The sequence below is a fragment of the Domibacillus sp. A3M-37 genome, assembly GCF_024213455.1.
Classification (GTDB): Bacteria; Bacillota; Bacilli; order Bacillales; family Domibacillaceae; genus Domibacillus; species Domibacillus tundrae.
Window position 1 is genome coordinate 1 of sequence record NZ_JANAVL010000007.1, and the last position, 57,671, is coordinate 57,671.

The 57,671-nt window shown below is 45.7% G+C and carries 58 protein-coding genes, 1 other RNA gene, 2 pseudogenes and 1 riboswitch (1 of these 62 running past the window's edge); of the genes and pseudogenes, 14 read left to right on the plus strand and 47 right to left on the minus strand.

From position 1 onward, the window contains the following. Window positions 1-294: 294 nt before the first annotated feature. Complete coding sequence (locus NLX67_RS11990; protein ID WP_046181230.1) at window positions 295-966, minus strand: CAP domain-containing protein; 672 nt, start codon at window positions 964-966, stop codon at window positions 295-297. A gap of 233 nt (window positions 967-1,199) precedes the next feature. Continuing rightward, a complete protein-coding gene (locus NLX67_RS11995; RefSeq protein WP_256519837.1) occupies window positions 1,200-1,595 on the minus strand; it encodes a carotenoid biosynthesis protein in 396 nt (131 codons plus the stop codon). Window positions 1,596-1,818: 223 nt separating this feature from the next. Between NLX67_RS11995 and NLX67_RS12000 the strand changes: the two genes are divergently transcribed. After that, window positions 1,819-3,180, plus strand: a complete 1,362-nt coding sequence (locus NLX67_RS12000) for an MATE family efflux transporter (protein WP_254311901.1) — start codon at window positions 1,819-1,821, stop codon at window positions 3,178-3,180. A 12-nt stretch (window positions 3,181-3,192) separates the two neighbouring features. Here the strand turns inward: NLX67_RS12000 and NLX67_RS12005 are convergent, their stop codons facing one another. The 10 genes from NLX67_RS12005 to NLX67_RS12050 form a co-directional block, all read right to left on the minus strand. After that, entirely contained in the window at window positions 3,193-4,137 is a 945-nt protein-coding gene (locus NLX67_RS12005; RefSeq protein WP_254311902.1) for a hypothetical protein, read from the minus strand. Between the two features lie 105 nt (window positions 4,138-4,242). Continuing rightward, entirely contained in the window at window positions 4,243-4,383 is a 141-nt protein-coding gene (locus NLX67_RS12010; RefSeq protein ID WP_156154101.1) for a hypothetical protein, read from the minus strand. 232 nt (window positions 4,384-4,615) lie between these two features. Further along, window positions 4,616-4,846, minus strand: a complete 231-nt coding sequence (locus NLX67_RS12015) for a hypothetical protein (protein ID WP_254311903.1) — start codon at window positions 4,844-4,846, stop codon at window positions 4,616-4,618. A 29-nt stretch (window positions 4,847-4,875) separates the two neighbouring features. Continuing rightward, on the minus strand, window positions 4,876-5,211 hold the full coding sequence (locus tag NLX67_RS12020) for a hypothetical protein (protein WP_046181221.1): 336 nt from the start codon (window positions 5,209-5,211) through the stop codon (window positions 4,876-4,878). Window positions 5,212-5,268: 57 nt separating this feature from the next. Next, entirely contained in the window at window positions 5,269-5,511 is a 243-nt protein-coding gene (locus tag NLX67_RS12025) for a hypothetical protein (RefSeq protein ID WP_046181220.1), read from the minus strand. A 235-nt stretch (window positions 5,512-5,746) separates the two neighbouring features. Continuing rightward, window positions 5,747-7,189 carry a lmo1851 family serine protease gene (locus tag NLX67_RS12030; RefSeq protein ID WP_046181219.1) on the minus strand — a complete coding sequence of 481 codons (1,443 nt, stop codon included), beginning with the start codon at window positions 7,187-7,189 and terminating at the stop codon, window positions 5,747-5,749. A gap of 101 nt (window positions 7,190-7,290) precedes the next feature. Next, window positions 7,291-8,070 carry a M15 family metallopeptidase gene (locus NLX67_RS12035; RefSeq protein ID WP_046181218.1) on the minus strand — a complete coding sequence of 260 codons (780 nt, stop codon included), beginning with the start codon at window positions 8,068-8,070 and terminating at the stop codon, window positions 7,291-7,293. Continuing rightward, entirely contained in the window at window positions 8,070-8,774 is a 705-nt protein-coding gene (deoD, locus tag NLX67_RS12040) for a purine-nucleoside phosphorylase (protein ID WP_046181217.1), read from the minus strand. Before deoD ends, NLX67_RS12035 begins: the two co-directional genes overlap by 1 nt. 174 nt (window positions 8,775-8,948) lie before the next feature. After that, window positions 8,949-9,710, minus strand: coding sequence for a sporulation protein (locus tag NLX67_RS12045; protein ID WP_046181216.1), 762 nt, complete (start codon window positions 9,708-9,710; stop codon window positions 8,949-8,951). Window positions 9,711-9,767: 57 nt separating this feature from the next. Then, on the minus strand, window positions 9,768-9,995 hold the full coding sequence (locus NLX67_RS12050; RefSeq protein ID WP_046181215.1) for a YozE family protein: 228 nt from the start codon (window positions 9,993-9,995) through the stop codon (window positions 9,768-9,770). Between the two features lie 144 nt (window positions 9,996-10,139). Here NLX67_RS12050 and NLX67_RS12055 point away from each other — a divergent pair, with 144 nt between their 5' ends. Continuing rightward, on the plus strand, window positions 10,140-10,397 hold the full coding sequence (locus NLX67_RS12055; RefSeq protein WP_254311904.1) for a hypothetical protein: 258 nt from the start codon (window positions 10,140-10,142) through the stop codon (window positions 10,395-10,397). 184 nt (window positions 10,398-10,581) lie between these two features. Here NLX67_RS12055 and msrB read toward each other — a convergent pair whose 3' ends face one another. From msrB to NLX67_RS12075, 4 genes are read right to left on the minus strand one after another with little or no spacing between them, the layout of a single operon-like run. Further along, window positions 10,582-11,007, minus strand: coding sequence for a peptide-methionine (R)-S-oxide reductase MsrB (msrB, locus tag NLX67_RS12060; RefSeq protein ID WP_046181213.1), 426 nt, complete (start codon window positions 11,005-11,007; stop codon window positions 10,582-10,584). Beyond that, entirely contained in the window at window positions 11,004-11,528 is a 525-nt protein-coding gene (gene msrA / locus NLX67_RS12065) for a peptide-methionine (S)-S-oxide reductase MsrA (protein WP_046181212.1), read from the minus strand. Before msrA ends, msrB begins: the two co-directional genes overlap by 4 nt. A 12-nt stretch (window positions 11,529-11,540) precedes the next feature. Then, on the minus strand, window positions 11,541-12,119 hold the full coding sequence (locus NLX67_RS12070) for a YpmS family protein (protein WP_254311905.1): 579 nt from the start codon (window positions 12,117-12,119) through the stop codon (window positions 11,541-11,543). Continuing rightward, a complete protein-coding gene (locus tag NLX67_RS12075) occupies window positions 12,116-12,904 on the minus strand; it encodes a GDSL-type esterase/lipase family protein (protein WP_254311906.1) in 789 nt (262 codons plus the stop codon). The genes NLX67_RS12070 and NLX67_RS12075 overlap by 4 nt, the downstream gene beginning before the upstream one ends. Before the next feature lie 125 nt (window positions 12,905-13,029). Between NLX67_RS12075 and NLX67_RS12080 the strand changes: the two genes are divergently transcribed. Together NLX67_RS12080 and NLX67_RS12085 are read left to right on the plus strand one after the other, a co-directional pair. Beyond that, entirely contained in the window at window positions 13,030-13,518 is a 489-nt protein-coding gene (locus NLX67_RS12080) for a PCYCGC motif-containing (lipo)protein (protein WP_254311907.1), read from the plus strand. A gap of 82 nt (window positions 13,519-13,600) precedes the next feature. Further along, on the plus strand, window positions 13,601-13,927 hold the full coding sequence (locus NLX67_RS12085) for a cyclic-phosphate processing receiver domain-containing protein (protein ID WP_046181210.1): 327 nt from the start codon (window positions 13,601-13,603) through the stop codon (window positions 13,925-13,927). Between the two features lie 60 nt (window positions 13,928-13,987). Here the strand turns inward: NLX67_RS12085 and NLX67_RS12090 are convergent, their stop codons facing one another. The 7 genes and pseudogenes from NLX67_RS12090 to thyA form a co-directional block, all read right to left on the minus strand. After that, window positions 13,988-14,845: a DegV family protein gene (locus NLX67_RS12090; RefSeq protein WP_254311908.1), complete on the minus strand. Its 858-nt coding sequence runs from the start codon at window positions 14,843-14,845 to the stop codon at window positions 13,988-13,990. 125 nt (window positions 14,846-14,970) lie between these two features. Next, a complete protein-coding gene (locus tag NLX67_RS12095; protein ID WP_254311909.1) occupies window positions 14,971-15,765 on the minus strand; it encodes an ABC transporter ATP-binding protein in 795 nt (264 codons plus the stop codon). After that, window positions 15,758-16,675, minus strand: coding sequence for an ABC transporter permease (locus NLX67_RS12100; protein WP_254311910.1), 918 nt, complete (start codon window positions 16,673-16,675; stop codon window positions 15,758-15,760). Before NLX67_RS12100 ends, NLX67_RS12095 begins: the two co-directional genes overlap by 8 nt. Window positions 16,676-16,732: 57 nt before the next feature. Beyond that, the gene (locus NLX67_RS12105) at window positions 16,733-17,728 is read right to left on the minus strand and encodes an ABC transporter substrate-binding protein (protein WP_046181206.1); all 996 of its coding nucleotides are present in this window, start codon (window positions 17,726-17,728) and stop codon (window positions 16,733-16,735) included. Between the two features lie 106 nt (window positions 17,729-17,834). After that, entirely contained in the window at window positions 17,835-18,584 is a 750-nt protein-coding gene (locus NLX67_RS12110; RefSeq protein ID WP_254311911.1) for a lysophospholipid acyltransferase family protein, read from the minus strand. Beyond that, entirely contained in the window at window positions 18,557-19,045 is a 489-nt protein-coding gene (locus NLX67_RS12115; protein ID WP_254311912.1) for a dihydrofolate reductase, read from the minus strand. The genes NLX67_RS12110 and NLX67_RS12115 overlap by 28 nt, the downstream gene beginning before the upstream one ends. A 233-nt stretch (window positions 19,046-19,278) precedes the next feature. Beyond that, window positions 19,279-19,548: pseudogene (gene thyA, locus NLX67_RS12120) on the minus strand (thymidylate synthase); the annotation flags it as partial. 402 nt (window positions 19,549-19,950) lie between these two features. Here thyA and NLX67_RS12125 point away from each other — a divergent pair. Both NLX67_RS12125 and NLX67_RS12130 read left to right on the plus strand, forming a co-directional pair. Next, on the plus strand, window positions 19,951-20,754 hold the full coding sequence (locus NLX67_RS12125) for a phosphatase PAP2 family protein (RefSeq protein WP_254311913.1): 804 nt from the start codon (window positions 19,951-19,953) through the stop codon (window positions 20,752-20,754). A gap of 979 nt (window positions 20,755-21,733) precedes the next feature. Continuing rightward, window positions 21,734-22,831 (plus strand): major royal jelly family protein, encoded by a 1,098-nt coding sequence (locus NLX67_RS12130; RefSeq protein WP_254311914.1) that lies wholly within the window; start codon window positions 21,734-21,736, stop codon window positions 22,829-22,831. 146 nt (window positions 22,832-22,977) lie between these two features. On the opposite strand, the gene NLX67_RS12135 is transcribed toward NLX67_RS12130, so the two are convergent. From NLX67_RS12135 to NLX67_RS12165, 7 genes are all read right to left on the minus strand, one after another. Next, window positions 22,978-23,958, minus strand: coding sequence for a thymidylate synthase (locus NLX67_RS12135; protein WP_254311915.1), 981 nt, complete (start codon window positions 23,956-23,958; stop codon window positions 22,978-22,980). A 266-nt stretch (window positions 23,959-24,224) separates the two neighbouring features. Next, window positions 24,225-24,992: a class I SAM-dependent methyltransferase gene (locus NLX67_RS12140; protein ID WP_254311916.1), complete on the minus strand. Its 768-nt coding sequence runs from the start codon at window positions 24,990-24,992 to the stop codon at window positions 24,225-24,227. Beyond that, window positions 24,989-25,420 (minus strand): BrxA/BrxB family bacilliredoxin, encoded by a 432-nt coding sequence (locus tag NLX67_RS12145; RefSeq protein WP_254311917.1) that lies wholly within the window; start codon window positions 25,418-25,420, stop codon window positions 24,989-24,991. The genes NLX67_RS12140 and NLX67_RS12145 overlap by 4 nt, the downstream gene beginning before the upstream one ends. 15 nt (window positions 25,421-25,435) lie before the next feature. Beyond that, on the minus strand, window positions 25,436-26,557 hold the full coding sequence (locus tag NLX67_RS12150; protein ID WP_254311918.1) for a conserved virulence factor C family protein: 1,122 nt from the start codon (window positions 26,555-26,557) through the stop codon (window positions 25,436-25,438). A 55-nt stretch (window positions 26,558-26,612) separates the two neighbouring features. Beyond that, window positions 26,613-27,032, minus strand: a complete 420-nt coding sequence (gene mntR, locus NLX67_RS12155; RefSeq protein WP_254311919.1) for a transcriptional regulator MntR — start codon at window positions 27,030-27,032, stop codon at window positions 26,613-26,615. An 86-nt stretch (window positions 27,033-27,118) separates the two neighbouring features. Continuing rightward, window positions 27,119-27,316, minus strand: coding sequence for a zinc-finger domain-containing protein (locus NLX67_RS12160; RefSeq protein ID WP_375143376.1), 198 nt, complete (start codon window positions 27,314-27,316; stop codon window positions 27,119-27,121). A 1-nt stretch (window position 27,317) separates the two neighbouring features. Next, entirely contained in the window at window positions 27,318-27,974 is a 657-nt protein-coding gene (locus NLX67_RS12165; RefSeq protein ID WP_254311920.1) for a reverse transcriptase-like protein, read from the minus strand. Window positions 27,975-28,025: 51 nt separating this feature from the next. Between NLX67_RS12165 and NLX67_RS12170 the strand changes: the two genes are divergently transcribed. Beyond that, entirely contained in the window at window positions 28,026-28,412 is a 387-nt protein-coding gene (locus NLX67_RS12170) for a ribonuclease HI family protein (protein WP_254311921.1), read from the plus strand. Here NLX67_RS12170 and NLX67_RS12175 read toward each other — a convergent pair. The 6 genes from NLX67_RS12175 to NLX67_RS12200 all read right to left on the minus strand — a co-directional run bounded on the left by NLX67_RS12175 (window position 28,409) and on the right by NLX67_RS12200 (window position 35,616). Then, on the minus strand, window positions 28,409-29,230 hold the full coding sequence (locus NLX67_RS12175; protein ID WP_254311922.1) for a GGDEF domain-containing protein: 822 nt from the start codon (window positions 29,228-29,230) through the stop codon (window positions 28,409-28,411). The genes NLX67_RS12170 and NLX67_RS12175 overlap by 4 nt on opposite strands. Window positions 29,231-29,324: 94 nt before the next feature. Beyond that, window positions 29,325-30,227 (minus strand): 5'-3' exonuclease, encoded by a 903-nt coding sequence (locus tag NLX67_RS12180; RefSeq protein WP_046180560.1) that lies wholly within the window; start codon window positions 30,225-30,227, stop codon window positions 29,325-29,327. Further along, complete coding sequence (locus NLX67_RS12185; protein WP_254311923.1) at window positions 30,217-31,041, minus strand: sulfurtransferase; 825 nt, start codon at window positions 31,039-31,041, stop codon at window positions 30,217-30,219. The genes NLX67_RS12180 and NLX67_RS12185 overlap by 11 nt, the downstream gene beginning before the upstream one ends. Next, the gene (locus tag NLX67_RS12190) at window positions 31,013-31,225 is read right to left on the minus strand and encodes a hypothetical protein (RefSeq protein WP_254311924.1); all 213 of its coding nucleotides are present in this window, start codon (window positions 31,223-31,225) and stop codon (window positions 31,013-31,015) included. The genes NLX67_RS12185 and NLX67_RS12190 overlap by 29 nt, the downstream gene beginning before the upstream one ends. Continuing rightward, the gene (locus tag NLX67_RS12195; protein WP_254311925.1) at window positions 31,212-34,829 is read right to left on the minus strand and encodes a dynamin family protein; all 3,618 of its coding nucleotides are present in this window, start codon (window positions 34,827-34,829) and stop codon (window positions 31,212-31,214) included. Before NLX67_RS12195 ends, NLX67_RS12190 begins: the two co-directional genes overlap by 14 nt. A 313-nt stretch (window positions 34,830-35,142) precedes the next feature. Continuing rightward, window positions 35,143-35,616: a chemotaxis protein CheX gene (locus NLX67_RS12200; RefSeq protein ID WP_254311926.1), complete on the minus strand. Its 474-nt coding sequence runs from the start codon at window positions 35,614-35,616 to the stop codon at window positions 35,143-35,145. A gap of 219 nt (window positions 35,617-35,835) precedes the next feature. Here NLX67_RS12200 and NLX67_RS12205 point away from each other — a divergent pair, with 219 nt between their 5' ends. From NLX67_RS12205 to NLX67_RS12215, 3 genes are read left to right on the plus strand one after another with little or no spacing between them, the layout of a single operon-like run. Then, complete coding sequence (locus NLX67_RS12205; protein ID WP_254311927.1) at window positions 35,836-37,482, plus strand: hypothetical protein; 1,647 nt, start codon at window positions 35,836-35,838, stop codon at window positions 37,480-37,482. Window positions 37,483-37,508: 26 nt separating this feature from the next. Beyond that, window positions 37,509-38,936, plus strand: coding sequence for an S-layer homology domain-containing protein (locus tag NLX67_RS12210; protein ID WP_254311928.1), 1,428 nt, complete (start codon window positions 37,509-37,511; stop codon window positions 38,934-38,936). Window positions 38,937-38,954: 18 nt separating this feature from the next. Next, window positions 38,955-41,276 (plus strand): VWA domain-containing protein, encoded by a 2,322-nt coding sequence (locus NLX67_RS12215; RefSeq protein ID WP_254311929.1) that lies wholly within the window; start codon window positions 38,955-38,957, stop codon window positions 41,274-41,276. 35 nt (window positions 41,277-41,311) lie between these two features. On the opposite strand, the gene NLX67_RS12220 is transcribed toward NLX67_RS12215, so the two are convergent. Both NLX67_RS12220 and NLX67_RS12225 read right to left on the minus strand, forming a co-directional pair. Then, complete coding sequence (locus NLX67_RS12220) at window positions 41,312-42,616, minus strand: nucleobase:cation symporter-2 family protein (protein ID WP_309143131.1); 1,305 nt, start codon at window positions 42,614-42,616, stop codon at window positions 41,312-41,314. Next, window positions 42,613-43,197, minus strand: coding sequence for a xanthine phosphoribosyltransferase (locus NLX67_RS12225; RefSeq protein WP_254311930.1), 585 nt, complete (start codon window positions 43,195-43,197; stop codon window positions 42,613-42,615). Before NLX67_RS12225 ends, NLX67_RS12220 begins: the two co-directional genes overlap by 4 nt. 100 nt (window positions 43,198-43,297) lie before the next feature. Then, a riboswitch (purine riboswitch) is annotated at window positions 43,298-43,398 on the minus strand. A 213-nt stretch (window positions 43,399-43,611) separates the two neighbouring features. Between NLX67_RS12225 and NLX67_RS12230 the strand changes: the two genes are divergently transcribed. From NLX67_RS12230 to NLX67_RS12240, 3 genes are read left to right on the plus strand one after another with little or no spacing between them, the layout of a single operon-like run. Then, window positions 43,612-43,752, plus strand: coding sequence for a hypothetical protein (locus tag NLX67_RS12230; protein WP_172645579.1), 141 nt, complete (start codon window positions 43,612-43,614; stop codon window positions 43,750-43,752). Window positions 43,753-43,770: 18 nt separating this feature from the next. Then, window positions 43,771-44,253: a cupredoxin domain-containing protein gene (locus NLX67_RS12235; RefSeq protein WP_254311931.1), complete on the plus strand. Its 483-nt coding sequence runs from the start codon at window positions 43,771-43,773 to the stop codon at window positions 44,251-44,253. Next, on the plus strand, window positions 44,250-45,902 hold the full coding sequence (locus NLX67_RS12240) for a b(o/a)3-type cytochrome-c oxidase subunit 1 (RefSeq protein ID WP_254311932.1): 1,653 nt from the start codon (window positions 44,250-44,252) through the stop codon (window positions 45,900-45,902). The genes NLX67_RS12235 and NLX67_RS12240 overlap by 4 nt, the downstream gene beginning before the upstream one ends. A gap of 116 nt (window positions 45,903-46,018) precedes the next feature. Here NLX67_RS12240 and NLX67_RS12245 read toward each other — a convergent pair. Beyond that, window positions 46,019-47,619 (minus strand): annotated as a pseudogene (locus NLX67_RS12245) (glycoside hydrolase family 43 protein). Between the two features lie 15 nt (window positions 47,620-47,634). After that, window positions 47,635-49,626: a YjhG/YagF family D-xylonate dehydratase gene (locus NLX67_RS12250; RefSeq protein ID WP_254311933.1), complete on the minus strand. Its 1,992-nt coding sequence runs from the start codon at window positions 49,624-49,626 to the stop codon at window positions 47,635-47,637. A gap of 337 nt (window positions 49,627-49,963) precedes the next feature. Here NLX67_RS12250 and NLX67_RS12255 point away from each other — a divergent pair, with 337 nt between their 5' ends. After that, the gene (locus NLX67_RS12255; RefSeq protein ID WP_254311934.1) at window positions 49,964-50,947 is read left to right on the plus strand and encodes a glycoside hydrolase family 43 protein; all 984 of its coding nucleotides are present in this window, start codon (window positions 49,964-49,966) and stop codon (window positions 50,945-50,947) included. A gap of 165 nt (window positions 50,948-51,112) precedes the next feature. On the opposite strand, the gene NLX67_RS12260 is transcribed toward NLX67_RS12255, so the two are convergent. The 7 genes from NLX67_RS12260 to NLX67_RS12295 all read right to left on the minus strand — a co-directional run. Then, window positions 51,113-52,246, minus strand: a complete 1,134-nt coding sequence (locus NLX67_RS12260) for a THUMP domain-containing class I SAM-dependent RNA methyltransferase (RefSeq protein WP_254311935.1) — start codon at window positions 52,244-52,246, stop codon at window positions 51,113-51,115. A 230-nt stretch (window positions 52,247-52,476) separates the two neighbouring features. Continuing rightward, window positions 52,477-52,868: RNase P RNA component class B (gene rnpB / locus NLX67_RS12265), an RNA gene on the minus strand. 55 nt (window positions 52,869-52,923) lie between these two features. Continuing rightward, complete coding sequence (gene gpsB, locus NLX67_RS12270; RefSeq protein ID WP_046180536.1) at window positions 52,924-53,253, minus strand: cell division regulator GpsB; 330 nt, start codon at window positions 53,251-53,253, stop codon at window positions 52,924-52,926. Window positions 53,254-53,553: 300 nt separating this feature from the next. Further along, window positions 53,554-54,771, minus strand: coding sequence for a ribonuclease H-like domain-containing protein (locus NLX67_RS12280; RefSeq protein ID WP_254311936.1), 1,218 nt, complete (start codon window positions 54,769-54,771; stop codon window positions 53,554-53,556). Between the two features lie 12 nt (window positions 54,772-54,783). Continuing rightward, window positions 54,784-57,021 carry a DEAD/DEAH box helicase gene (locus tag NLX67_RS12285; protein ID WP_254311937.1) on the minus strand — a complete coding sequence of 746 codons (2,238 nt, stop codon included), beginning with the start codon at window positions 57,019-57,021 and terminating at the stop codon, window positions 54,784-54,786. A 120-nt stretch (window positions 57,022-57,141) separates the two neighbouring features. Beyond that, the gene (locus NLX67_RS12290) at window positions 57,142-57,492 is read right to left on the minus strand and encodes a DUF1798 family protein (protein WP_254311938.1); all 351 of its coding nucleotides are present in this window, start codon (window positions 57,490-57,492) and stop codon (window positions 57,142-57,144) included. A gap of 15 nt (window positions 57,493-57,507) precedes the next feature. Further along, window positions 57,508-57,671: the 3' portion of a hypothetical protein gene (locus NLX67_RS12295; RefSeq protein ID WP_046180532.1), read on the minus strand. 64 nt of this gene lie beyond the right edge of the window; 164 of the gene's 228 nt are visible here — the last part of the coding sequence; its start codon lies off the right edge, out of view — the gene reads right to left on this strand; the stop codon is at window positions 57,508-57,510.

Consider the following 57,671-nt stretch of genomic DNA (forward strand, 5'->3'; position numbering starts at 1 on the left):
CACCCCGCCACTTATCATTGGTCTTCGCCCATCACATGATTGAAGTGGGGGTACTCTTTCGGTAAAATCTGATAGATTCACTCATCTTTAATTATTAACTCATTTCTCTGTCTTGCAGCATGTTCCCACCTTTACTGTTGCCATTCAACATTTCGTCAGATTAAATGCAATCGCCGGCAAGCAATTATTTAAACTGGAGCCGGACACCGTCTTTCAAAAATTCTCAGCTCCTTTTATTAAAGGTGCTTTATCCATACAAAAAAGCGGGAAATGATGGTCATTTCCCGCTCGTGTTTATTTTCCGATAAACATTTGTGTCCAGTGGCCGTCTACATAGCCGACACCGATGTGTGTAAAGTCAGCACTTAGAATATTTTTCCGGTGGCCATCGCTGTTCATCCATGCCTTCATGACTTCTTCCGGCGTCTGCTGGCCTTTGGCGATGTTTTCGCCGGCCGTATTATATGTGATGCCAAATTGTTTCATCATGTCAAATGGGGAACCATACGTTGGCGATTGGTGATCAAAGTAGCCTTTATCTTTCATATCCTGCGATTTCGCACGAGCTACTTCACTAAGCTTTGTATCTAATTCCAATGCTTTTAATCCCGCTTTTGCCCGTTCTTCATTGACTAGTTTAGCAACTTCTTGTTCAAAAGCATTAACAGATTTTGCAGCTGGCTGCTGTGGTGCTGTTTTTGCTGGTTGTGCCTGTTGTGGCGCAGTTGTTTGTGCAGTTGGTGCAGTCTGTTGCTGCTGTGGTGCTGCTTTTGCAGGTGCCGCCTGCTGCGGTGCTGCTTCAACTGGCTGTTTTACCTGATAGTCTTGCTGGTATTGTTTATATGTTTCAAACTGATCTGTTTTTGCGACGTTGCAAGTCGGCGCTGCTGCGTTCGCTTGCCCTGCTGTAAATAGTCCAGCAGAAATTAAGCCGGCCATTGCGGCGATGCGGATATTTGCTTTCATAGTAGTAAAACCTCCTACGTTTTTTAAGTTCTGTCCGTGCTGCCTGATTACTATAGCCCGAAACGAACCGCACCCGCAAGAGATTTTAAGGTGGAAAATGCTAGACTCATTTCATAATGATAGTTTCCTCATTTGTCCATGCCGTTCAGTCCATATTCAGTCCGCATTTCAATCTCTCTCGAAAAAAATGATTTCAGTTCGCGAAATAAAAGCGTAATCAGATGACATGAATATTACAATGATGCATTTTCATTTATATGGAAATAATAATAACGAATACCAAAAATATGTACTGGCGACGTTGTATGGCTCCAATATCGGTTTCGGCTATTAGCTGTATGCGCGTTGACGAGAGGGATACCATTTTGATTGCTCACCAACGACCAGGTCCATCGCAACGGCGAGCAGCGACGCCAGAACCGGATAGGCGGCGTGTCATTTTTCGCCTTGAGGACTGATGAGTGCAAGAGAGGTTGTATAACCACAAGCCAGGCAAATCCGATGGTCACCGGCACACCGGCCACGTGCACGCCAAAATCTTTTTCATAATAATAATGTCCGAAGATCAGGCCGGTTTCAGCTTTAAATAATTCAATGGCAATCGACCAGGAGATAATAAACAAGCTCAGCGCGAGCCTTTTTTTGTTTCAAATCGCTTGATTAAATAAACAGCGCCGATCAGCCCAGACAAATATAAAAAAATGGCGTTTGCTCACTGGAGCGCGGGCGGGACAAGATCAAATGCCGACATGAGAGACACCTCCCCTTTCTTTCTATCAAAGCCCTGGAAAACTCGTAATCTCTACCTGTTATTTTGTGATATACTATTTTTCGGTAAAGGAGTTGATCGGCTTGATTGAAACGGCCACCACGCGTGCAAAGGTACGCCAGTTTTTATACATTTTAATTCCGATTATGGTGACGCAGATCACCATGTTTTCGATGACGTTTTTTGACACGATCATGTCAGGCCGCTATAGCGCGGACGATTTGGCCGGCGTTGCGGTCGGTTCGTCGCTCTGGATGCCTGTGTATACCGGTTTGAGCGGGATTTTGCTGTCAATTACGCCGATTGTCGGGCATTTAATTGGCGGGGGCCGCAGGGAACAGGTTTCGTTTTCCGTCATGCAGGGGGTGTATGTGGCACTTGTCATTTCCGCCGCAACGTACGCGCTCGGTTTTGTGCTGCTTGAGCCGGTGCTCGGCCTGATGAATTTATCCGAAAATGTGCGCCGCATTGCGTTCGAATATGTGATCGGCCTGTCATTTGGGATTTTGCCGCTCTTTTTGACAGCAGTACTGCGCGGGTTTATTGACGCGCTTGGCAAGACCCGCACATCGATGATCATTACCTTAATGGCGCTGCCGCTTAATGTCGCGTTTAACTACGTTCTCATTTATGGAAAGTTCGGCTTTCCAGAATTCGGCGGAGTCGGTTCCGGCTATGCGTCGGCAATTACGTATTGGCTTATTTTCATTTTAGCCGCTTGGATTGTTTGGCGTCACGAACCGTTTTCTACGTACAGGCTGTTTTATCAACTGCCGCACGTAGCTCTTTCAAAATGGAAAGAAATCTTGGTGCTAGGGCTTCCGATCGGCTTGTCGATCTTTTTCGAAACGAGCATTTTTTCTGCCGTGACGCTGCTCATGAGTGAATACAGCACGAACGTCATTGCCGCGCATCAGGCAGCACTGAATTTCGCTTCACTGACGTATATGATTCCAATGAGTGTGTCGATGGCACTCACGATTGTGGTCGGCTTTGAAGTCGGAGCTGGCCGGTTTCATGACGCCCGCCGCTACAGCCTCATCGGCATTTTTATGGCAATTGGCGTTGCGGCAGTCGGCACTGTTGTGATCTTTACGTTCCGTGACGCATTTGCGCATTTGTATTCAACCGACGCGGAAGTGCTTGAACTGACTGCGGGCTTCTTAATTTTCGCCGCCATTTTCCAGCTGTCCGATGCGGTACAGGCGCCGGTTCAAGGCGCACTCCGCGGCTATAAAGATGTCAATGTCACCTTTATGATGACCATGATGAGCTATTGGGTCATCGGCCTCCCACTCGGCTGGACCCTCGCCCGCTGGACCGACTGGGGACCGTACGGCTACTGGATCGGTCTTATCACGGGACTTACGTGCGGCGCCATTACTCTCTCCGTTCGATTATGGCTTGTGCAACGAAAAAAAGCCCTCTCACGCATTGGTGCGTGAAGGGCTTTTTCCCTATAAAGTGTTCCACATATTCGCTAACATTTCCTCGCGCATCTCGACCAGTTCCGGGAAATCATAAAAGAACAAGATTTTCTTTTTTAAAACGCCTTCATACATCTCCACTTCATCCGCCGTTGAAAAAAGAAAGTACACCCATGATTCTGCTAAATCTTCATCCGGATACGTGGTCGCGTAATACGTTAAAAATTGATCGGTATATTTGTCGTAAAACGCGTCTTGCGCCTCGACATCTTCACTGACTTTTTCCGCCGTCCACTCCACATGCATCGGACCCGCCCAGAATGTCTGGAAAAACTGGTTCATATAGGATTCTTCTGCCATGCAGCCGTAGTCCGATTCGTACGTTGCACACGCTTCTTCCATGTCAGTGAACTGATCATCCGCAAGCGTCACAATGTGAGCAATTTCGTGCAGCAGCGTCCCGTACAGCTCTATTTCATTGTCCGTATCCTGAAAGTCGATTGCCACTTTCCAGTAATACGTATCGTCCATCGGCTCCACGTACGCGAGGGTTTCATCCGATCCATCTGTGAAAAATTCCAGTTCACCGACCGTATCGATATAATCGGCCGGCATCATATGATAAAAATGGGACCATAACCGCTCCTGATCCTCCCAATTATTCGCATAGGCGTCATCTGACCGGTTTGTTTCTTCCATAATTTCACCATTTTCAACTGAATAGATGATCACTGCCGTTTCTTCCGGAGGAGATTCAGGTGCTTCTGCTGTCTCTTCTTCAAGCGCTGACTCATCCGGAATTAATTCGCCGTATTGCCCGGCCAGCTGTTCTAGGTACCAATCCCCATCCTCTTGCGGTTCTTCTTTAAGCTCATCCAAAGCCTGATCCTCTTCTTCAATCACTTGATCAACTGCCTCTTCCGAACACCCACCCAAAAACAAAACGGCCGCTAGAAACATGTTACGAATTATCACCTCAGGTATACCCCCATCCCTATATAACTCTAATATACTAGGCTTATATCCTTAATGTATCCGGTATTTTCTAATAATTCAATCTTTTCGAACAAATCGAATGACTTATCCCGTCTGCACATCTTCAGATGCGTATTTAAAATGAGTATCTTGTTTTTTGGCAAACATATAAGCAAGAGGCAGCGTCAAGTTCATCGACAGCCCGACCGGCGCAAATGCAGACACTTTTTTAAACATAAGAGGCAAAAAAGCAAGTCCTCAACGACGTTAATCAAAAACATCCCCATAATGATAGTGAAAAAGCAATCATCGTAATGGACAATACTCGTATGACACATTGCGGCTTAATCGTACGCCGGAACATATTAGCGTCCCTATTAAAAAACAGCACTGATGTATGTAAGAAGCAGGACGGCTGCCGGTTCAAGGTGTTTCTTTTTCATCAAATATTTCTTCTTTCGTCAGGAATGGATTCATTTTATGCCGTGCAGCTAAAAAAGTAATGGTTGATTTTCAATTCCGCAAATGATTCAGCCTGCTGCGCCCCAGAACGGTAATTAATCATAATAGAGTGGCCTGCTGCTGCCAAATATCCCGCTATTTTTCGCCCTATTTCTTTTGATCCGCCTGTTACAAGTGCCGTCTTTGCCGTTGAGCGCCCTCTATTCTTCCCTTCTATCCTAAACGACGGGTTGTTTTCTACTGGCAAATTTAAAAAGCCGGTGCTTTGGCACCGGCTTACACTGATTCATTCATGCAAATAAACCCTTTTACATGAATGTTATATTTTTTCAACAACCGAACGGAAAAGTTCCGTTCAACCGCTGATGCAGCCGCAATGTACACTTCCTGGCCGCCGAATTTACCCGCATTGCGTGGAATATAGCCGCACGGAATATGCTCCGCGCCCGCAAGAGGCAGACGATTGGCTTCCTGCCAGTCCCGTACATCAATAACTGGATGCCCAGCCGCTTCATCCGGCAAAATGCGCTTAACATTGACCGGCCAATACCGTTTATATCCAATCAGCAACATCGCCGCTAATACTGCCGACGCGATGATGAACCCTGCCATCTATTTTTCCCCCTTATTCACTCACTGCGATTATTTTATACACACAGGGGTACAAAATCAATCTTTTTGCTTTCGTTTTTCGAAACAGTTGACATAGGCCGAAATAAGCGTCATTTTGTCCGAATCAGACAAAGACGAATCACGCACACGGCGCACCGCTTCAAAAAACTTCACTTCCGGTTTTTTTCTCAATCTCGGGTGATTTAGTTTATCTTCAAGCTCGTTCTCCATCGCTTCATCTACATCGGTAAACGTTCGCCCTTTCCAAAGCGTTTCGTATAGTACCCGCCAGTCAGCCAAAAACCTCCTCCTTCACTCCCAGATTTTATTTTATGCTGAATTTCACGATTTGACCAGCGGCAAACAAAAGTTCCAATGCCATCCTGAAAATATAATTTCGGAAAGTAGAGAAGATGTCCTTCTCTCCATTATGGAAGATCGAGGAATAACCGTGTTCACTCTTCCAATTCATGTCCATTCCTACACCGTTGTGTCCATTCAAAAACCCCTCCAAAAAAATCGGAGGGGTTTCCGTTTACTTTATTTTCGATTGCACGGATTCAAGCGCCTGTTTCAGCTGTGTGTCATTTTCTTCGAGTTTCAGACGAAGGTTTTCCATCAGCTTTGTGGTCGATGCACCAGTTAAAACACCGGTTGGTTCGATATCAGCCGCTTCCTGGAATTCTTCAACGGCGCTTTCGGTTGATTCGTCAAAGTAGCCGTCTACTTTGCCTGGATCGTAGCTGAGAGCTTTTAGCATTTGTTCAGCTGTTTTCACTTCATCCGATAGCGTCTCAAGTTTGAGTTCGGATTCTGGATTAATGTACGTTAAGGTTGCGTAAGCTGGAAGTGCTACGGCGGTATCCGGCGTAATGCCTTTTTTATGGATCCACGTGCCGTTTGGCGTCAGCCATTTCGCCGTTGTCAGCTTCAGGTTGGATTCATCGCTGAAATCTTCCGCTGATTGGACAGTTCCTTTACCGAATGATTTTTCCCCAATCAATGGAATGCCCGCTGATTCTTTTAACGCCGCCGCCAAAATTTCTGACGCACTCGCACTGCCGCTGTCAATTAAAACAGCGGTCGGCAGCTCAATTTTATCGCCGCCTTCTGCTTTGTATTCCTGCGTTTCACCGCCGGACTCCACTTGCAGAATGTTTTTGCCTTCCGGAACGAACAAGTTGGCCATTTCAATCGCTTGGTCAAGCAGTCCGCCCGGATTTTGACGAAGATCAAGGACGATGCCTTTCATGCCTTCTTTTTCCATATCAGCAAGAGCCGTTTTCAGCTCCTCTGCCGTATGCTCGGAAAAGCTTGTAATTTGAATGTGGGCAATGTTGCCTTTCCCCATTTCAGCATACACCGTTTCAATCGGAATCTCATCGCGGACAATTGTGATGTTTTGTGATTTTTCCGTTCCCGCTTTTCGTACTTCCAGTGCCACTTTTGTTCCTTTTTCACCGCGGATTAAAAGCACCGCTTCTGAAGCACTCATGCCTTGAATGCTTTTTCCATCGACAGACAAAATCATGTCATTTGGTTTTAAACCCGCTTCTTCCGCCGGTGATCCTTTAATCGGCGAGACGATCATAATAAATCCGTCCTGCTCTTGAATTTCCGCACCGATGCCCTGGAATGAGCTTGATACGTCTTCATGGAACTGGGATGCTTCTTCTTCATTCATATAATCAGAATACGGATCTTCGAGTGAATCGATCATGCCGTTAATGGCACCGTTGACGAGCGTTTCCTGATCCACTTCTTCATAATACGTGCTTTTTATTTTGTCATATGCTTCATAAAATTTACTGAATTCTGACCGGGCCGGTGCTCCGACTTCGACTGCTTTCTCGTCACCGAAAGCGAGCGTAATCGTTGTCACCGCCGCCGTAATAAACACGAGCGCAAAAATCAACATAATAAACGGAAACCGTTTTATTTTGATATAATGGCCCTGTTCCGGCTTTTCTTCTTCCATTCTGTTCCCCGCTTTCTCCATCTATGTACACTGATCTTTTCATTTTAGCAGTTTTCAGGGATTATTGAAAACAAAAACCTTGTCGAAAAAAAACCGGCAGATTACTCCGCCGGTTTTACTTGCTCAAAATAGTCTTCTAATGTCCAGTCGTTTTCATAAATCATGACCGCCGCATCGCCCCCAACATAGCGGAAATGCCACGGTTCATAAATGTACTGGGTAATGTCTTCTTTGCCTTTTGGATAGCGCAAAATAAAGCCGTATTCGTGGGCGTGATCTTTCAGCCACTGGCCTTCTGCAGTCGTTTCAAAAGACTGATTTAATTCAAAGCCGTTGCTTTCCGATGAGATGTCCATCGCAAGACCGGACTGATGCTCACTCATGCCTGGCGGCGCAATGGACTTTAACGCTTCTTCTTCACTGCTAGCGGCAGCACCCGCCGCTAAAATTTCTTCCTGGCGGTCGTACGAACGGTAGCCGGATACTGCAAATAAATACTGGCCATCTTCTTTAGCACCTTTAAACAGCGTTTCAAGCGCTGCTGCGGCTTCACGCCTCATATAGCTCTTTTCAATATCCTGATCGCCGAATGAATATTGAACGTTCGGACGGACAAGGTCAGGCGGCGTGTAAGCTGATGGCAGCGCAAATTCTTTGTTCACAAGCACCAGCGGGTTTTCCGGATTTTGAATAACTTGCAAACCGTCCACCTCTTTCAATTCATTGAAATACGATGCGTCAATGACAGGACCGGTTTCTTTTTCTGCTGCCGGTTTTTCCGCCGGCGCGGTTTGTTCCGTTTCTGTTGCGGTTTCTTCTTCAGCGGACGTACATCCGGCTAACAGCACTACGGCTGCCAGCGTTAAAACGTTTTTTTTCATTACGACTGAACCGCCGCTTCAAGCGCTACTTCGATCATTTCATTAAACGTTGTCTGGCGTTCTTCCGATGTTGTTTCTTCGCCCGTAATAATATGGTCGCTCACCGTCAGGACTGACAGTGCACGGCGGCCATGTTTTGCAGCGAGTGTGTAAAGGGCCGTCGTTTCCATTTCGATCGCCAAAATGCCATATTGTGCCCATTTTGCATGGTCTGCATTGTCATTGTAAAACTGATCCGCTGTAAATACGTTGCCGACTTTCAGCTGCAATCCTTTTTCTGTTCCAGCATCAAACGCCGCTTTTAACAATTCCCAGTTGGCAGTCGGCGCATAATCGACGCCTGGGAATGTCACGCGGTTCATGCTTGAATCGGTTGATGATGTCATCGCTAAAATGACATCACGCACCTTGACATCTTTTTGAATCGCACCACACGTACCAACCCGAATCAATTTTTGCACCCCGTAGCTTTGCATCAGTTCATTCACGTAAATCGAAATGGATGGTACGCCCATGCCAGTACCTTGAACCGATACTTTTTTTCCTTTATATGTACCGGTATAGCCGAGCATGCCTCGAACTTCGTTATAGCAGACCGGATTTTCTAAAAAGGTTTCTGCAATGTATTTTGCCCGAAGCGGGTCGCCTGGAAGCAAAACCGTTTCTGCAATGTCACCTTTTTTTGCACCAATGTGTACACTCATTCAAAATTCCTCCATAAAAACATATGATTAGGACCAACAGAATGTTGATCACTCGGACGTTGCCACAGGACGTGGCGTTCTTAGTCCGAGCCCCTTATAACAGGATGTTGGTCACTCGGACACTGCTCCAGCATACTGCGCTTTTCATCCGAGTTGTTCAGCATCATTATCTTATCATGCAAAACGGCTGATTGTCTCGTCAAGCTTTGAACGCACTTGCGAGAGCTCCTGCCTCTTGACACGCAGACGGACATTCCTTTCATCGGTGCCCATCGCTTCCGACAAAAAGCCGCCAAGTCCCCGCGCCCGCTTGTCTACTTGCAAAAGCACGTTCACTTCGTCTTTTGACTGCTGCAAAAAGGAGACTTCCAGCTCATCCAACTTCCCTGCATAAGCGCCTGTTACCGGAACAAATTCAAACTCTTGTATAAATGGATAATTGGTCATGCGGGCGTGCTGGCATTCCACTTCACGGAGCCGAAATCCAAGCGCACGCACGCCGTCCAGTACTTCTTCCGCGATGACGGTTGGATGCACCTCAATATAGTCTTTGTCAGACGGATCCACCGCTTGTTTAATATCAAGCCCGGTCGCGATCCAGACGCGTGTCTTTCCTTGCGTCACAGGCGTTTCATGCGGCAGTGTCATCTCAAGCGGAAATTCGCGTGTTTCCCCCGCATTGATCGTAAACGGCTCATTCAATTTTTCTTTCACGATGACCGCTTCATCGGTCACTTTCCGGTCATCCGTTTCCCGCTCATACGTTGTCATGACCGCGACATAAATAGAATCGACATCCTGCGCTATATTGCCGCCTTTGACTTCGACAATGCCGCGCAGCACGTCACCTGCTGTGTATTTCGCTTTTTCGAGCTTCGTGTCCACTTTTGCATTTCCGATTCCTATGCTTGCCAATGCCTTATTAAATAACGCCATCCTGCCTCACTCCATTCACTGTAATAGTCCTATTTACGAACAAAAAACAAAAAAGTTTCAGCGAGTTAATTCATCCTGCTCATATTTGTCCCACGCCGTATCAAACACACTCATCGTTGGCAAATAATCAACATCCATTTCCAAGTAGCGGCTCAGCACGTCATATGAATCCGCTGTTTTTGGAAAGGAGTGGTCGCCGAACGCTGCATTCGCAAACGACGCCAGCTCGTCACGGGGCGGCTCTTCTCTATATTTCATTAAATAGTGATAAAACGATTTGTGCATCGGTTCCCTCCAAAAAAAGACCCTTTAGCAAAGGTCTGAGACTGTCGACAAAGTCAACGTTCGTTTTTTTAACAAAAATTTCTATTGCCGAAAAAGGCAGGTATCTTTCAGAGAAACAGGCTCTTTTTTTACCTGAGCCGATAGGTGAAACTGCCCGGACTTCGCTTTCCACGGGCAGTGCGGGCGCTTCTTCGGCTGCGCCTGCGGGATCGACTCACTGTACGTCCCGCAGGAGTCTTCGTCCGTACGGCTTCACCAAATGTTTTAGAAAAGCAGCGAGAGGAAGCAAGTCCTGATAGGCTGTATGTATGGAACAAACGCCAGGGACATGACTGCATCCTCTTGCTCATTGTCGCTGTTGAAAAAGATGGATCTGCCAGACGACATGGCTGTTTCGTTTAAACGCACAGGCGGCGGGCGGCGAAGACTCCTATGGGACTGGCAGGACCGCTGAGCTCAGCGCCTGCCCCATGGAAAGCGAAGCCGCGCGCCTGCCGCCTTATCGGCTCCCGTCAAAACAGCTCTCATGTGAAGAAACAAAAGGAGATTCTGTTAAAAGTTTTATTAGTCTACAGTCTGAGACCCTTTAGCAAAGGTCTTTGTATTCGCCGTATCCTTCCGCATCCAGGTCCTCTTTCCGTATAAAGCGGAGCGCGGCAGAGTTCATGCAGTAGCGCAGACCGCCGGCATCTACCGGTCCGTCCGGGAAAACGTGGCCAAGATGCGAATCCGCTGTTTTGCTGCGGACTTCGGTGCGGATCATGCCGTGAGATATGTCCCGTTTTTCCAGCACTTCTGCTGTCTCAATCGGCTTTGTAAAGCTCGGCCAGCCGCAGCCTGCATCGTATTTGTCTTTCGATGAAAAAAGCGGTTTGCCAGAAACTAAATCTACGTAAATGCCGTCCGCTGTTTCGTTCCAATATTCATTGTGAAACGGCGGCTCGGTACCGTTTTGCTGAGTTACATTAAATTGCATCGGGGAAAGCGTTTCTTTTAAGTTTTCTTTATTCATTTAATATCCCTCCAGTGTGATTGAATAAAAGCGGCGCGTCCAGAACCTGTTTGATACGCGTTATAGTGCGCCGGATTTTTCTTGTAATAATCTTGATGGTACGCTTCCGCCGGATAAAAGATTTCGGCCGGCAGCACCTGCACCGCGATCGGCTTTTTGAACCGTCCGCTTGCATCAAGTTGTTGTTTGGACTTTTCAGCCAGCTTCTTTTGCTCGTCCGTTGTGTAAAAAATCGCCGGCATGTACGAGCGGCCACGGTCGTAAAATTGGCCAGTTGCATCCGTCGGATCGATTTGCATCCAAAACACGCCAAGCAGCTTTTCATATGAAAAGACGTCCGGGTCAAATGTAATTTCAACGGCTTCAATGTGGCCGGTTGCCCCGCTGCACACTTCTTCGTATGTCGGATTTTCCGTACGGCCGCCTGTATAGCCGCTTATAACGGACTCAATACCCGGCTGCTCATGAAACGGTTTGACCATACACCAAAAACAGCCTCCCGCAAAGATTGCTTTTTCCATCTTTGTTGCCTCCTATTCAGCAGCCCCTTCTGGTAAAAGCACTGCAAATTGAATGTTATCTTTTGCTAAGTTAAATGATTCTGCTTTAACACGCATGCCGTTGTCAAGCCGCATTTCTGCAAGTGATAAATAAATCCGTTCCTCGTCTGGTACGACATGCACCCACTCTGGAAACGCATAAGCACTGTCTGCCGTTTTTAACACATACGAGGCCGGAATATCAAGCAGCCCGACTCGCAGCCCATTTTGGCGAAGAACGATATTGCCGTCTTTCAGCGCTTCCGGCTCAAACGTCATGTAATAATCAATATCCGCACCAAGTACTGGAAACGACCCATACAATTCCACGTCATCCCCAATGTACACGTCGTAGTCAATCGGCGCATTACCCGCTTCTTTTGCTAAATAATAGCTTACGAGCTGGTTCAGTTCCGCTTTTGACGATGTTACATGAAATGCCGTTTCGCCTTCTACTTCCGCTATGACCGGCTTTTCTGCATTTGATGGGAGAAAAATCAAAATAGCCACGAACCCGATCACGGCGATGATGCTGAATAATAATAAAAAAAAGGCCACTTTCCATTTTGTCAATTTGATCCCTCATTCGAAATAACAATTTTTTGATTGGTCAACTCTTCAAGCGGAGCTCCGTTGATCGTATCAAAAATGCGGCCGGCCATTTGTTCATACCCGATATCGTTCGGATGAAACTGATCTTCAAAAAACAGCCCGTCACTGCCTTCGCCGAAAATCGTTTCCACACTTACAAATACCGTCTGCTCGAATGATGCGGCCACTTCCTCCGCCCGTTCATTCCACGTCCGGACAATCATTTCATCATCTTCCGTGTCGACGAAAATGCGGCCGAACGGATTGTAAATGCCGACGAGAACGATTCCCGCATCTTCATTAATCGCGCGGATTTCTTCTAAAACCGTATGAATCCGCTCCGCGTAGCCGTCTTCTTCTTTTTCAAATGTATCGACCGTCAAATGAGACCAGTTTTCTTTTACGACTTTGACGACATCATTGCCGCCGATCGTAATAATGACAATGTCGGCTTTTTTTATATCCGCTTGAATTTCCGCTTGCTCCAGTCGTTTAATCAGCTGATTGGTCCGATTGCCCCGCTTGCCGTAATTCACAAACGATGCTTCCTTTATTTCATCGAGCGATTCCAGTTGGTATTCTAAATAGGGTACATACCCGCCGGAGTCTGTACTGTCGCCGACTCCTTCAGTCAATGAATCGCCAATCGAGACAATATTCACATTTTGCGGAACACTTGGCGCCGCTGTTTCTTGCACTTCATCCGCTTCATCCGCACATCCTGCCAGCAGCACTGCCAGAACTATGCCCGCCATTACCCGTTTCAAAGCGGTCACCTCTTCTTCTTCAAAATCGTATCACGTTCCTTGCACGGTTGAAAGAGATTAGTTTTCAATGTATGATTATATCAGTTTTCCAGGTATTCTTCTATTTGAAAGGGGCAAAATACATCTTGAAAAAACAATTATCCGCGATCGTACTGACGATGGCGATTCCATTTGCGGCTGCCTGCGGAAACGATGATGCCGCCCAATCCCACGAAGACCATACTCACACCGCAGAAAACGGCGACTTGCAGGAGATGACCGCATCGGCGGACACACTGCCGTCTTTTTTAGATGACAAAGACGATAACATGCGCGCGATTTATTTAGCTGCCGCTAAACATGCAGACGTGCTCGACCAAATGCCATGCTACTGCGGCTGTGGAGAATCGGCTGGTCACAAAAGCAATTTAAACTGCTTTATCGCTGAACGTAGCGGCGATGAAATTACATGGGACGACCACGGCACCCGCTGTGGTGTCTGCCTTGAAATCGCCGCCACAACCGCTGTTATGACCGAAGAAGGCAAATCGCCTGAAGAAATCCGCACACTCATTGATAACACATATAGTGAAGGTTACACAGAACCGACTCCGACCCCACTGCCGGGCGTTTAAAAAACGCCCGGTTTTTCTTTCATTCGCGTAAATTCCCAAAGTATGGTACAATTTAAATATGTCGAAACAGAGGATTGGTAAAATGAGTATCAATGTTTTTCTTGATGACTACCGCACATGTCCTCCTGATCATACACTAGTTGAAACAATCGATGAATGCTTCACATTACTTTCGACTGAAAAGATCGGGCATCTTTCGCTCGATCACGATTTAGTCAGTAAAACCCAAAACGGCTTTGTTCTTGTACAGCGTATGGTGGAGCATCAGCTGTTCGCTGAGCGCATCACCATCCACTCCGCCAATGCCGGACGCGGAAAAGCGATGTACAATTATTTAAAACAAGCCCAGTCTGATTTTAAAATGCCGCGGTCTATTAAAGTGATTCTTCGCCCTTTGCCTCTCCACTAATTTCATATATATGAAAAGGAGTGCCCTAGTATAGATGTTCAGGACACTCCTTTTGTGTGATTATTTATATTCTTTCGCCTGGTACATAATTCCGACTGCTCCTGGTCCCGCGTGAGCTGAAATAATCGGCGCCGTAATACAAATATCAATGTCTTTAAAACCGGTCATCTTCGTGACTTCTTCTTTTAGTTTTTCCGAAAACGCGGCGCTGTTATTGCCGGCGTGCACAATCGAAAAGTGAACGAGTTCTTTTCCTTTTAACTCTTCACCTAATTGATCGACGAAAAATTTAATGCCTTTTGCATGCGAACGCACTTTGGTCACAGGAGAAAGTGCCCCAATATCCAAATTCGCAATCGGCTTAATGTTCAGCAATGATCCGATAAATCCCTGCGCTTTGCCGATCCGGCCGCCTTTAATCAGATTTTCAAGCGTATCGACCATAAGGTAAAGCTTCGTTTGTGCGCGTACTTCATCTAGCCTTGCCGTAATTTCCTCTACAGAACGACCTAATTCCGCCATTCGAGCCGCTTCTAACACTTGATAAGACAGCGCTTTTGAGATGTAGCGGGAATCTACAACCGTCACGTCTGATGAGGACATTTCCGCGGCCTGCTTCGCGGATTGATACGTGCCGCTCATGCTGCCTGTCATATGAATAGAAATGATCTGGCTTCCATCCGCTCCAAGTTCGTCAAATACTTCCATAAAGCGGCCAAGCGGCGGCTGCGACGTTTTCGGCAAATCTTTCGTGTTTGCCATTTTCACCAAAAATTCTTCTGCCGAAATTTCCACACTGTCTAAATACGTTTCCCCATTTACAAGTACGGTAAGCGGCACCATCGTAATGCCCATTTCTTTTAGTTCCGCACTCGTCATATCAAGCGCGGAGTCCGTTACAATTTTAATTTTGCTCATAATAAATCCCTTCTTTCCTGCCATTCAACGTGCATATGCATTTATTTTACTATTCTTTATCCGTTCTTCCTACTTTATTAACGTGTTTCATAAAAAAGAAGAAGACATATCGTCTTCTTCTGCATTTACGACAGCAAGGAACGGTCGCTTAAGCTTCCGCCGCCTTTTATTTTCTGGAACTCTGCCAGCAGTTTTTCCACCGTCAAGTCCCGTTTTTCTTCTTCATTGGCCGAGAAAATAATCTGACCCTTGTCCATCATGATCAGCCGGTTGCCTAAATCCAGCGCCTGCTGCATATTGTGCGTCACCATAAGCGTTGTCAGCCCTAGATGGTCAACGATTTCTTTCGTTAAATTCGTAATCAGCTCTGCCCTCGACGGATCGAGTGCCGCTGTATGTTCATCAAGCAGCAAAATTTTTGGATCGGTAAACGTCGCCATGAGAAGCGACAGCGCCTGCCGCTCTCCCCCTGAAAGCAAGCCGACTTTTGCCTGAAGACGGTCTTCTAAACCGAGGTGCAGCATTTCAAGCTTTTCCCGATAAAAATCGCGCCGTTTTTTCGTGACACCGAACGAAAGCGTCCGCTTTTTTGTCCGGTTGTACGCAAGCGCCAAGTTTTCTTCAATGGTCATCGTCGGAGCCGTTCCCGCCATCGGATCCTGAAACACACGGCCGATTTTCGAGGCACGCTTATGCTCCGCGAGTGTCGTCATATTTGCGCCGTCGATCATCACCATTCCCATATCCGGCGATAATTTTCCGGAAATGACGTTCATAAGTGTTGATTTCCCTGCGCCGTTTGAACCGATGACCGTCACGAAATCACCTGGACGCATCGATAAATCCACTTTGTTTAACGCAATTTTCTCATCGGGCGTGCCTTCATAAAACACTTTAAAGATTTGGGTCATTTCAAGCATCAACGCCGCCTCCTAACTGCTGAAGCCGTTTTTTCTTCCGCTTTGCTGCTTTTTGCCGGTCGAGTATTTTCGGCAAAACAAGGGCAATAATAACAATAATCGCTGTAATAAGCTTCATATCGCCTGTATCCAAAAATTCAATCCGCAAGGCAAGCGTTACGATCATCCGGTACAGCACCGCACCAACTACAACTGCAAGCGTCGCCCGGGCAATTGAGGAATGACCAATAACCGCTTCGCCGATAATAACGGAAGCGAGACCAATAACAATCATCCCAATCCCCATTCCGACGTCATTAAAGCCGTTGTACTGGGCCACAAGTGCACCTGAAAAAGCAACAAGCGCGTTGGAAAGTCCGAGGCCAAGTACTTTCATCCACCCTGTGTTTGCTGAGAAACTGCGTACCATGCCTTCGTTGTCTCCAACAGCCCGCAAGCTTAAACCAACTTCTGTTTTTAAAAATAAATCAGTAATGAACTTAATAATCAGTGTAACAACAAGCATAAACAATAAAATACTCCAGTCTGACGCAAACCAGTTTTCGATTTTCGTCATAACCGTTTCTTCCGCGAGAAGAGGCACGTTCGGCTTGCCCATAATACGCAAATTAATTGAATAGAGGGCAATCATCATTAAAATCCCAGATAAAAGCGGGTTGATCCCGCCTTTCGTATGCAAAATACCCGTCATGCAGCCCGCCAAAAAACCGGCAAAAAGGGCCGCAATCGTGGCCAAAAACGGGTCACTTCCATTTACAATCATGATCGAGGCAACCGCGCCGCCTGTGACAAAGCTTCCGTCTACTGTCAAATCGGGAAAATCAAGCACACGAAATGACAAGTACACACCAAGCGCCATGATCGCGTAAATGACGCCTGACTCCACGGCGCCAAACATCGCTGTCATCATAAAAAAATCCTCCTGTTTACATGAAAAGAGCGCCTGGTGAAGGCGCACCTTTTCCCCTTATTTTACAATCTCGGCATCCTGTTTCCATTCTTCTTTAATCTCGATACCCATTTCAGCTGCAGCTGTTTCATTAATAACGAGCTTTAAATCCTGCGGCGGCAGAACTGGCAGTTCACCTGCTTCTGCTTCACCTTTTAAGATTTGCGCGGCCATTTTGCCGGCTTCTTTCCCAATGTCTTCATAATCAAACCCGTATGCCGCAAATCCACCACGGGCAACAGAATCTTTTTCTCCTACAAATAAAGGAAGGTCTTCATCATTTGCGACTTGAATAACGGATTCAAGCGCCGAGACAACCGTATTGTCTGTGAAAATGTAGAACATGTCGACTTTGCCGATCAAGCTTTCCGCCGCCTGCTTTACTTCAGAAGACGTTGAAACAGTAACAGGCGCCATTTTCAAGCCGTTTTCTGTTAAAACAGCCTCCAGCTGTTCTGCCTGGGCAACCGAGTTTTGTTCCCCGGCATTGTAAATAACACCGACATTTTTGCCGTCAAATTCTTCTGCCATAAATTTTACTGTATTGGAAATGGCCTCTGGATGCAGGTCCACCGTTCCTGTTACATTGCCACCCGGTGCTTCTGTATCTTTTACAAGTCCAGCCGCAACCGCATCTGTTACGGACGTAAACACGATCGGAATATCTTTCGTTGCATTCAGCGCCGCTGTTGCACTTGGTGTCGAATTAGCGAAGATTAAATCAACGCCGTCCGCTACAAAGTTTTGAGCGATTGTCTGATTATTGTTTTGGTCGCCTTGTGCGATCTGCTCGTCAAACTCAGCCGATACGCCCGCTTCTTCCAACCCTTTTTTAAAGCCTTCGTACGCATTATCAAGCGACGGATGCTCGACAATCTGGGTTACGCCGATTTTGTACGTTTCGCCCTCTGACGATCCGCCTGAATTTGTTTCCGCTTCTTCTTCGCCGCCTCCGCACGCTGCGAGCATCATCGCTGCCGCACCGGCTGACATCATCCATTTCCACTTACTCATCCAAAACTGCCCCCTCTTTTTTGCTTAACCGCTTTTATGTAGTAAATTAATTTTCATTATCGTCGAATAATAACAGAAAAGCAAGAATTTTTTCAATACCATAAACTTACTGCATTTTTACCAGCTGGGCTTCAATTCGCTTCTGCACATCCGCAGCCGTCTGCTTTAAATCTGCACCTGTGTGTTCGTGTGGCAAGAGTGGTGGCAGGATCGCGACGTTCACACGTGCGGGCGTTAACTTTTTGCCGGAATTATTTTCAAACATATCGGCTGTTCCTTTAATCGCGACTGGCACAATCGGCACTCCTGCGTCTTTTGCCATTCGGAATGCGCCGGTTTTAAATGGCTTTAATTCGCCGCCCTTATTCCGTGTTCCTTCGGGAAAAATAAAAAGGGAATGGCCTTTTTCTAAAATGGCGGCTCCAGTGCGAAGCATTTTCACCGCATCGCGCCGGTCATTCCGGTTTAAAAACAAACAGTGAATGTGCTCCATCCATGTGCTTAAGAGCGGAATTTTTTTCATTTCCGTTTTCGCCACAAACCCGAACGGCTTGTCAATATAGCCGATAAACGCTGGCACATCAAAGTCTCCTTCATGGTTGCTTACAAACATGACAGCGCCCGCTGGTACGTGGTGCTCACCCGTTACATTTACTTTCGCACCGGCCATTTTCGCGACGCCGCGGTTCCACTTTTTCACGAGCGAATGAACACGCGCATCCCGATCCGCCGCCGGAAGCGCCGGATCAATTTTTTTAAATTGCAGCATTTTAGGAATAAGGCCAATCAAGGTTACGATCAAGTAACCGAAAAAAATGACAAGCCGGATCATGATCTCACCCGGTCGTACACGCAAAAATAGTAATCATACGGGTTTTCATCATTTTTTTCTCCTTTTGTACAGGACGTTTCTTGAAACTCTTTCCAAGGAATAAAATCAATAACCGTATCCCCGTTAAATTCTGCTTCAATTTTTGTTACGTATAAACGGTCCGAATGCGGCAAAAATTGTTTAAATACATTGGCGCCGCCGATAATAAAAAGATCTTGTTCCTTTGCCATTTTTAAAACGTCCTCTACGGAATGAACAACAGTGACCCCATCCGGCTTAAAGGAGTAATCGGTCGTTAAAATGACATTTTCCCGTTTTGGCAGCGGCCGGCTTCCGAACGACTCAAATGTTTTCCGCCCCATTACAATTGGAAACCCGAGCGTTGTTTTTTTAAAATAACGTAAATCTTCCGGCAAACGCCATGGCAGATTGTTATTGAGTCCGATCACGCCGCCTTTGCTTTCTGCCCAAATAAATGAAATCATGAAATCTTCTTCCTTTCTTTTCCCTTATTTTCTCCTCCCATCGTACCATATTTGCCAATTCGCACGCCATGCTGTTCTTTTCGCACCAGGCCACGCACAATTCGCACGCTTTTCCTTTACATCGCACCTCGCCACGACATTTTCGCTCCATCAGCGGAAAGTCGCACAAATCCTCAACGCTTTCGTTCCTCATGCTGAAAAATCGCACAAAAAAACCGGCACAAGGCCAGTTTTCACACTGCAACAGAGGCTTTAATCGTGGAGTGCGGATCGTAGCCGGGCAGCTTCATATCATCAAGCTCCATCTCAAACAATGATTTTCCTTTTTTGAGTTCAAGCGTCGGCAGCTCACTTGGCTAACAGACCAGCTGCGTTTTCACCTGCTCAATGTGATTTGTGTAAATGTGTGCGTCGCCAATTGTATGAACAAACTCTCCCACATCAAGACCTCATTCATTGGCAATTAAATAATAACCGGCAATGTTAAAAGGGATTCCCCCAAAATTCAGAAAGTAAAAAACTGCTGAACCTGTTGCGAGGTTATTTACTGTAAACAAGTTAGTTTAGAATTTCGGTAAAGTCCATCAGTCGAATACTTCACGTAACCTTTTACGATTGAATGACTCTATCCCGGCAATTGTGTATCTTTTCGGAATAAGAGCCAATCCGCATCTCTGTCCATCATTCCATGAAACGTACTCGTTCTTACTTACCTATCACGAATACAGAGGATCGATAAGCCCTTGTACTTTTAATTAGGAAATACCTCAAAACGTCGAAAAGCCGGAGCCATATTTTTTGATCCTTCACTCTGAAACAAAAATTAATTTAATACTTCCGTATCCTAAGCAATACAAGATTATACTCATATCTTAACAATAAGGAACAAAAGGAGGTGAAGAAAGATGAACCGAAACCTTCCCGGCTCCCCTGGTTTTCTCCTAGGCTTTCAAGTAACTTATCCACCCTGGTCTCAGCTTCCTTATCCGGGCGAAGCGTCCCCGCCTTCGAACTTTGAACATGAGGAGCCTTTCAATCCTTCTTGGCCGCTCGTTTTTTTAAAAAGGGATGAAAATAACTGGTTCACAGATCCAGCCGGAAACCCGCTGCCACAAGTCAAGCATCCTGCTACGATTGATTGGGACAGCGAGTTGAAACTCGTGCAGAAAACGCTAAAAAACCTGACCACAAAACAAAAAGCGCTTGCTGAATACTGGGGGACAAGGCATGTCACGAAACAATGGACACCGATTATGGATCGCTTAATCGATATTTATGCAACCCTTCAGATACCTTTTCCGCTGGTATCTTCATCCGCTCCAGGGGATGGACGTATTCTTGTACTTATTCCAGGAGCAATCAATGATGCACTGATTGTTTGCTCGACAGTTAAGTATCGCTATAAGGTAGCGCGGCCAAATCAGCTGGGCCACCCGCTGCTGACATTTCTATCCACCCCCCGCCAGCCTTCCTATATTTCAGGGCATTCTACTATAGCAGGGATGCTGGCCGAACTGTTGAGCTGCTTCTTTCCAGCTAAACGAAATCAGTTGCAGAAGCTTGCGGAAGAATGTGCGAGTTCGCGTGTATATGGAGGCGTTCACTTTCCAATCGACAGCAGCGAGGGATTACGAATCGGCCGGGCAATCGGGCGAAGCCTTGCTAGCTATTTTTCCAAACAACTGGATGCCATAGACAAGTCGGGCTGACAGGCCGTTTACAAAATCGATAGACTGTGGATATGTGGCATCGAGAGCTTGTTTCGATTTTGGCATCTTATTTTTGCACCTAACAGGGTTTTAAAAAGTTTAATAGCCTATTCTGTGATCGGCAACTCAGTCATAGTGATGAATGATTGACCTGAAAACAAAAACATGAGACCCTGTTCGCGAGTGCCGACTTACCTTTTTTTCAAGATTCGTGATTCTTTTTTTCTTCCTGTTTTAGTTATCATGGCTGTTCCCTCCTTCTGATCGCAGAAAAATTTTCGATCCCTTACATAGAGAATAACAGGTATAAACCGGATCGGTGTATCTTGAAGTGTCCGCCGGAGCCGGCTGAATATACAGATGGACAGCAAGGCCTATTCCATCTTGAATTACATGCTGTCTTCGCTCAAAGGAAAGTGGAATGAATTAACACGTAGTTACTCAACAGTAGACTGAAAATGTTGAGTAAAAAAGAATAACACCACATAAGTTTTGACACAACTTCACGATGATCATCTACATAAACAACAGTGATGTGTATGCCATCATGCGTCCTCTTGGCCATGAAAAAATCGAGACAACGATGATTTATTTGCAGAAAGATTATGGAGTGGGAACAGCACGGGGTCCACCGATGGAAAGATAATGCGCTCGGACGATATATATAGCTCGTCACAGATTTTTAAAGATATTCAAGTGCCTGGAGGTTTAATTATGGCAAAAAGTGCGCATTTTGGTGCTAACAATTACGATAATCGACTTGGTATGGATGCGATCTCATGATCATTTACTGCTGCGATAGATAAAAGCCATTTTAACTGAAATAGTTGGGATTTAATTTGAAATTAAAACAATAAAATTGCGAAAACAATCAATTAAAACTACATTTAGACAGAAAAACTTATTAAGAACCAGGCACCAGAAAAAATTTTAATCATATATAGATGATATCCCGCTCGAATTTGTTAAGGAGGATATCATGCAACCTATATTACCTTTCGAAAAATATTTCGGTAAGTTGGAACTGGTTTATGCCTTTTATGGAGCTATGCCTACAGGTGTTAATGTTTCAGAAACCGGTCGTATTTTTATTTGCTTTCCGAAATGGGGAGATAACGTTAAATTTACGGTGGCGGAAATTGTTGAGGATAAATTGCAGCCATATCCTAGTTTAGAAATCAATATGGTTAACCCCGGGAATATTACAATGTCTTTCATCAGTGTCCAAAGTGTAGTTGCTGATGGCCGGGGAACGCTTTGGATATTAGATACAGCGGCACCAAACTTTTCTGAACCTATTAAAGGGGGGGCAAAATTAGTCGCTGTTGATTTAAAAACCAATACAATAAGAAGAGTATATACCTTTACAGAAGATATTGTCCTGCCAACAACTTATCTGAATGATGTCCGATTTGATTTTCGTGTTGGAAAAGCCGGTTATGCATATATAACTGATTCTTCTTCCAAAGGGCCCGGAGCTATTATCGTCGTAGATTTGGATAATGGAGACGCGTTTAGACGGTTAAACGGAGCAAATTCAACTTCACCCGATCCCTATCTTTTACCGAAAGTAGAAGGCAAAATTTTGATGAATCGAAATAAAGATGGCTCAACTTCTCCATTTAGATTGGCGTCTGATGGTATAGCGATTTCTCCCGACGGAAAGATTTTATTTTTTTGTCCACTAACCAGTCGTCATCTGTTTTCGATCTCAACAGAAGTCCTAAGAGACAGAACTATACCGGACATGGATTTACCTTATCATGTGGAGTATTGGGGTGAAAAAGGTGCGTCTGATGGCATGATCACCGATGCAAAAGGAAACATTTATGCTGGAGACTATGAAAACAACAGTATTCGAAAGATATTACCGAATGGCATAATGGAAACCATCGCACATGATCCAAGAATTTTATGGCCGGATACTTTTTCGATTGGTCCGGATCAATACTTATATTTTATTGTGAACCAATTACATCGGCAGGCAAGATTTCATTATGGAAAAGACCTACGACAAAAACCATATAGTTTACTTCGCATGAAAATCGATGAATTACCTGCTCCTACCTTTTCATAATAGAAATAGTGATTAATTTTTTTACATTATTTAATTTATAATAGGCTATTAAGGAATTTATATCCATCAAATTTGACCTTTTTGTTCCCTTAACAACACAAAATTAAAAAAGACAGAACATGCAAGCTGTCCTGTCTTTTCCATTATCACACCGCAATCGGCGCTTTAATAGCTGGATGCGGATTGTATCCCTCAATTGTTAGGTCTTCTAATTCAATATCAAATAAAGACTTCTTCTCTGGATTAATCGTAAGAGTCGGTAATTTCCTCGGTTCGCGCGATAACTGCTCTTTTACTTGCTCAAGATGGTTAGAGTAAATATGGGCATCCCCAATGCTGTGAACAAATTCCCCGGGCTCTAAACCACATTCGTGTGCAATTAGATGGGTTAATAGCGCATAGGAAGCGACATTGAACGGACATCCAATTAGGCTGTCAAGACTCCTTTGCGTTAACTGGCAGCTTAGCTTTCCATTTGCCACAAAGAACTGAAACATCACATGACATGGAGGCAAAGCAGCTTTGCTTCCTTTTTGCCCCGCATTTACTACATCCTCAGGGTTCCAGGCGTTTACAATCAAGCGACGGGAATCTGGGTTGTTTTTTATCTGGTCAATGACATCTTGTAATTGGTCAATCTTTTCGCCAGTAGACGATGTCCAATTGCGCCATTGTTTCCCGTATACATTTCCAAGTTCACCGTATTTTTTTGCAAATTCATCGTCATTTAAAACCCGCTCACAAAATGTTTGCATTTCGGCTTGATACAACTTGTTAAATTCTTCGTCTACAAGGCAGCGTCGACCAAAATCCGTCATATCAGGACCATCATACTCATCTGATTCTATCCATCTCTTAAAAGCCCATTCGTCCCAAATGTGGTTATTATGTTGAAGCAAATAACGAATATTCGTATCCCCTTTAATAAACCACAGCAATTCGCTTGCAACTAAGCTGAATGGTACTCTTTTTGTTGTTAATAATGGAAACCCTTTGGACAAGTCAAAACGCATTTGGTAACCAAATACACTTAACGTACCTGTCCCTGTCCGGTCTTCCTTTTTCACGCCATTATCTAAAATATGCTCCAATAAATCCAAATAAGCTCTTTCAGGATGCTTTTCCACCCTCATATCACCTCGCCGTAATTTAACTATTCTATTATATCTTAAATCCAAAAATTATTGGGTGTTATTCATGGTTTATATAAGTGGAATAAATGATTTTACATCCTGCTTTTCAGAAAAAGCGTATGAGAACAGCGCTTAGCCCGGGCAATGAAATAACGGCATTCGCGGGGCTGCGCGTTCCATGGGGCAGGCGCTGCGCTCAACTTTACCGCTCTGCGCTCCGTCGATCTTATCTGCCCGCTCGTCCAGGTTACTGAAAAAGTTCATTTCTCTATCACACCAAAATGAAATTTGGACGTTTTACGGATATGCTGGGTAAATCCAAATTTCTCAAATCGCTCAGAGCGAAAATGATCTTTCAGCACGATCCGTTTCTTTGCAATCCGTTTTGCCTCGATCACCGCGTCCATCGTCAAATCGACATATGAGGCAAAAGAACGGAGCGGCGCGATGCCGCTTGAATCTACAGCCTCTTCAAACATCGGATCAAAATACACCACGTCAAACGACGCATCCGGCACGTTTTTTAAATACGTGTGATAATCGGCTGCAGCGACATCAATCTTTTGCATCGCTTGGAGTAACGGTACCGGCCCGTCCGTCCACGATGTCAGGCCTTCCCGGACAATGTGGGCGATAAACGGATTTGCTTCCACTGAATGAACACGGCCGGATTTCCCAACCGCTGCGGAGGCTGTAATGCTATCAGCTGCCGGACCCATCGTGCAGTCTAAAAATGACATACCCGGCTCAAGGCCGCATGTGCTCACCAGTTCATCCTGCCCGCCGCTTAAGAGCCGCTTCACGCGGAACATCGCGGAACCCGGATGAAAAAAGAATGGGTTTCCTTCGCCGCTATGCAGCTCGAGACGTTCTTTTGAGACAAGCAGCACCGCACACTCGTAAAAAGCAGCCAGCTTGTTCACCGGCTGCTTGCTGCGTTCTACATATAAAACCCCAAAGGTGTCCGCAAGTGCCGCCGCTTTTTGCTTGACGGCAACTCCTGCGCGCTGGGATGTTGTAACAATCACTGGCAGTGCACGTCAAAAGCCGCCGTTAAATTCGTAATGATTGTGCCGAGGTCATGGCCTTCAATTTCGTGGCGGTGCACAAAATGAACCACTTTATTGCCTTTTAGGAGCGCCATTGATGGAGACGACGGTTCAAATTCCGGCATCCATGCGCGCATTGCAGCTGTCGCTTCACGGTCCTGGCCGGCAAAAACCGTCACGAGGCGATCCGGTGCGTGCTCGTTCATTGACGCCTGCACAGCTGCCGGGCGGGCAAGGCCTGCCGCACAGCCGCAAACGGAATTAATCACGACAAGCGATGTTCCTTCTGCGGACTCCATAAACGCATTGACTTCCTCTTCCGTTGTTAACTCCTGAAAACCGGCATTCGTCAGCTCCGCACGCATCGGCACAACCATTTGCTTCATGTATTCTTCATATGCATTCATTTTTTCTTCCCCCTTTTATTGTTTGCGGGCTTCGGTCATTTGTTTCCAAACCGAGCCTTTTGCTTCTTCGCCACCTTCAATTCGCTCAATGGCCATCAGCACCTGCATTTTCACTTCAAATTCCGGATCATCGGCTGCTTCGCGTAACGCTGGCAGCGCACGTTCGTCTCCTGCTTCATACAAGAACATAGCCGCGCGCCAGCGGACGATTTTACTTTTATCCTGCAGCGCCTTCGTCATCGCATCCGCTGCTTCTGGAAACCCGAGATCGCTCATGCAATCGCCCGCTGTCCGGCGGACCGTTACAGCCGAATCATCGAGTGCTTTATACAAAACCGTCAAAATGCGTTCATCTTCAATCATGCCTGCATAAACAACCGCAAGACGGCGAATGGCGGCTTTTTCATCGTTTAGCGCCGCTTCCAAAAGAGGCATATCGCTTATAGACGGATCGGGCATTTGTTCAAGCTGCTGATATCGTTTGCGCCAGTCAGGCTCCGCAAGCCATACGTCTCTGTCCGGCTTCACACCGTGCTCTTTATGCTGGACGAGCGGCCCGCCTGCTTTCGCTGCTTCTACAAGCCGTTCGACGCGCTCTTTCGGATACGCCGCCATCACTTCCTCTAACAACTCCGGCGCGATTTCATCAAGTTCTCCGTATCGAATCCCAAATTCCTGCCATTTGCGTTCCAAAATATAATTGTCGCCATCTTTTGTCAGCTCCGCAAAGGCTTCCTGGCAATAATCCGGCAGCGCCACCCGTTTTTCCTCGTCTGCAGAAACAAGCTTTAACTGTAGTGGGACGCCTTTATACACTTGAATGGACGTTTCGACTTCCCCAAAGTGCTCAAGCGGTTTCGCTTCTTTTTCCTCTGCATCAGTTTCGCCAAACGCGGCGCGGACATTCGGTAAAATGTCCTGCCAGTCGTAGCGCCCGTTTCGTTCAAGCGCGATAAAGTCTGCGACATGATAGACGCCTTTTACCCCATCAATTTTCAAGATCGCCTGAATGATGGCGGGCGCTCCTTCTGCTGTTTCCGGCTTATAGTTCGTGCTTTTGCCTGCTGCGAGCTCTTCATCTAAAATGACTTTCATCGTATTCGGGCTTGGTGTCGGTTCGATTTTTAAAATCTTCATGTGTGACTCCTCCTCCATTTTGGAAAAAAACCCGCCCGAGACGGGACGGATTCATTCATTCTTTGTTTCGCTCATTTACTTTTTTCAGCGCGTCAACACGTGCCGGATCTTCTTCAAAATATTCAATCAAGTCCGCGATCCGGTTAATGGAATCGGAACTTAAATGATGTTCAATTCCTTCTACATCTTCGTAAATATGTGATTCCTCCACTCCGATCACCGACAGAAACCGCTCAAGCAAATCGTGCCGCTCCACAAGACGCTGGCCGATCTTTTGCCCTTTTGCCGTTAACACGAGCCCGCGATATCGCTCATAGACGAGGTACTCGTCTTTATCGAGCTTCTGGACCATTTTCGTCACGCTTGAGGGATGGACCGAAAGCGCACCCGCAATATCCGATACACGTGCGTATCCTTTCATATCAATCAGCAAATAAATCTGTTCTATGTAATCCTCCATACTCGGTGTCGGCATAAGGATATTCCTCCTGACATTCTCATCATTAAAAGTGTACTATAACTGCTCTTTGCAAACAAGGAAAAAGCCGGGCGGCGGCCGGCTTAAGAAAACTTATCTCCGTACTTTTTTAATTTTTCCCCGACGGTACATTCGGTAATGCAAAATTTATGGGCAGCAATTTTGCCTTTTTCTTTACGCAACGTGCTTTTGACGAGGCAGTCTTTGCAGTACGTATTCAATAGATTTTCCACTTCGAGCAAAAATTGAGTTCGGCTCAAAACGTGGCACCTACCTTTCACTTTAAGTCCCGATCTCAGTATGGCTTGAGATCGCTGTGCCAAGAAGTGCTTGCCGCGCAAGCTGGTCAGCTTCTTTATTGTGCCTTCTATCAACGGGTTTGTAAAGTGGCTTAATTCGCATAGCAGCGAATTTTTCTTCGATCCGTGCAAGAAATCGGGCATGGCTTTCTTCATAACATGGCCAGTCGCCACCGAGCTGATTTAATACGGTTAGGGAGTCCCCCGTAATGGTGACAGGCTGACCTTTGACACCAAGTTCTTCAAGTTTTTGCATGGCAAAATAAAGCGCCGCATACTCTGATTCGTTGTTGGACTCAAGGCCGTCAAAGTGGGCATTTTCACGCAACCGGTACCGCTTGCCGCCTTTTGAATAATAAATTGCGGTTCCGACGCCAGCCCGATTTGACTCCACATCAAACCCGCCATCAAATAAGACAGTAATTTTTTCTGGTTCTTCGTCCAGCTGTTCGTTTAGTTTTTTAAATTCTTTCAGCGTCCATTCCTGACCAAGCTCATCGATTACGGCGATTTCTTTTACGCGACCCGTTTTCAGCAAGTCATCCGTTGTTTTCAACACGAGCTGCCGGTCTGTCGGATCTGACGTGAACGCTGTCTTCACGCCTTTAAAGTCATAAATAAAACGGATTGTCATTTGCATTTCGCTGCCTCCATTCTTTAAAATAAGAAAGAAAAGATCGGGGGAATCGATATGTTTGAAGTATATACAGACGGGGCGTCTACCGGCGACCCAGGACGAGCAGGAGCGGGCATTGTGATTCGCTGGGACGGCAAAATAGAGCGCTTTTCCATCCCGCTTGGCGAAATGGATACGCACGAAGCCGAATTTACAGCTGTCATTAAAGCGCTGGAGCTATGTAAAGAACGGGGCGCCCAGACGATTTCACTGAGAAGCGATTCACAAACAGTCGTTGCTGCAATTGAAAAAGAATATATTCACAAGCCGGTCTATAAGCCGCTTCTTCAAACGATTTTAACGCTGGCGGACGAGTTTCCACTTTTTTTTGTGAAATGGATTCCCTCGAAGCAAAACAAGGCCGATCAGGAAGCGAAAAACGCGATCCGGGCTAATCGCTAAGAGACAACCAGCCGATTGCGTCCGGAACGTTTTGCTTCATATAATGCCCGGTCCGCTTTATCGATAAACGCCTCACTTGTCTCTCCTTCATGAATAGCGATGCCCGCGCTGATTGTAACCGGCACCGCTTTTTCTTTGTAGATAACATGTAACTGTTCAACCTCTCGAATGATCCGGTCGACCATGACGATCCCATCTTTCATTGTGATGTCTTGGCTGATGAGAGCAAATTCTTCTCCGCCGAGACGCACGACTGCATCGGTCGTACGGATGTTTCGGCGAATGGCTTCTCCCGTTTCTTTTAACACAAGATCCCCGCATACATGGCCATATGTGTCGTTTACTTTTTTAAAATGATCCAAATCAAGCAGGATGAGTAAAATTGTGCTTTGTTTTTGTGCAGACTGCTTAAGGGACTCTGTCATATGTTCTTCAAAAAATCGCCGATTATGTAACCCGGTTAACGGATCTATATACGTCAGTTTTTTTAATTCGCCGAGCACTTCCTCATAGCGCACACGGAAAAATGCGGCTGTATAAAAAATAGCGGCATTCATAAGCGAGCCGCTGATCAAATAAATGGATTCCTCCGTGGACCAGTGGCCGATCGTCAATTCAATGCCGTATTTAATGGCAGAAAAAAGCAAACCAAGAGAAATGGCCGCTCTCCATGTTGGGTATGTATGAATAAGCATCAGGCATGGAATGATAAGCAGCGCCCAAATAAGAGGCACATGCCGTCCTTGAATAAACCATAAATCAAGTGCGATTGTTAATAAGGTTATGCCAATAACCCCTAAAATATTCCACCTTTTCATCCCTTTACTCTCTTCCTGTTGGAGCAGGCCATTAAAACCGTTTTATTATGACATAATTTGTCTTTCATTGCCAATGGTATGTAGTTATTTTCTCCTATTCAATTCCAAAAGGATCCACTTCGACATAACCTGTATGGCGGGCAAAACGTGACAAACCTTTCATTCCGTTCCTTTCAATAAACGAAAGCGCCTTTTCATTTGCACCGGTAAAAACCGCTTTTTCCATCGTCCATTCCAGGGGGACATCACAATGAATTTCCGCTAATTTTTCCGACATCCGGAGCATCTCTTCTCCATCGATGAGCTTTTTTTGAACAGATGGGGTTAATTGACTAAGCCCTTCTAACACGCCATCTGTCGTTCCAAACTCGCGAATAAGCTTAAGCGCTGTTTTTTCACCAATGCCTTTTACGCCTGGATATCCGTCCGCTGCATCGCCCATGAGCGCTTTTACATAATGAAATTGCTCAGGTTCAATGCCATATTCCTCGCGAAACAAGGCCGCGTCATATGACTTCCAATTGCCGTAGCCCGTCTGCAAAAGCCAAACAAAATTATGGCCATTCAGCAGCTGTAATAAATCCCGGTCACCCGTCAAGATGTATGTTTCAATGCCTTTTGTCCATTTTGAAATGGTGCCGATACAGTCATCTGCTTCATAATTTTTCACGCCTGCGTTATGAAGAGAAAACGCGGCCGTCGCTTCCTGGGCCAAATCAAACTGCGGCACGAGCTCAACCGGCGGTGCCGGGCGATGTGCTTTATACGAATCAAACATGTCGGTCCGGAATGTATCTTTTCCCATATCCCAGCAGACAGTAATGTGTGTCGGCTGAATTTGATCCGCTGCCGCAAACAAATGGCGGATCAGCCCTTGTACGGCATTTGTCGGCACCCCTCGTTCATTGATCATAAACCGGCCGCTTGGAGCGGTTTGAAAAAATGAACGGAACAGAAGGGCCATTCCGTCCACAAGTAATAATTTTTCATTCGTCATGAATATCTCGCCTTTCTGTTTCAATCGGGCGCGACTTGTCATTTGACCAGTCACTGTAGCTGCCCGGATATAATTTTACATTGTTGTAACCCGCTTGCTTCAGTGCGATAATATTTGGCGTGGCGGACACACCGGACCCGCAGTATACAATGACCGGTTCATCGGCTTGGATGCCGGTAAAGCGCTTTTTCTGTTCAGAGGCAGGTTTCCATCTGCCGTTTTCCATCGCTTCTGCAAAAAATCGATTGATCGCACCAGGAATGTGGCCCGGCACACGGTCAAGCGGTTCGGTTTCACCCAAATAACGCTCTGGTGCGCGCGAATCCATTAACAGCGTGTTTCCAGCCGCGACTTCGTCGACTGTCGCAATCATGCTGTGCTGAAGATGAAGCGTTAGTTGGCCTGTACGACGTTCTGGACGTTCTGCGGTAACAGGTAAACCTTCTTTCATCCAAGCGGAAAACCCTCCATCTACTATGCAGACATTTTTGTGCCCCGCATACGTTAAAAGCCACCAAAGCCGTCCGGCAAACATCGACACGCCGTCATCATACGCAACGACTATCGTGTCATCCGATACACCGCAGCTTTCCATAAACGCTCCAAACACATTCATATCTGGCAGCGGATGACGGCCGCCACCTTTTCCTTTTTCACCGGATAAGTGGTGATCCAAATGAGCATAATAAGCACCAGGAATATGGCTATGTTCATATAATGCCGCTCCTTCTGCCGGATCAGCTAAATTAAACCGGCAGTCAAAAACAACAACTTGTTCTATTTTTTCATTCAGCCAATCTGTTGTGACGATCATCCAATCGCTCCTTTTCCATTAATTTTTCCACCTGTTCTTTCGGGTCCCAGCAGTCAAACCGGTAGCCCGGATTCGTTTCGAATCCGAGCCGGCGGCATCTGTACATCATTTTTTCCGGCAGTTTGACGGCCTGGAAATGACGGCATGTGGCGCAGGCGTGAAAACGCGACTTACGAGATGTCACGGAGAATCAGCTCCCACTCCTCAATATTGCCGCTTTGTTCAAATACAAGAAGCCATGCGTCAAATTGCTCGTTTACGTCAAGCGACACCGCTTTTTTCACCTCAGCCGTTCCTTCTTCAATAAAATGGAAGGCACTTGTTAAAAGCTGCTCTTTTTGTTCGGCTAAATACTCATCTGCCATTTTTCCGATTTGTTCCTGCAGCTTTTGCATCATCACTTGTTTTTCATTTTTTTCAAAAAAGGCTTTCGCGTTTTTAAAGATAGCAAGTGTTCCAGAAAAAGACTCACGCGGCGCATCTTGAAATGCCGTATCAAAGTCAGGAACGACAAGTTTCCCTATTTGTACACCGGACAGCAGCAATTCTGGTTCAATCATTGCCGCTTTATTTGCAAGCCGTGATTGTTTGTCCTGCAAAAGCTTGGCGCCGTGATTTTCAACCCGTATCGACGTGGCCCGCATTTCCTGCGCCAAATCATAGCCAACCGCGTGCAACAGTTCCTCAAGTGCTTTTTGTAATACCTGCCTTGCGTCATTTTGTCCGCTTAATGTCGCCGGGTTAAACGATTCTTTGAAAAAGTCGGAGAACCGGTAAAACACACGCTGTTTTACATAATGAATGAGTTCATCCAGCTCTTGTGCCATCCTTTTTTTCTCCACATCCACTGTTTCCGCGTCAATGGCCGTGATCATTCGGCTTCTCTTATCCTCAAGCTCTGCTTTTTTCTGTTCCCCTTGATGAATGCTTTCTTTCGCCGCTGTAATCAGTTTTTCCAGCTGGTTTACGCCCCGCTCGGCTTCTGCTTCTGCCGATTGAACCGCCATATGGGCTAAATCATGGGCTAAAAACGAGCGGAATGGTTCTTTAAACTGCTTCATTCCGGACTGGGGATGATCCCATTCGCCCCGCATGGCTTCCTGAACCGCCAGCATGCTCGATACCCCATGCAATCTTGGAAACCGGATGCCATATTGCAGCAGCTGATCCCGAACGTAGGCTTTTACGTCTTCTAGCTCGTCTTCATCAGTGGCTAAGTCAATCGCGTTAATAATAAAAAACATTTTATCGAGTTCAAACGCGTCTTTCACACGGCCGAGCTGTATTAAAAATTCTCGGTCTGCTTTTGAAAATGCATGGTTGTAATACGTCACAAAAAGGATCGCATCGGCATTTTTAATGTATTCAAACGCAACACCAGTATGGCGCGCATTGATTGAATCCGCTCCCGGTGTATCAACAAGCGTAATGCCAAGACGGGTAAAGTCGCAGTCGTAATATAAATCGATTGAATCAACGAAGCAGCTTTTCTTTTCATCAGCTACATATTGCTTAAACGTCTCAAGGTCCACTCGAATCGTGTTATCCGAGTGCGCGCTATAGTCATCATATCCGGCATGGAACGCACGTAAAAAAGACAAGTGAATTTTTTCTTTTCCTTCTCCTTCATTCGTTTCCAGAACGTCCGGCACGAGCCCGAAAGCATCATCGAGTGATGATGCGCTTCGGTTAAACAACCCGAGGGACGCATTTACATCGTCCAGCATCACAGAGCCTGGCTTTAAATGGACATCCGCAGTCCGGTGTTCATGTTCGCTGTCAACCGGATGAATGCGGTTGACAGCAGCCGTTGTAGGATTTGGCGATACCGGCAGCACTTTTTCACCGAGCAGTGCGTTCGCGAACGATGATTTTCCAGCCGAAAATGCACCGAATAAAGCAATCGTATATGTCCGGTTTTCAAGACGAGCTGCTTTTTGAACCGCGCCGTCAATAAACCGGGCGAACCCTGGCACACCGTGAAGGCGATCTGCCATTCGGCGCAGCCTGTTCACGACTGCTTCTACATCACCCGCTGCTTCTAGTGGCACAGATACTTCAACGTCCTCCACTTTTTCCAGACTTGCTGCTGTCCACTGTTCGACGCCATCATACAACACCGCTTCGCCGTCTTCTGCCTGCCATTTTTCTTTAAGCGTCTGCAGCACACGCGGGAGCACTGGATCTTCATCTGATAATATATGGCGCAACGCTTGCTCGCGCTTCGTTCGCTCTTCTTGCAGTGCTAAAAGAGATTGTTTCGCCTGTAATCGCTTCGCCCATATTTGATGGTCTGTTTCAAACAGCGCAAACTCGCTGTTAAATTGTACCCGCAACGCTGGCGCCGCTTCCTCTTTCCAATTTTCAGATACAGTGCGCGCCCGTTTTTTAATCAATGAGGCTACATCTTCCGCATAATTTAACACAGCATCTCCAGTGACACCCGCACCCGGTTTTACAGCATCTTTTGCAACAGACGCGTCGATCGGTACAGATAGTTCCTCCGCTTTTAAGGCAAGCGCTGGATCATCAAGGCCGCTTTCCTTCATCCAGGCTGCGCTCATTTGGCGAATGGCCCATCCGAGCTGTGCTTCTGCCTGTTTTATTAAATCCGCCGCAAACGCTTGCAAGCGATGTTCCCGCTCTTCTTCCGTTTTCTTTTTCGCAAATAACATGCCGACTTTAAAATCCGGCCGGGTTGATTCCAAATAGCTGCGTGCCAATTCTCTTGTTGCCGCTGGCATTAAGATGGCGTTTTTCAGCACATCGTCACGCTTTTCGTCATACTGTTTCAGCCAAACGGATGCATCGCGTTTGTTCATTTCAGAACGGAGTGACGCTTCTTTTTCTTCAATGGACAAGGCGCCTGCTTCCGCAACGACCGCTTCGAGCGGCTCTGTCGTTTGTTTTTGCTGCTCGGCAAGCCACTCCATATGCTCGTGCACAAGCCGGTTCATCATCGTTTCTGCTGACTGCTCAGATAACTGGTCACGATTTTTCATGCTCTCATGAATCAGCTCTTTTACTTCCTCAAAATCGTTGTAGGGCAGCTCGCGGTTGCGCAAACTCGTAAAATAAAATGCTTCCGGCTCGACATTCCATGTCGCAAAGGACTCTTTTACCGACTGACGAAATGCGTCAAATGACAATTCTTCATCCTTGTGCTTATCTACTTGATTAATGATTAAATACAGCTTCACGCCATGAGACAAAAGCTCTTTCGTGTAAATAAAATTCAGTTCGGACTGCACGTGATTGTAATCCATCACATAAAAAACCATATCCGCTAAATGAAGGGCAGATTCAGTGGATATACGGTGGGCGTCATCGGTGGAATCTACCCCCGGCGTATCCATGACCGTCACATCCGGCGGCAGACTTGAGCCGGCGTGGCCAATTTCAATGGACGCCACTTCATCGCCGTCTTTCGCAAACTTTTTCACGTGGTCAATTTCATATGGCGCTTTAAAAAGAAGCGGCCGCCCATGATGGTAATGAATTTTTGCGAAATCTTGCCCGGCCGGCTTAATTTTCACCACATTTGCGCTCGTTGGAATTGGACTTGACGGCAAAAGCGTTTCGCCCGTCAGTTCATTAATCATCGTCGATTTGCCTGCCGAAAAGTGGCCGCAAAACGCGACGATAAATTCATTGTCATACAGCTTTCGAAGAAACAATGTTGCTTTTTCAGCACGTTCTGTATCTCCATTATGTATAAATTGTTCGTATAACACGGCGGTCCGAGAACGGATCAATTGGAGCGTCCGCTCGGCTGTTTGCGTTTCCATACATGTCATCCCCTTTGATGCAAAGCTTTTTTTTTATTGTATACGATTTCGGGACAATAAAAAAGGATACAGTGGCTCGGAAAAATTCCGGTTCTCTGTATCCTTTGGACATTATTTCTTCAAGACAAGCGCTTTATTTCCTTTTGCTGTATGATCCAGCACATATTTCATGACGCCGCCATACGTGACCACTGTTGCAGTAACAAACAACCAAACCATGCGAAACGCCTTCTTTCGTAATTGATAATAATTTTCATCCTCAACTGTATCGTACCACCTTTTACAAAAGAAAACAACAAAAAAAGGTGCTTTTTTAAGCACCTTTTTCAATGTTCAGTACAAGCCGATAGTCTCCCGCCCCCTCAAATGAAAGTGGCAGTTCAATCGCCTGTTTGAATCCTGAAATTTTCGAGTCGCCGACAATAATAGTCGGCGGCGTAATGTCAATGTTAATGCCTTTCGAAGACAACGCGACACTCATATTCCCGGCAATCATATTAACAACTTCTCCCGCAAATGATTCCACCATTTCTCCTTCAACTGGCATCCCGAACATTTTTGTGCCAAGGCTCGCAAAGGCATCTTCAGGTCCATCTAAAATAATACGGCCCGGCAAATCGCCGGTAATCCCGATAAACACGCCAATTGCATGGTGGTCAAATGAACCATTTAACACGGCTGATTTTCCGACCGTCAGTTCTGCTGGGATGATGGCTTTCATCGCATCTACCGTACAGTTTAATACTTCTTTTACAATGCTGTTTTGATCTTGTTGTACATTGCCCATTTTGGCACCCCCGCTTATTTCTTTTTATTTTACAAGAAAAACAAATAGATGTCAGCACTTTTTTACCAAGCCATTAGAACTATTTATTATCTTTGGATTAATTTTGTATTTCTATGAAAAACAATCTAAGACACCTTCATTTTTTAAAAAAGGAGTCGATATAATTCTTATATACTATTTATTTAGTCATTATCATTTAATATTTTGGAGGAATTTTGCATGCGTTTATTTTTCGGGGCTTTTTACAGTCTCTTGATTTGCCTTGCCGTAAATGGCCTGCTCGCCCAGCCAGCCAGTGCTGCTTCTGTTGTCAAAGGAACATTTGTTGAAGCCGTGTATGAATACGTACAAATTGATGATGAAACAAGTGAAAAACGACTGACCGGTGTGATGATTCAAAACGAACAAGGGAAAATTACGACATTGGCTATTGATTCAACAGCTGCTCTCTCCATTAATTCCATCGGCGTTACTATTGATGCCTTTAAAACAGGGATGCTGGTTGAAGCGACCGTCAACCTTCGCCTTATTAAAACGATGAGCGGCCAGTCTTTTTCTTCACCCGGCGCCATTGACACCCGGGATAAAGTGGTGACGGGCACCATTAACCGAATCGATCCGAATGGCGCTTTTCTTTCTATCCGTTTTGATAACGGCCAGTCAAAAACATACTACCTAAATAATCAAACAGAGGTTTTTAAAGGAACAACGCTTGTTGATTTAAGTGTTTTATATGAAGGAGACCGGGCAAAGCTTACCTTCTTTTCCTATAATTCTTCCTACATACAATCCATTGACGTGAACACACAAGGAATTAAAATAGAACGTTTAGCAAAAGGAACGATTCAAACGATTGATCCGATTCGCCGCAAGCTGACAGTTAAAAATGAAACGACGTTTAAAGACTGGAAGTGGGACAAGAGCCCTTCCACCCAGAAAAGCTATACATACACAGCAAAAACGCCGATTTATGTCGGTAATCAGCCGATTGCCATTGATAAAGCCCGTTATTATCAAAATAATGAAGCTTATTTTGTTACCGTACGTCAATTCAACAAAGAAGTCGTGGAACGAATCGTTATTAGGAAAAGCAATGAGCGGACCTTTTATGAACCAATGTCTTCCGTCAACCTTTCTCAAAAACGGCTGGGCCTGCAAAAATCAGGTTCTGTTTCTTACCATAACGGAACGATTCTCATTCGAAATGGACGAATGGTCGATGCAAACAGCCTTCCATTTAAAGGATCCGCTTTTGTCGTGACGGATGGACGTCAAAAAAGTGAATACGCCAACGTTATTCATATTACGAATGACGGCTTCCAAAGCCCGAATCTTGTCAATCACACGCTTTATTTTGGCCGGATCAGCCGGACAAATGGCTACAATCTGACAATCACGGATACGAGCGAGTTAAAGGGAAATAAATGGTCGACTGTTGCTAGCCCTTCTCTTTCATTCAGCAATGATACAGCGGCAGTCAGAGACTATGCCCGTGGTGTACTTAAAATTGTGCCACAGCAAGACGAAGTAAAAGAGTATCTCGATTCTTACGGTTACTTTTACGTGGCAGACAATGAAATTATCGGTATGCACCTAATAAATGAGAATACGCCGGCTGCCCAGCTTGTTTCCGTTGGTCGATTAGAAGCAATTAATAATGCCAAAACAATTTTAACAGTCCGCAATGTCAGCCAATCGCAAACTGGCGTTTGGGAACAGACTGGCAATATTTCAAACATGAATATCGAACAAACGACGTTTATCCGCGATGGACATGTTATTTCAGCGGAAGAATTAAATATGGGAGACCGTCTGTATATCGTCCATGAATCTGTCGTAAAAGGCCGCATTATTCTCGTCAATTAATGAACTTTTTTAGATGAAAGGATTTTATGATGAACAAACTTATTACTTTTGCAGCAGCCTTTGTGGTGACTTTGGCCGCCTCAATTCTTTTTTCCGGAGCAAGTATGGCAGCTCCGCCCGATTTTAACGGCGGGGTCAATAATGAATATACGTATGAAGAATATGTATTTGTTTCCGGAGCGCCTGTGAAATTCAGCGGCAAAATGACTGTTTCTGAACGTGAAACAGCCACACAACGGACGGAGACGTACCGGTATATGTTAACAAGCATAATGAATCCAAAAGATAAATTAACCCGGAACGTTTCTTTCGTTACCGACATAAACGAACAGTCGGAAAAAGGACAGACGACTTCGCAAACATCGGTGAAAAGCTATTCTGAAAAAGTCACTATAGGCAATGAGTCGTATACACTCGATGATTATCAGCTTTCTCAAGGAACCGTTGCTGACAATCGACCTGCCTCTGATTATTATTCTGGAAACGTTGCAGGGCGGAAAACGTACAAATTAAAAAGCAACGATAGCCTTGTCACTATTCATTTCAGCGGCAAAAATGTCGGCTATGAAAATTTCTGGGGAGCGACTGAAACCCAAATCATTGATTATGAACTCGAATCAGCAGCCGGTACTTTTTTCGTGACGAGCAAAGTATCTGACAGCAAAACAAAATTTTTGCAGTATGAGCCGCATGATCCGGCCCTGTCCAGCTTTACCGGCGGATATGCACGTATTAGCGAGCAATCCATGATTGGTGAATATGCGTATACTCTCCCCGGCAGCAGTATTGAAAAAACCGTTCATGTCGGCCAGGAAATGGTTCCGCTTATTGAACGGCTGATCGTTCCGAAATTCCGTGACTTAAACGGCCATTGGTCAAAAGAAAATATTGAACAGCTGTACGCACTCGGCGTATTTGATGATTCAAGCTCGTTTTTCTCACCAGGCACACAAATGAACCGCTATCCGTTTATTGTCGGTGTCATGAAAGCAGCAGATATACGTGTGCTGGAACAGCCGAAAAAGCAAAAAACACCGAGAACCGCTATTTTTGCTGATCTTGATCCGCAAGAAAAAGACTATTTGTATATTGAAAGCGCCTATGCAAAAGGGATCTCAAAAGGAGTCAGCGCGACACAATTCAAGCCGAACAGTGCACTTACTCGTGCCGAAGCCGTTGCTATTTTAGTCCGTGCACTCGGTCTTGAACACCGTGCGCCGGACCCTGGCTACCATACCGGCTATGTTGATGATTCTTCTATTCCGAAATGGGCAAAAGACAGTGCTTATGTAGCCACAGAAATCGGGCTCGTCTATGGCGACTTAAATAACCGCTTCAACCCAACAAAGACGATGACAAGAGCGGAAGCATCTGCTTTAACCATCCGGTTCCTTCATTTCTTGGAAAAAGATTTAAAGCAAAACTACCGTGATGATATGTTATTTTTTCAATAAGTGAAAAGGATGGCTTTTATGAACGTATTAATTAAAACGAAACGAATGGTTCTTTTGCTTCTCTTTTTCATGCTGGGGCTTGTATGGCCGAGCTTTGGACAGGCAGCTGTTCCTTTTTCCGATATCAACTCGAATCATTGGGCTTATAAATCGATTGAGTGGGCCTATAATAATAAAGTTATATCGGGTTACTCAAACGGAACATTCGGTCCGAAACGAACGCTGACTGAATCAGAGTTTATTGTCATGCTGAGCCGGTACGACTGCTCGAATTCCTCCTGGTCGAAAAGCAAACCGGGTGACCGCCACTGGGCCGCTTCGGAATATGCCTATGCAAAAAGCAAAAACATCCCTCTAAAAGGGTATGACAACACAAAACTTCGCGACCAGCCTGTTTCACGTGGACAAGTTGCCCGAATTGTGGCCGCTTTTCACGGATTTGATTTAAATCAGGAACACGCTGTCCAATACATGTACATTAAGCAGTTATCGAGTGGAAAAACAGGCGTTAAAAATTATGTAGACTACGGAGCGGGCCAATCGTTAACTCGAGCGGAAGCGGCTGTTTTCCTGCACCGTCTCGCAGGACAGGGCCAATGCCAAATGAAAGGTCTCACAGAAAGCGCCTCTGGGAAAGACAACAGCAAATATCCGCTGCCTGCCCATTTTCTGCCTGAAGGAACGGTTGTTTTTCCAAAACCAGAAGATGATGATACGACCCCGCCTACAACAGGGCCGGTCACAGATTCACGTATTCAAGCAGCCGACATTGAAAAACCAACCTTGATCGCAAACGGTTTGGATTCAACATTCATCACATTGTCACTGAAAGATTGCTATGGAAATCCGATTTCATATGAAGAATCGATTTCTTTTCACTCTTCGTCAAAAGCGGGGGGATTTGTTTCAAGCGGACAACCTCGCCAATATGATCATTGGAAAGAACTAGACTTTACTACAGCTGCTTCAACTTCCGCATATGTACAAACGGACGGACCGGACTTAACGGTGAAAGTAACAGCTCCCGCTTCAACAACTGTGAAAAGTGACACCATTTCATTCCAGCTGCCGTACGAGACAGGCACAAACGATAAAATGGCGTGCTACCGCACTCCGGTTACTGTTGATTTAGCGTATACGGCAAAAGCCGAGCTGCAAGTGTCTTCTAGCCAATCGACGATTGCAGCAAATGGCAGTTCAACTGCATACGTGACAGCTAAAATCTTTCAGCCAGGCGGCCAGCCCGTCTGGGATTATAATGGACGAGTTCGGTTTTATTCGGCAAAAGGAGCCCTTCTGTCAACAAGTGACGTTTCTTTTTCAAATGGGACCGCGTCCACATGGGTCACTTCTCTGTCTTCTTCTTCGCCAGTTGAAGACACGATTTATGCGGAATTGATCCAATCGGATTCAAGGTACCCCGCTGTTAACAGCGAAATTAAGTCGTCAAGACACAGTACATCGATTTTTTATGACCCCGGCCTTTCTACTATTACAGGATGCATGCGGGATGATTTAGAAGTCGCCTTTATTATCGATTCATCCGACAGCATGAAACGAAGCGATCCGGAACGGCAACGGGTGTCTAAGTCACGGGAATTGATGCAAACGTTAAATGCATCGGATAATATCGCCGTAGACTTTAATAATAAAGGCAGGTATTTAAACGGTCCTTACAGTTGGAATATAGTTAGCCCTAGCTTAGAAAGTGTCTTCCAATCGGGCGGCACAAATATCGCGGACGGCATGGATGAAGCGTTCAGCCGATTTACGGGCACCAACAAAGTAGCGATTCTCGTAACTGACGGAAAATCAAATGAACGCCAGGTTTTGGCCAAAATAGAGCAAGCCAGGAATCAAGGCATCACTGTTTATACAATCGGCCTCGGATCAAAAAAGCAGCTGAATGAAGCACTTTTACAAAAAGTAGCTCAAGAAACCGGCGGACGCTATTTTCATGTTGAAAAAAGCAGCGAGATCAGCACCGCTTACCAGACAATTTTAAATGAGTTGTCATGCGGAGAACTTTACCTTGGCTGTTCACCGTCTGGAACGGTGTTCGCTTCCCCGTCTCTGCGGATGACCAGCGATACGTTTTATATGGATACATTTATCGATGAAGCATGTAGTGAAGTAGAGCGGGTCGTACTGCGATTCCACTCCTTGGATGGGACCATTGATTACGATTTGATATACAGGGGCCAGCATTATTTTGCCTTAAAAAAAGATAGGACCGAAATCGATCCCCTCTATTTACAACATGAAGGAACATTTCTTGCTTACGACAAGTACGGCACGCTTATCGGTAAGCAGACCATTCCTGTTCTGCAGGAAAATTAAAAGGATGTCTCCATGACGGAGACATCCTTTTTGTGTTACGAAGCCTGGTTTTTCACGGCCGCAGCCGCTGCTTTTTTCCGGCCCAATTCATTAAAAACAATATTCAACACAATCGCGGTGACACTTCCGGCCACGATGCCGTTGCCCGTTAAAATTTGAATGCCGCCTGGCAGTCCTGCGAATAAATCCGGCACAACGGTAACACCGAGACCAAGGCCGACCGAACAGGCGATAATGAGCAAGTTTTCCTGTGCGTTCATATCGACGCGGCTAAGCATTTTAATGCCCTGCGCGACGACCATCCCGAACATCGCCACCATCGCGCCGCCCAGCACACTCGCTGGAATAATCGTTGTGAACGCGCCGATTTTCGGCACGAGGCCCAGCACAATCAAAAAGCCGGCTGTGTAAAAAATAACGCTCCGTGATTTCACGCCGGACAGCTGCATCAGCCCAACGTTTTGCGAAAACGCTGTGTACGGAAATGCATTAAAGATGCCGCCGAGCACAATCGCCAGTCCTTCTGCGCGGTATCCTTTTGCCAGATCTTTCTCTGTCACCTCTTCATCGCAAATATCGGAAATTGCAAAATACACACCCGTTGATTCAACGAGACTGACCATCGCAACCAGAATCATCGTTAAGACACCTGTCCATTCAAACGTCGGAATCCCGAAGTAAAATGGCTGAACGAGGTGGAACCAAGAAGCATCCACTACAGCTGACATGTCAACTTTCCCCATAAAAAACGCAATCATCGTGCCGATCAATAAACCGAGCAGCACCGAAATCGACCGGGCAAACCCGTCAAAAAACCGGTACATGACAATAATAATAGCCAGCGTAGCAAAGGCAAGTGTGACATTTTCAGCCGAACCGAAATCGGGACTGCCTTGACCACCGCCCATATTGTTCATTGCCACCGGAATGAGTGTCACGCCAATAATTGTAACAACGGACCCCGTTACGACTGGCGGGAAAAAGCGAACGAGCCGGCTAAAAAACGGAGCGATCAATAGCACAAATATACCGGACGCGATAATGGCGCCATAAATCGCTGAAATGCCCTGTGCCGCACCGATCGCAATCATTGGACTGACAGCGGTAAACGTACAGCCAAGCACGACCGGCAAGCCGATGCCAATCCATTTGCCTCGATACACTTGTAATAGTGTCGCAATACCGCACATGAAAATATCAATAGAGACAAGATACGTTAATTGAGCGGATGTCATGCCGACTGCCGCGCCGACAATAAGCGGGACAATCACGGCACCTGCATACATCGCAAGAACGTGCTGGATGCCGAGCGACGCTGTTTTCAACTGATTCTGGTTCACTGTGGCACCTCCGCTTTAAACTGGATTTGCCCATCTTGAAGCGAATGGATCCGTGCAAGCGATTCAACGCGGATTCCTTCTTTTTGGAGCAGTGACCGTCCATCCTGGAAGGACTTTTCAATGACGATGCCAATGCCGGCGATCTCGCTGCCCGCTTGTTTGACAATGTTTATGAGACCAAGTGCCGCCTGGCCATTCGCCAAAAAGTCATCAATAATTAATACCTTGTCATTTTCCGTTAAAAATGATTTGGATACGGCAATGCGGTTTGTTGTTTCTTTCGTAAACGAGTACACGTCCGCTGTTAGCAAGTCGTCAGTCATGGTCAGTGATTGGCGTTTGCGCGCAAAGACAACTGGGACGCCCAGCACAAGACCGGTCATAACCGATGGTGCAATGCCGCTTGATTCAAGTGTCAAGATTTTCGTAATGCCGGCTTCTTGAAACAGCTCAGCAAACGTTTCGCCAATTTCCTTCATTAACTGTGGGTCAATTTGATGATTTAAAAATGAATCTACTTTTAAGACGTGCTTTGACAACACACGGCCTTCCTGTTCCATTTTTTCATGCAGACGTTTCATTGTATTTCCTCCTCTGATTCGTCTTCAGGCACAAAAAAAGCCTGAAGCATAGCGTTCAAAAAAAAGAATGAACAATGCCTTCAGGCGCGAACAGAAAAAATCCGTTCTCTTGTTCACTCATAGTCGGATCATTTACGGTGTTCCGGTAGAAACTTGCAGGCCAATCCCCGCGATTATATGAGTGAATAATGTTTAATTGATAGTCATTATAATAGCATACTGATCGAAAAAATCAATATAAAACACGAACATTATTAATCTTTTTTTTTAGATTATTCGTTAATTATAGTCCCTATCCTTTTTCACACTTTTTTCACATAAAGCATTATATTTGTGATTTTTCTCACAGAATCATTTTTTTACACGGTTAAGATAGTGCTAACGAACAAAGCATCTCGGAAAGGGGGCATGGGGATGGCTTCAGAAAAACGCAAACATAAAACAGAGGATGAAGGCGATCAATTAAAAGGCACATTGTATTCGGTTTTTGGTTTAGGCATTTTTATTATTGCAACGTGGCTTGTTGTCTTTTCCATTTTTGCTGGTCGTTTTTAATTTAGAGGAGGATCAACTATGCATTTACACCGTTATGAAAAGTGGTGGCTCACTTTCGGCACGGGAGCACTCGTTGTGTTTCTTGTCGTAATCGGGATAGGCGCGTTCCATCAAGAACACCAGCCGCCCAGTTCTGTGAAAACCATTAATTATGAGCAAGTGGATAAAATTGCCCCGTTTAATGAACCGGGACTGAAAAAAGTGGCGGGCAAAGAATGGGAGTATGAACTTGTCGTTGTGGCATCCGCCTTTTATTACGCACCGGTTGAAGCAGAAATTCCGGTCGGCTCTAGAGTAAAGATTATCGCGACAACAAAAGATGTGGTTCACGGCTTTGAAGTTGCCGGCACTAATATTAACATGATGCTCGAACCAGGCTATATAAGCGAATACGTCACAACATTGAACAAAACTGGTGAATTTCTCGTGCTGTGCAACGAATATTGCGGCACTGGTCACCATACGATGAAATCGATGATTAAGCTGGTGGGGGACGAATGAATACGCAATCCATACTTAGGGTTAATCATAAAGATGCGCGCGTCGCAATGGCGCACATGTACGTTGCCTTTTTAGCGCTTGCGGTTGGCGGATTAATGGGACTGTTGCAAGTATTTGTCCGCTCCGGCCGCTTTGAGCTCCCGGCCAATATCGGCTATTATCAGGTATTGACGGTTCACGGTGTTATGCTCGGCCTCGTTTTAACCACCTTTTTTATCATGGGCTTTCAGTATGCGGTCGTAAGCCGGACAGCCGGCGCGTTCTCAGCGAAACAGCGGATGGCCGCCTGGATTGGCTTCTGGCTTATGACACTTGGCACTACGATGGCCGCTACGATGATTTTACTTAATGAAGCGACTGTTCTTTATACGTTTTACGCACCGCTTCAGGCTCACTGGATTTTCTATCTGGGGCTGACATTTGTGGTCGTTGGCAGCTGGCTTGTCGGTTTTGCGCAGGTGGCTCGTTATGTACAATGGCGCAAAGCAAACAAAGGACAGACGTCGCCGCTCTTAACGTTTATGGCGGTTGTGAACTCGGTTATGTGGTTTGTCGCAACGCTTGGTGTTGCCTCTGAAGTGCTGCTTCAACTGCTTCCTTGGTCCCTCGGGCTCATTGCACGGGTGGATGTACTGATTACCCGTACATTGTTTTGGTATTTTGGCCACGCGCTTGTTTATTTCTGGCTGCTGCCTGCTTATATGGCATGGTATGCGATTGTGCCAAAAATTATCGGCGGCAAAATTTTCTCGGATTCACTCGCCCGCCTATCGTTTATTTTATTTCTTTTATTCTCGATTCCAGTTGGCTTTCACCACCAGCTGACCGAACCAGGCATCAGCGCATTATGGAAGTTTTTACAGGTCGTGCTGACGTTTATGGTGATTATTCTATCTCTTATGACCGCCTTCAGCATGTTTGCCATGTTTGAAACACGCGGCCGGGAGCTTGGCGGAAAAGGCCTGTTCGGCTGGTTCCGTAAGCTGCCATGGGGTGATGCTCGTTTCCTCGTGCCGTTTATTGGCATGGCTGCGTTTATTCCGGCGGGAGCAGGCGGGATTATTAATGCCTCTCACCAAATGAACCAGGTTGTCCATAATACGATCTGGGTAACCGGCCGTTTTCACTTAACGGTGGCGACAACCGTTTTATTAACCTTTTTCGGCTTTGCCTATTGGCTGATTCCACATTTAACCGGCCGTGTGCTGACGCCGCAAATGAATACACTGGCGATCATCCAGGCGTTCACGTGGGCGTTTGGCATGACGATTACGTCGGGTGCCATGCATTGGGTTGGCCTGCTTGGTGCGCCGCGCCGTTCGTCTTTCTCCGCCTATGGGGATGCAGCGCAGGCATTGGAATGGATCCCGTATCAAATTGCGCAGGCGGTTGGCGGCACCATCTTATTTTTAGGCATTATTCTTGTATTGATTATTTTCGCAAACCTCGCCTGGTTTGCGCCAAAGGGAGATGAAGAATTCCCGGTTGCGGACGTGGCAGAAGGCGCCGAGAAAACCCCAGTGGTGCTGGAAAATTGGAAAATTTGGATTACAGTGCTCGTCGCACTTATTTTAATCGCGTACACCATTCCGGTGATGGACATCTTAAACGGCGGTCCGCTCGGTTCAAAAGGTTATAAATTATGGTAATGGAAACCCCTTTGACAGTAAGTGTCAAAGGGGTTTCTTTGCGCCCATTGCTTTAACCGGCTCCATATAAAAACTGTCCCTCCATCCTGATAATCGGAAATGCAGTTTATATTAAACTAGCTCTTATGTGTTAATGAAGGAGCTGTACGACTAATTTTCCGGTAATCAAAATAATCAAAATAACTGTTCTTTTTCTGTCCGCTTAAATCCTGTGCGCATATGCCGACAAATGTGCCGGTAAACCGGATATAATCCGCATCGTCATCCGACAAGTGGCCGATATCGATTGGACCCCCGACTTTTTGCCATTCATGATTGTTTTTAGCAAAATAAAAATGCAGCCATTCGTTTTGAATCTCCGCTTTTAATTTTGCTGAAGAAGACGTCAGCGGAATACCTTCATCCAATAATTCATCATATTTTCCATTCTTTGATTCGATAATCCCTAAGCATTTGCCGGTTTCTTCATGATGCGTGACCCGCAGATACACATAATCGTCGGTATCGTAATACACAATCAGCCCGGCCATTTGCTGAAAATGTTCCGGATCCATTTCCACCGCTGTTTCGATTTCCACCTGCATATCTTCTAATCTTCTGGTTAGACGGCTTTGACGGTGAATAGACTGCATCGATTCTCCGCCTGTCAGCCTGAGGTACCCGGGCCGGTCGGATAATGAAATCCATTCGTCTGTAAACGTTCTTCTTAACGAGCTCCAGTAATGTTTCAGTGTTTCACCGGTAAAATCATCCTTATTGCTTTCCTGTTCAAAAGGATGCGGCGGCAAGCTGGGTGCTTCGACGATCGTTTGCGGATTCGGACCGCCCTGAATGCGAAGCCAGCCATCGTCTGTCCAGTAACATTTCTGCAAAGCGGTTTCGCGGCCTAATATGCATTTTTTACCCACCACGGGACGTCCGCATAAGTGAGCCATGTACCAGTCGCCGTTTTGTGTTTCTACTAAGCTGCCGTGGCCTGCTTTTTGGAGCTGCTGCTTCTCTTCCTCATTGGACGTTAAAATCGGGTTCGCTGGATCCAGCTCATACGGGTCGGCCAAGGATTGGGACCGCGCCACTGTCACAGCGTGCGTATACCACATTCCCCCTTCAGCCGTTAGTAAATAATAATAGCCATTCCTCTTATAAATATGGGGTGCTTCCGTCAGCCCGAGTTTGGACCCTTTAAAAATATTTTTCACAGGACCGATAAGCTTTTTTTCCTGTACCGATTATTCTTGAAGCGCGATGCCCGCAAATGAATTTTTTCCTTTGCGGAAATCCCAAATCATGTTGACGAGCAACTTCGTTCCATTTTCTTCATGAAAAAGAGATGGATCAAAGCTGCTGCTGTTCAAATAGACTGGTTCGAACCAGGGGCCTTCAATGTTTTCAGCGGTTATCATGTAGTTATGGGTATCTTTAAACGCTCCCATTCGGCTTTTCACATCTGTGTAAATTAAATAAAACAGCCCGTCTGAATAACTTAAGCAAGGAGCCCACACACCGCTGGAATCGATGTCGCCGACCATGTTTATTTGCGACTCCCGCATTAATGGGCAGGAAGTTGCCGCCAATGAACCAGATCTTTTGAATGGAAGAGCTGAACGCCGGGAAACCATTCAAATGTAGAAGTGGCGATATAATAGTTGCCTTCTACTCTTATAATCGATGGGTCCGGGTGGAAGCCCGGCAAAATAGGATTGATAATGTCAGTCATATAAACACTCCTTCATTATTCTGAAACGAACTTCTCCGTTTTGCCCGCCAGCGCTTTCATGCCGGCTTCGAGCACTTCAATAATCCGGTCTGTGTCATACACACTTCCCCGCCACGTACCGCCACTCACAGATTGAAGAGCTGCCCAAAGACGAGTATCATCCGGCAGATTCGGATTTGGCTTCACATCTTCATGACGCGGGCGTTCAGCCAAAACTTGAACCGCTTTTTCCGGTGAATACCGTTCGGTTTTCGTGCCAATGAAATTAACCGTTCCTTCCAAGTTTCGGCAGTCCACAGCAATCTCGATTACATCCCCATCCCGCACTTTTCCGATTGGTCCATCGGCTAAAGCTTCCGGTCCGACATGTCCAATGCAGGCACCTGTGGAAACACCGGAGAAGCGGGCATCGGTGATGAGTGAAACATACTTTCCGAACGGCAAATATTTGAGCGCTGATGTTAATTGATATGTTTCTTCCATCCCGGTTCCAAGCGGGCCGCCTCCCATGACGACCATAATATCGCCGGCTTCAATGCCGCCCGTTTTAATGGCCTGGATAGCTGACTTTTCAGATGTAAACACTTTCGCATGGCCTGTATGTCGATACACACCGTCTTCATCAATAACCGATGGATCAATAGAAGTGGATTTAATAACCGACCCTTCCGGCGCGAGGTTGCCTGTTGGGAAAGTAACGGTTGAAGTAAGTCCTCTTTCTTTCGCTTTTTCAGGACTCATAATGACTTCATCCGGCGAAATGCCGTCCGCTTCAAGTAAACGCTTTCTTAACGCAGCGCGTCGTTCTGACTTTTCCCACCAATCTAAATTTTCACCGAGCGTATTTCCTGTAACCGTTAATACATCTTCGTGCAGAAGGCCCAGTTTACGTAAGTGAAGCATCACTTCCGGAACACCTCCGGCAAGGAACAAACGCACCGTTGAATGACTGTCAGGTCCATTTGGCAATACATTCACTAGACGAGGCGTTCGGTTATTGATTCTCACCCAGTCTTCCACTGTCGGAATTTTGCAGTTGGCCGCAAACGCAATCGCCGGGATATGAAGAAGCAAATTCGTCGAACCGCCAAATGCCGCATGCAGCGTCATCGCATTTTCAATCGCTTTGTCCGTTAAAATATCTTTTGTTGTTACGTTATTTTTTTCCATTTCCAATGCAGCACGCGCCGACTGCTTCGCCATTTCTGCCCATATTCTCTGGCCGGAAGGGGCTAACGCCGCGTGTGTAACCGCCATGCCCAGTGCTTCAGCGACAACTTGAGCGGTACCTGCTGTCCCTAAAAACTGGCAGCCTCCGCCAGACGTTGCGCATGACCGACAGCCGAGTTCAGATGCTTCCTGGAGAGTAATTTCTTTGTTTGCATACCGCGCTCCGATGGTTTGGATTTTCCCAGCATCTTCCCCATTCGTAGGCGGAAGCGTCACACCTCCTGGCACGATCACGGTTGGCAAATCATGTGTACCTGCAAGCGCTATTATCATTGCCGGCAAGCCTTTATCACAGGTTGCGACTCCCACAACAGCCTGGCGTGTTGGCAATGAACGGATCAGGCGACGGAATACCATAGCCGCATCATTCCGGTAAGGAAATGAATCAAACATGCCTAACGTTCCCTGCGAGCGCCCGTCACACGGATCACTAACAAACGCAGCAAACGGGATGCCTTTCTGGCTTTTAATTTCTTCTGCAGCCGCTTTCATTAACAAATCAATTTCCCAGTGCCCTGTATGGTAGCCAAGTGCCAACGGATTTCCGTTATCATCTCGAAGCCCGCCGTTTGTCCCCAGAATCAGCACTTCCGCTCCTAAAAGATCTTGCGGTTTCCAACCCATGCCCACATTTTGCGTCCAGCCGAAAAGATCTCCGCTCGGTGAGTTTTCAAGCATTTGCGGGGTTAATGGCAGCGTCCCAATCGGTCCTCCTGCATTTGTTTTCACGTTATAAATAGATGTATTTTCTTGTTGAAAAATAGATTTCATTGACATTGAGCTCCCCCTCATTTCCTTAAAGTAAAGTGTTCAATATTATAAACCATAATTTTACTATATAGTTTATCATTTTTTCAGTAAATTCGAATAATTAATTTTTATTTTTTCTTGATGATGAGGTGAGACCGCTCATCTCTGATAATCAAGCAGTTTCTTTAATTTTAGAAAATGAAAACGAATACAAAAAACCTTGATCTCTTTGATAGAGATCCGTATAATAAACAATTGAAGTTAGTTTGTCGTTCGAACAAACTATATAAAAAGAATTCCGTTTTTGCAAGACTTCCAGCCATAATTTGTTTTATCCATCTTTTCAGAAAGCAGGCGATACAAAATGGAAACTACTGTTAAACCCAATACCCCTTTAGTCACCCACATTTATACAGCTGATCCTTCTGCCCATGTATTTGAAGGAAAGATTTATATTTATCCTTCTCATGACTTGGATCATGACGACCCTTCCAATGACAATGGGGATCAATACAAAATGGAAGATTATCATGTCCTGTCAATGGATGATTTTGATTCTCCTTGTATAGACCATGGCGAAGTGCTGCATGTAAAAGATGTGCCATGGGCAAAAAAACAAATGTGGGCACCAGATGCTGCTTATAAAAACAATATGTACTATTTATTTTTCCCTGCCAGAGACCATGACGACATTTTCCGGATTGGCGTTGCCACAAGTCCTCATCCAGCCGGTCCATTTACGCCGCAGGAAAGCTATATTCCCGGCAGCTTCAGCATTGATCCCGCTGTGCTTATAGACGATGACCAAAAAGCCTACATGTATTTCGGCGGCCTATGGGGCGGCCAGCTGGAAAAGTGGCAGTCCGGAACGTTCGATCCGGCTGATGAAGGGCCTGATCCATCAGCTCCCGCTTTAGGACCGATGGTGGCAGAATTAAGTGAAGATATGCTGACATTTAAAGAAGCGCCTCAGGAAATTTATATTCTTGATGAGGATGGAAGCCCTATTTTTGCGAGCGATGAAGAAAGAAGATTTTTTGAAGGAGCATGGGTTCATAAGCATAATGGTTGTTATTATTTGTCTTATTCTACCGGCACCACTCATTATATTGTTTATGCCATGAGCCAAAATCCACAAGGGCCGTATACGTATAAAGGCAAAATACTGGAGCCGGTATTAGGATGGACAACGCATCATTCGATTGTGCATGTCGACGGCAAACCGTATTTATTTTATCATGACTGTTCTTTATCAGATGGAGTGAATCATAAACGTAGTGTAAAATTTACAGAATTAACATATAACGAAGACGGGACGATTCAAACAATTTCCCCTTACCAAACGTAACGTGGTAAGTTTATAAACGGACAGGGGCGTCATCCAGCTGGATTCGCTCCCTGCCCATTTTTAAGCTTCCCATGATTTTTTCCATTCAGCTGGATTTATGTCTAGTTTTTCCTGATTGTGTCCACTGATCCTCGTTTGTGTCCAGTTTCACCACATTGTGTTTAGTTAGTCGCGGCGGGGTGGACGTTTCCCCCAGTATTGATAATAATCGCAGCGGATAAAGCCATTAAACAGCTTTCGTTTTTTCGTCGCCGGCCGGCCGTATACATCTTCAAATTCTTCAAGAGACGTCAATATGTAAATTGACCATGTATCGAGTTTCTTAAACGCGTATCCCAAATCTGCATACAGCTTTTCGACGCCGGGGCGGTCGCTGAGACGTTCACCATATGGCGGGTTGCCGACAATCACGCCATATTCTTTATCCGTTTGGAATGCCGTTGCGTCTCCTGTCCGAAATTGAATCAGGTCGCCGAGCCCTGCTTCAAACGCATTTGCTTTTGCGATTTCTGCCATTTTCGGATCAATGTCAAGCCCTTCGATATCAAGCGGCTGATCGTAGTTTGCTTTGTCTTCCGCTTCTATACGCGCCTCGTCCCATACGCGTTCATCGATCCAGCTCCATTGTTCAGACACAAATTCGCGGTTAAAGCCGGGCGCAATATTTTGACCAATTAATGCGGCTTCAATCGGAATCGTACCAGAGCCGGCGAATGGATCCACAAACGGCTTATCCGGGTGCCAGTTTGTCAGTTTTACCAGTGCTGCTGCCAGTGTTTCTTTCAGGGGCGCTTCCCCCTGCCCTGTCCGGTAGCCGCGTTTGTGAAGGCCGGCCCCGCTCGTATCCATCGTCAGAGTCACTTTATCTTTTAAAATGGCCACTTCAAGCGGAAAGCGGGCGCCTGTTTCCGCCAGCCACGTCTCTACGTGATAAGCGGATTTCAACCGTTCTACAATTGCTTTTTTCACAATTGCCTGGCAGTCTGAGACGCTGAACAGAGTTGATTTAACTGATTTCCCCTGCACTGGAAACGAAGCATCTTTTGGCAAATAATCCTCCCACCGCAAGGCTTTCGTTTTTTCAAAAAGCTCATCAAACGTTTTTGCATAAAATTCCGCTACTACGACTTTGACACGATCTGCGGTCCGCAGCCACATATTGCAGCGGGCGATAGCCGAAGCGTCACCTTCAAAATATATTTTTCCATTTTCTGTACGCGGCTCATAACCGAGATCTTTTACTTCTTTGGCCACGATCGCTTCAAGTCCCATCGCAGCCGTCGCAATTAATGTATACATGTATAACCTCTTTTCATTTCGGTTCATTTGGCAGTTCTTCGAATAAAAAATTAATCCGTTTTGAAAACAGTACGGAATTAGAAAAATAATTTCTTTGCATTAGTATGTTCGACAATCACGTCACTTACTTATTATTGATCATTTTCATAAAGAGGCCAGCCTTGTCAAATAGAACAAAAGCTCTCCTATAAAGGAGAGCTGTGTCTTTTGAATTTAAACCCTGAATAACGTTCTGTAAGCCATGTTTTGTTCCATCGTACTGCAGGCGGCCAGGGTACGGCCTCGTACTCCGGCGGCAATCATCTATCTGCGAAAAAACAAGTGCTTTTCGCCTCTCCATCCGTTCATTTCCGTCTGGAAAGTGCCCCTACCAAAATTTGGGTTGCTCGCTCACGGGGTTTACCTCGTTCCACCTTTGCCATTTCTGGCAAAGCTACGTCACTGTGGCACTTTCAAAGTATTCACACCATATCTTAAAGACTTAGGTGTTTTCCCTGCCGTCAGCAATAAATGCTGCCCTGGCTTATGGTTTCGCCAGGCGCGATCACTACAGGCATCTCAGCACTGTGCGAGCATGGACTTTCCTCTGCAGCCGTTAAGACAGCAGCGATTACCCAAACGCTATTCGATTTCATTTCTTAATTATAAAAGAAGAAACGCTATTTCGCAATGGAAAATTATTCGTTATGAAGACGATCGCCAAAAACGTGGCGTTCTAAGTTCGATAACCGTTTTAAAATATCAAAATTAGTCGAACCAGGGGCCGGTTGCTGCTGGCGAATCGGCGCTTCCGGAACAGGTTTCCGGGCCGAAATCGTACTGTTTTCTTTTTTCAGGCGCAAGTTTTCCTGCTGCAATTCTTCAATCGCCTGCTGAAATACTTCATAATCTTTTATGACAAGGTCTAAAAATTGATCCACTTCATCGGGACTGTATCCACGCATAGCCGTTTTAAATTCTTTTTCAAGAATATCTTTTCCCGTTAATTTAATTTTTTCCGATAACATTGCCTTGCACCACCTTCATTGAGTCCTGCCTGTTTTCATTAATTGTTTCAAAAACAAGGTCTTTTGTCAATTGGAAAGCAGGCCTCAGCGGGCTTTTTCTTTCCTACAAAAAAGCATAGAAACTATCTTTTAAATTCGTCAATACGAATGCAGTTAAGCCGACAAAAACGAAAAATAAAAATAAAATTGCACGATACAACCTGTCATTCACCCCATATTTTTAGTCTATCTGAAAACCAACCATTTATTATTTTACGTTGTTTTCAAAAAAGTTACAACTATATGACAGCAATTTTCGCGTTATTTCGACAACTTTTTTTCCAAACGATGCAAACGGTGTTCCAATGCACATGTTATCGCTTCTTTTTCTAGTTTCTGCTCAAGCGCCCATTCGGTTTCTCGTAATGCTTTAGGGATATCTTTCCACTTATGTTCATACACTTTCGCCAATTCAATTGCCGCTTCAATAGACCGGTCCCCATTTGACTCGCGTACACGGGTAAATAATGACACAGCTGCTTCAAAAGACTGCTCCCGCTTAAGCTGCATAGCGAGCCGAAATGCTGCGTCAAGCGCCACTTCTTCCTGCCTGCTTGCAGTCGACTTTTCGAACGATTCTTTTGCGGCCGCGCTGTTGCCCGACGCCTCAAACCACTTCCCTACTTCAAGTGCCGTTTGATCATCAACTAGAGCTCTTTCATCGAGCACAAGCCGGCTAATGTGCGTATAAAGCGTAATCAAGCTTAAAATATCCCGCTCGTTGTGCTTCATTACCTGCAACACACCTTCCGGGTCGCCTCGCTCTAGGAAATCAAAATAAATGATCGGCGCCAGGTGTCCCGGCACATCATTTACTCGCTCAAGCCCAAGGTGCCCTTTTTCCACATTGACGAGCTTGACCGATTCCATTGTATGTTTAAAAAGCCGACGGGATGCATGATATAAATCGAAATGGCCAAAAGCCGGCAGTGCCGGCACCTTGTCACGCACAAATGTATGGCGTGATTTTACTTGTGGCCAATCAAACGATTTTCCGTTATACGTCACAAGCGTTGTATAATCCGTTTCCTGTAAAAACTTCGCATAAAGCGCCGTTTCATTACCCGGTGAAGGCAAAAAGTATTGTTTCACTGTTACTTGATTTTCATGAATTCGTGCCGTCCCAAGTAAAAAAATAACACTCCCGGTGCCGCTTAAACCAGTTGTTTCAATATCAAAAAAGAACAAATCTGATGGTTGAAATCCTTTCGCTGACAATGGGTGATAACTGTCAAACGCTGACCATTGATCAATTGTTTTTTTTGCATCCTTGAATGTATAAAAACCATGTGCCGCATCAAGAGCATAATGCGTTTCGCGTGTGATGCAATATTCGCCGTCAAGTTCAAACAGTTCTGCCCCAGCCGATTCCCATACGTCCCAAAAACGGATGCCTTCCGGCGGTTCCTGTTTTGATGCAGACGGCTCCTCACGCACAATGTGCTTTTTCAGCCGCTGCAGCTTCTTTGCCATGCTCATCTTTGCCACCCCTTAAAACTGGTCGAGCAGTTCCATGCTTTTTCGCTTTACATCCATCCCGTCAAAGCCCATACCGACACATGATGGACAGCCATTCTGACACGGACATTTTCGAATAAGGTCTTTCGCGGCTTCTTTTACGTCATCAAACCGTTTATACACATCTTCTGCAAGACCGATGCCCCCCGGATAATGATCATAGAGAAAAATCGTCGGAAGTCCCGTATGCGCCGCTTTAATTTGTGACACAACATGAATGTCGCTTTTGTCACACATCGTATGAATCGGAACAATATGATGCAAAACGTTGGCAATGCCCATCAGCAAATGCTCCAGTGACTTTTCCGGCTCTTCGATATTCAGCTCGAGCCAAACCGCGCTTGTATGAATTTCTTCTTCCGGCAGCGTAATCGGCCCGGAACCAATATTCTCAAACGTCGTCATTTTAATCTTTTTAAATATCGTCGGCAAAATGTTAACGGTCACATCTCCATAATGAACGGCAGACAACGGCCGCTCTTTCGTCCGATCAATTTCTAGGACTTTTAGCTGAACCGCCAAATTCGCATCGGTGTAGTATTCCACATCTACTCGACGGACGTACGCTTTTTTGTGCTCCCAATCAAGCTTCTCTACTTGAAATTGAACGCCTTCATGCAAATAAATCGCTTCATCATGCAAAAGTGTCATCGCACTCAGCCGGTCCATTTCACCGATAATTTTCACGTTGGCTGTCTCTGATTGATCGACAATGACAACATTTTCCTGCGTGGCAGAACGAAGGCTGATATTCGTTGCCGGAAACGATTCATGCGACCAGTGGTATTTGCCTCCATTGTAATGAAGAACACGCTCTTCCCGCAAGTAATCGAGCACATCAGTCACATCCATCGGTCCAAACGATTCATCTTCCTGAAACGGCAGCTCATACGCTGCGCATTTTAAATGATCAACCAAAATAATTAAATTTTCAGCATTAATGCGGGCCGTTTCTGGGTTTCGTTCAAAAAAGTAATCCGGGTTTTGAACGACGTACTGATCAATAGGTGTAGAACTCGCTACCATAATGATAACGGCTTCTCCATGACGCCGGCCGGCACGACCCGCTTGCTGCCACGTGCTCGCAACACTGCCCGGATACCCCGTCATCACGCACACTTGCAGCTGGCCGATATCAACCCCAAGCTCGAGTGCATTGGTGCTGACCACCCCTAAAATGTCGCCGTCACGGAGTCCTTTCTCAATCGCGCGCCGTTCTTTCGGCAAATAGCCGCCTCTATAGCCACGGATCGTTTTTGGTCCGATGTCCCGCTTTACAAGCTCTTGAATATGGCTCAAAATAATTTCTACTCGGACTCGGCTTCTCGCGAAAATAATGGTTTGAATTTGGTTTTTTAAAAACTCTCGCGCCAGCCTGTTCACTTCGACAGTTGCGCTCCTGCGAATGTTAAGCGGTTCGTTCACAACCGGCGGATTGTAAAAAACAAAATGCTTCCGTCCGCGAGGTGCCCCATTATTGTCGATCAAACGCATCGGGCTGCCAGTTAATTGTTCCGCCAGTTCTTTTGGGTTGGCGATTGTCGCCGATGTACAAATAAACTGCGGACTGCTTCCATAAAATGAGCAAATTCGCTTTAAACGACGAATTACATTCGCCACATGGCTCCCAAATACACCGCGATACGTATGCAATTCATCGATCACAATGTATTTTAGGTTTTCAAACAAGCTGACCCATTTCGTATGGTTTGGCAAAATAGCGGAATGAAGCATATCCGGATTGGTCATGACAATATGTCCGGCCTGCCGAACTTTTTGCCGGATCGCCGGCGACGTGTCCCCGTCATATGTAAAGCTTTTAATATCAGCACCCATTTCTGCAATGATCTCATTTAATTCACTTTTTTGATCTTGCGCAAGTGCTTTCGTCGGAAATAAATAAAGCGCGCGGCTCGCACTGTCTTCCGCAATTTTTTGCAGCACCGGCAAATTGTAGCAAAGCGTTTTACCGGAAGCCGTCGGCGTGACAGCAACGATATTTTCACCTTGCTGCACCGCTTCAAAAGCAGAGTATTGATGCGTATATAAATCGCGGACACGACGCGCTTCCAGTGCAGCCCGAAGCCGTTCATCAATGAATATCGGCATTGGACGCGTTTTCGCTTCTATCGGCTCCAGCTCATGCCAGTGAATGACGTTTTCATCATTGCGCAGCTCCGTAATAATATCTGAAAGAGTTTTTTTCCACATGATGATTTACACCTCTCTTATCCTTAGATCCACACAACGCGGCGTTTTTAGCCTTTGATCCTATAATATCGAACAAACGATCTTTTTAAAAGCAAAAAAAAGAACGCAGTGCCGCGTCCTTTATTCTTTTATGCAATTGTCCAGCGATTCAAGCACGTATAAGGCCGAATCCGCTGATTGAATAAATTTCGCTTTTCCCGTATCAAAAAAGTGGGCATATGCTCCAACCCTTCGCGCGTTGTCCGCCGCCTGCACAATTTGAGCGGCATGCACGTATTTTTGCGGATGCTCCTGTAAAAATAAAAGAGCTTCTTGCTCCCACAGATCTGCTGCGGCATCCACTTCGTCTGCAAATGGCTTTACCGTTCCAAAAAAATCAGCTTCTTCTTTTGATTCGCGTTGTGCTTCATAAATAGCTTTTGCCCGTACAATTAATTTACTTAGTTTCACTGTTTTTTCATATAAAGACACTTCGTAACCCTCATTTCAAATAGAACCGGCAGCTTGCTTAAGCGGCAGTACAGTATCTCCACATAAAAAGCGTGCTCCTTCTTCGACGAGAAGCAGACGATTGTGGACGCGTTCTGCACGAATTCGAAAGCCAGCGATTTTGCGGCTTCGCTCATCCGCCACTCTCATTTTCAACCGTT

Bases quoted from the DNA above. Each gene is read 5' to 3' on its own strand.
- NLX67_RS11990 (WP_046181230.1), bottom strand. From the start codon at position 966: ATGAAAGCAAATATCCGCATCGCCGCAATGGCCGGCTTAATTTCTGCT.
- NLX67_RS12020 (WP_046181221.1), bottom strand. From the start codon at position 5,211: ATGGCAGGGTTCATCATCGCGTCGGCAGTATTAGCGGCGATGTTGCTG.
- NLX67_RS12030 (WP_046181219.1), bottom strand. From the start codon at position 7,189: ATGGAAGAAGAAAAGCCGGAACAGGGCCATTATATCAAAATAAAACGG.
- NLX67_RS12035 (WP_046181218.1), bottom strand. From the start codon at position 8,070: ATGAAAAAAAACGTTTTAACGCTGGCAGCCGTAGTGCTGTTAGCCGGA.
- deoD (WP_046181217.1), bottom strand. From the start codon at position 8,774: ATGAGTGTACACATTGGTGCAAAAAAAGGTGACATTGCAGAAACGGTT.
- NLX67_RS12045 (WP_046181216.1), bottom strand. From the start codon at position 9,710: ATGGCGTTATTTAATAAGGCATTGGCAAGCATAGGAATCGGAAATGCA.
- NLX67_RS12050 (WP_046181215.1), bottom strand. From the start codon at position 9,995: ATGCACAAATCGTTTTATCACTATTTAATGAAATATAGAGAAGAGCCG.
- msrB (WP_046181213.1), bottom strand. From the start codon at position 11,007: ATGAATAAAGAAAACTTAAAAGAAACGCTTTCCCCGATGCAATTTAAT.
- msrA (WP_046181212.1), bottom strand. From the start codon at position 11,528: ATGGAAAAAGCAATCTTTGCGGGAGGCTGTTTTTGGTGTATGGTCAAA.
- NLX67_RS12085 (WP_046181210.1), top strand. From the start codon at position 13,601: ATGAGTATCAATGTTTTTCTTGATGACTACCGCACATGTCCTCCTGAT.
- NLX67_RS12090 (WP_254311908.1), bottom strand. From the start codon at position 14,845: ATGAGCAAAATTAAAATTGTAACGGACTCCGCGCTTGATATGACGAGT.
- NLX67_RS12095 (WP_254311909.1), bottom strand. From the start codon at position 15,765: ATGCTTGAAATGACCCAAATCTTTAAAGTGTTTTATGAAGGCACGCCC.
- NLX67_RS12100 (WP_254311910.1), bottom strand. From the start codon at position 16,675: ATGATGACAGCGATGTTTGGCGCCGTGGAGTCAGGCGTCATTTACGCG.
- NLX67_RS12105 (WP_046181206.1), bottom strand. From the start codon at position 17,728: ATGAGTAAGTGGAAATGGATGATGTCAGCCGGTGCGGCAGCGATGATG.
- NLX67_RS12115 (WP_254311912.1), bottom strand. From the start codon at position 19,045: ATGATTTCATTTATTTGGGCAGAAAGCAAAGGCGGCGTGATCGGACTC.
- NLX67_RS12125 (WP_254311913.1), top strand. From the start codon at position 19,951: ATGAACCGAAACCTTCCCGGCTCCCCTGGTTTTCTCCTAGGCTTTCAA.
- NLX67_RS12130 (WP_254311914.1), top strand. From the start codon at position 21,734: ATGCAACCTATATTACCTTTCGAAAAATATTTCGGTAAGTTGGAACTG.
- NLX67_RS12145 (WP_254311917.1), bottom strand. From the start codon at position 25,420: ATGAATGCATATGAAGAATACATGAAGCAAATGGTTGTGCCGATGCGT.
- NLX67_RS12150 (WP_254311918.1), bottom strand. From the start codon at position 26,557: ATGAAGATTTTAAAAATCGAACCGACACCAAGCCCGAATACGATGAAA.
- mntR (WP_254311919.1), bottom strand. From the start codon at position 27,032: ATGCCGACACCGAGTATGGAGGATTACATAGAACAGATTTATTTGCTG.
- NLX67_RS12165 (WP_254311920.1), bottom strand. From the start codon at position 27,974: ATGCAAATGACAATCCGTTTTATTTATGACTTTAAAGGCGTGAAGACA.
- NLX67_RS12170 (WP_254311921.1), top strand. From the start codon at position 28,026: ATGTTTGAAGTATATACAGACGGGGCGTCTACCGGCGACCCAGGACGA.
- NLX67_RS12175 (WP_254311922.1), bottom strand. From the start codon at position 29,230: ATGAAAAGGTGGAATATTTTAGGGGTTATTGGCATAACCTTATTAACA.
- NLX67_RS12180 (WP_046180560.1), bottom strand. From the start codon at position 30,227: ATGACGAATGAAAAATTATTACTTGTGGACGGAATGGCCCTTCTGTTC.
- NLX67_RS12185 (WP_254311923.1), bottom strand. From the start codon at position 31,041: ATGATCGTCACAACAGATTGGCTGAATGAAAAAATAGAACAAGTTGTT.
- NLX67_RS12195 (WP_254311925.1), bottom strand. From the start codon at position 34,829: ATGGAAACGCAAACAGCCGAGCGGACGCTCCAATTGATCCGTTCTCGG.
- NLX67_RS12200 (WP_254311926.1), bottom strand. From the start codon at position 35,616: ATGGGCAATGTACAACAAGATCAAAACAGCATTGTAAAAGAAGTATTA.
- NLX67_RS12205 (WP_254311927.1), top strand. From the start codon at position 35,836: ATGCGTTTATTTTTCGGGGCTTTTTACAGTCTCTTGATTTGCCTTGCC.
- NLX67_RS12210 (WP_254311928.1), top strand. From the start codon at position 37,509: ATGATGAACAAACTTATTACTTTTGCAGCAGCCTTTGTGGTGACTTTG.
- NLX67_RS12215 (WP_254311929.1), top strand. From the start codon at position 38,955: ATGAACGTATTAATTAAAACGAAACGAATGGTTCTTTTGCTTCTCTTT.
- NLX67_RS12225 (WP_254311930.1), bottom strand. From the start codon at position 43,197: ATGAAACGTCTGCATGAAAAAATGGAACAGGAAGGCCGTGTGTTGTCA.
- NLX67_RS12230 (WP_172645579.1), top strand. From the start codon at position 43,612: ATGGCTTCAGAAAAACGCAAACATAAAACAGAGGATGAAGGCGATCAA.
- NLX67_RS12235 (WP_254311931.1), top strand. From the start codon at position 43,771: ATGCATTTACACCGTTATGAAAAGTGGTGGCTCACTTTCGGCACGGGA.
- NLX67_RS12240 (WP_254311932.1), top strand. From the start codon at position 44,250: ATGAATACGCAATCCATACTTAGGGTTAATCATAAAGATGCGCGCGTC.
- NLX67_RS12250 (WP_254311933.1), bottom strand. From the start codon at position 49,626: ATGTCAATGAAATCTATTTTTCAACAAGAAAATACATCTATTTATAAC.
- NLX67_RS12255 (WP_254311934.1), top strand. From the start codon at position 49,964: ATGGAAACTACTGTTAAACCCAATACCCCTTTAGTCACCCACATTTAT.
- NLX67_RS12260 (WP_254311935.1), bottom strand. From the start codon at position 52,246: ATGTATACATTAATTGCGACGGCTGCGATGGGACTTGAAGCGATCGTG.
- gpsB (WP_046180536.1), bottom strand. From the start codon at position 53,253: ATGTTATCGGAAAAAATTAAATTAACGGGAAAAGATATTCTTGAAAAA.
- NLX67_RS12280 (WP_254311936.1), bottom strand. From the start codon at position 54,771: ATGAGCATGGCAAAGAAGCTGCAGCGGCTGAAAAAGCACATTGTGCGT.
- NLX67_RS12285 (WP_254311937.1), bottom strand. From the start codon at position 57,021: ATGTGGAAAAAAACTCTTTCAGATATTATTACGGAGCTGCGCAATGAT.